The organism is uncultured Leifsonia sp. (assembly GCF_945957465.1).
Taxonomy (GTDB): Bacteria; Actinomycetota; Actinomycetes; order Actinomycetales; family Microbacteriaceae; genus Leifsonia.
Map to the genome: position 1 here is coordinate 1 of NZ_CAMFLC010000019.1, position 56,827 is coordinate 56,827.

Annotated in this window: 52 protein-coding genes, 1 tRNA gene and 1 other RNA gene (1 of these 54 cut by a window edge); 13 read left to right on the forward strand and 41 right to left on the reverse strand. The window is 71.2% G+C overall.

Features of this window, described 5'->3' with window-relative positions; all coding sequences use genetic code 11:
• The 8 genes from Q0Q23_RS10225 to ffs all read right to left on the reverse strand — a co-directional run.
• Nucleotides 1-1,291: DNA polymerase III subunit gamma and tau (locus tag Q0Q23_RS10225; protein WP_295122771.1), on the reverse strand; the 1,291-nt coding region annotated here is incomplete at its 3' end.
• A gap of 35 nt (nt 1,292-1,326) precedes the next feature.
• Nucleotides 1,327-2,595, reverse strand: coding sequence for an acyl-CoA thioesterase/BAAT N-terminal domain-containing protein (locus Q0Q23_RS10230; RefSeq protein ID WP_295122774.1), 1,269 nt, complete (start codon nt 2,593-2,595; stop codon nt 1,327-1,329).
• Nucleotides 2,592-3,884, reverse strand: a complete 1,293-nt coding sequence (locus tag Q0Q23_RS10235) for an acyl-CoA thioesterase/BAAT N-terminal domain-containing protein (RefSeq protein ID WP_295122777.1) — start codon at nt 3,882-3,884, stop codon at nt 2,592-2,594. Before Q0Q23_RS10235 ends, Q0Q23_RS10230 begins: the two co-directional genes overlap by 4 nt.
• A gap of 53 nt (nt 3,885-3,937) precedes the next feature.
• Nucleotides 3,938-5,311 carry an acyl-CoA thioesterase/BAAT N-terminal domain-containing protein gene (locus Q0Q23_RS10240; protein WP_295122780.1) on the reverse strand — a complete coding sequence of 458 codons (1,374 nt, stop codon included), beginning with the start codon at nt 5,309-5,311 and terminating at the stop codon, nt 3,938-3,940.
• 15 nt (nt 5,312-5,326) lie between these two features.
• Nucleotides 5,327-6,520, reverse strand: coding sequence for an acetate/propionate family kinase (locus Q0Q23_RS10245; protein ID WP_295122783.1), 1,194 nt, complete (start codon nt 6,518-6,520; stop codon nt 5,327-5,329).
• Nucleotides 6,517-8,655 (reverse strand): phosphate acetyltransferase, encoded by a 2,139-nt coding sequence (gene pta / locus Q0Q23_RS10250; RefSeq protein WP_295122786.1) that lies wholly within the window; start codon nt 8,653-8,655, stop codon nt 6,517-6,519. Before pta ends, Q0Q23_RS10245 begins: the two co-directional genes overlap by 4 nt.
• Nucleotides 8,656-8,657: 2 nt before the next feature.
• Nucleotides 8,658-10,052: a DUF1254 domain-containing protein gene (locus Q0Q23_RS10255; protein WP_295122789.1), complete on the reverse strand. Its 1,395-nt coding sequence runs from the start codon at nt 10,050-10,052 to the stop codon at nt 8,658-8,660.
• 118 nt (nt 10,053-10,170) lie between these two features.
• Nucleotides 10,171-10,267: signal recognition particle sRNA small type (gene ffs, locus Q0Q23_RS10260), an RNA gene on the reverse strand.
• 99 nt (nt 10,268-10,366) lie between these two features.
• Between ffs and Q0Q23_RS10265 the strand changes: the two genes are divergently transcribed.
• Together Q0Q23_RS10265 and Q0Q23_RS10270 are read left to right on the forward strand one after the other, a co-directional pair.
• Nucleotides 10,367-10,454: transfer RNA gene (locus tag Q0Q23_RS10265), tRNA-Ser, on the forward strand.
• A 293-nt stretch (nt 10,455-10,747) separates the two neighbouring features.
• Nucleotides 10,748-11,488, forward strand: a complete 741-nt coding sequence (locus Q0Q23_RS10270; RefSeq protein ID WP_295122792.1) for a hypothetical protein — start codon at nt 10,748-10,750, stop codon at nt 11,486-11,488.
• Nucleotides 11,489-11,612: 124 nt separating this feature from the next.
• On the opposite strand, the gene Q0Q23_RS10275 is transcribed toward Q0Q23_RS10270, so the two are convergent.
• The 9 genes from Q0Q23_RS10275 to Q0Q23_RS10315 form a co-directional block, all read right to left on the reverse strand.
• Nucleotides 11,613-11,888 (reverse strand): hypothetical protein, encoded by a 276-nt coding sequence (locus Q0Q23_RS10275; RefSeq protein ID WP_295122795.1) that lies wholly within the window; start codon nt 11,886-11,888, stop codon nt 11,613-11,615.
• The gene (locus Q0Q23_RS10280) at nt 11,885-12,241 is read right to left on the reverse strand and encodes a hypothetical protein (protein WP_295122799.1); all 357 of its coding nucleotides are present in this window, start codon (nt 12,239-12,241) and stop codon (nt 11,885-11,887) included. Before Q0Q23_RS10280 ends, Q0Q23_RS10275 begins: the two co-directional genes overlap by 4 nt.
• Nucleotides 12,241-12,543 (reverse strand): ATP-dependent DNA ligase, encoded by a 303-nt coding sequence (locus Q0Q23_RS10285; RefSeq protein WP_295122802.1) that lies wholly within the window; start codon nt 12,541-12,543, stop codon nt 12,241-12,243. Before Q0Q23_RS10285 ends, Q0Q23_RS10280 begins: the two co-directional genes overlap by 1 nt.
• Before the next feature lie 82 nt (nt 12,544-12,625).
• Entirely contained in the window at nt 12,626-13,480 is an 855-nt protein-coding gene (locus Q0Q23_RS10290) for a serine/threonine-protein kinase (RefSeq protein WP_295122805.1), read from the reverse strand.
• Between the two features lie 80 nt (nt 13,481-13,560).
• On the reverse strand, nt 13,561-14,886 hold the full coding sequence (locus Q0Q23_RS10295; protein ID WP_295122808.1) for a diguanylate cyclase: 1,326 nt from the start codon (nt 14,884-14,886) through the stop codon (nt 13,561-13,563).
• 101 nt (nt 14,887-14,987) lie between these two features.
• A complete protein-coding gene (locus Q0Q23_RS10300) occupies nt 14,988-15,779 on the reverse strand; it encodes an EAL domain-containing protein (protein WP_295122811.1) in 792 nt (263 codons plus the stop codon).
• A 131-nt stretch (nt 15,780-15,910) separates the two neighbouring features.
• The gene (locus Q0Q23_RS10305) at nt 15,911-16,198 is read right to left on the reverse strand and encodes a hypothetical protein (RefSeq protein WP_295122814.1); all 288 of its coding nucleotides are present in this window, start codon (nt 16,196-16,198) and stop codon (nt 15,911-15,913) included.
• A gap of 143 nt (nt 16,199-16,341) precedes the next feature.
• Nucleotides 16,342-17,961 (reverse strand): RecQ family ATP-dependent DNA helicase, encoded by a 1,620-nt coding sequence (locus Q0Q23_RS10310; protein ID WP_295122816.1) that lies wholly within the window; start codon nt 17,959-17,961, stop codon nt 16,342-16,344.
• A gap of 53 nt (nt 17,962-18,014) precedes the next feature.
• Nucleotides 18,015-19,214, reverse strand: coding sequence for an AAA family ATPase (locus Q0Q23_RS10315; RefSeq protein ID WP_295122819.1), 1,200 nt, complete (start codon nt 19,212-19,214; stop codon nt 18,015-18,017).
• Between the two features lie 75 nt (nt 19,215-19,289).
• Here Q0Q23_RS10315 and Q0Q23_RS10320 point away from each other — a divergent pair, with 75 nt between their 5' ends.
• Nucleotides 19,290-19,523: a hypothetical protein gene (locus Q0Q23_RS10320; protein WP_295122822.1), complete on the forward strand. Its 234-nt coding sequence runs from the start codon at nt 19,290-19,292 to the stop codon at nt 19,521-19,523.
• Entirely contained in the window at nt 19,520-20,086 is a 567-nt protein-coding gene (locus Q0Q23_RS10325) for a hypothetical protein (protein ID WP_295122825.1), read from the forward strand. Before Q0Q23_RS10320 ends, Q0Q23_RS10325 begins: the two co-directional genes overlap by 4 nt.
• Nucleotides 20,087-20,103: 17 nt before the next feature.
• Here the strand turns inward: Q0Q23_RS10325 and Q0Q23_RS10330 are convergent, their stop codons facing one another.
• Nucleotides 20,104-20,712, reverse strand: a complete 609-nt coding sequence (locus Q0Q23_RS10330) for a GNAT family N-acetyltransferase (RefSeq protein ID WP_295122829.1) — start codon at nt 20,710-20,712, stop codon at nt 20,104-20,106.
• A 17-nt stretch (nt 20,713-20,729) separates the two neighbouring features.
• Between Q0Q23_RS10330 and Q0Q23_RS10335 the strand changes: the two genes are divergently transcribed.
• Entirely contained in the window at nt 20,730-21,626 is an 897-nt protein-coding gene (locus Q0Q23_RS10335; protein WP_295122831.1) for an aminoglycoside phosphotransferase family protein, read from the forward strand.
• A gap of 15 nt (nt 21,627-21,641) precedes the next feature.
• Here the strand turns inward: Q0Q23_RS10335 and Q0Q23_RS10340 are convergent, their stop codons facing one another.
• The 12 genes from Q0Q23_RS10340 to Q0Q23_RS10395 all read right to left on the reverse strand — a co-directional run bounded on the left by Q0Q23_RS10340 (nt 21,642) and on the right by Q0Q23_RS10395 (nt 36,329).
• Nucleotides 21,642-22,328 (reverse strand): phosphatase PAP2 family protein, encoded by a 687-nt coding sequence (locus tag Q0Q23_RS10340; protein ID WP_295122833.1) that lies wholly within the window; start codon nt 22,326-22,328, stop codon nt 21,642-21,644.
• A 105-nt stretch (nt 22,329-22,433) separates the two neighbouring features.
• Complete coding sequence (locus tag Q0Q23_RS10345) at nt 22,434-23,663, reverse strand: multidrug effflux MFS transporter (RefSeq protein ID WP_295122836.1); 1,230 nt, start codon at nt 23,661-23,663, stop codon at nt 22,434-22,436.
• Between the two features lie 296 nt (nt 23,664-23,959).
• On the reverse strand, nt 23,960-25,141 hold the full coding sequence (locus Q0Q23_RS10350; RefSeq protein WP_295122840.1) for an ROK family transcriptional regulator: 1,182 nt from the start codon (nt 25,139-25,141) through the stop codon (nt 23,960-23,962).
• A 16-nt stretch (nt 25,142-25,157) separates the two neighbouring features.
• A complete protein-coding gene (gene yicI / locus Q0Q23_RS10355) occupies nt 25,158-27,446 on the reverse strand; it encodes an alpha-xylosidase (protein ID WP_295122843.1) in 2,289 nt (762 codons plus the stop codon).
• Nucleotides 27,447-28,352, reverse strand: a complete 906-nt coding sequence (locus Q0Q23_RS10360; RefSeq protein ID WP_295122846.1) for a carbohydrate ABC transporter permease — start codon at nt 28,350-28,352, stop codon at nt 27,447-27,449.
• Nucleotides 28,352-29,305, reverse strand: coding sequence for a carbohydrate ABC transporter permease (locus tag Q0Q23_RS10365; RefSeq protein ID WP_295122850.1), 954 nt, complete (start codon nt 29,303-29,305; stop codon nt 28,352-28,354). Before Q0Q23_RS10365 ends, Q0Q23_RS10360 begins: the two co-directional genes overlap by 1 nt.
• An 88-nt stretch (nt 29,306-29,393) precedes the next feature.
• Nucleotides 29,394-30,704: an ABC transporter substrate-binding protein gene (locus Q0Q23_RS10370; protein ID WP_295122853.1), complete on the reverse strand. Its 1,311-nt coding sequence runs from the start codon at nt 30,702-30,704 to the stop codon at nt 29,394-29,396.
• 207 nt (nt 30,705-30,911) lie between these two features.
• Nucleotides 30,912-32,111, reverse strand: coding sequence for an ROK family transcriptional regulator (locus Q0Q23_RS10375; protein ID WP_295122856.1), 1,200 nt, complete (start codon nt 32,109-32,111; stop codon nt 30,912-30,914).
• 58 nt (nt 32,112-32,169) lie between these two features.
• Nucleotides 32,170-33,285, reverse strand: a complete 1,116-nt coding sequence (locus tag Q0Q23_RS10380; RefSeq protein WP_295122859.1) for a Gfo/Idh/MocA family protein — start codon at nt 33,283-33,285, stop codon at nt 32,170-32,172.
• Entirely contained in the window at nt 33,267-33,962 is a 696-nt protein-coding gene (locus Q0Q23_RS10385) for a ThuA domain-containing protein (RefSeq protein WP_295122862.1), read from the reverse strand. The genes Q0Q23_RS10380 and Q0Q23_RS10385 overlap by 19 nt, the downstream gene beginning before the upstream one ends.
• Nucleotides 33,963-34,047: 85 nt before the next feature.
• Nucleotides 34,048-35,235: a Gfo/Idh/MocA family protein gene (locus Q0Q23_RS10390; RefSeq protein WP_295122865.1), complete on the reverse strand. Its 1,188-nt coding sequence runs from the start codon at nt 35,233-35,235 to the stop codon at nt 34,048-34,050.
• 128 nt (nt 35,236-35,363) lie between these two features.
• Complete coding sequence (locus tag Q0Q23_RS10395) at nt 35,364-36,329, reverse strand: acetylxylan esterase (RefSeq protein ID WP_295122929.1); 966 nt, start codon at nt 36,327-36,329, stop codon at nt 35,364-35,366.
• Between the two features lie 80 nt (nt 36,330-36,409).
• Between Q0Q23_RS10395 and Q0Q23_RS10400 the strand changes: the two genes are divergently transcribed.
• The 3 genes from Q0Q23_RS10400 to xylB all read left to right on the forward strand — a co-directional run bounded on the left by Q0Q23_RS10400 (nt 36,410) and on the right by xylB (nt 40,257).
• Nucleotides 36,410-37,444: a LacI family DNA-binding transcriptional regulator gene (locus Q0Q23_RS10400; protein ID WP_295122868.1), complete on the forward strand. Its 1,035-nt coding sequence runs from the start codon at nt 36,410-36,412 to the stop codon at nt 37,442-37,444.
• An 80-nt stretch (nt 37,445-37,524) separates the two neighbouring features.
• A complete protein-coding gene (gene xylA / locus Q0Q23_RS10405; RefSeq protein ID WP_295122873.1) occupies nt 37,525-38,718 on the forward strand; it encodes a xylose isomerase in 1,194 nt (397 codons plus the stop codon).
• A gap of 111 nt (nt 38,719-38,829) precedes the next feature.
• A complete protein-coding gene (gene xylB / locus Q0Q23_RS10410; RefSeq protein WP_295122876.1) occupies nt 38,830-40,257 on the forward strand; it encodes a xylulokinase in 1,428 nt (475 codons plus the stop codon).
• Between the two features lie 151 nt (nt 40,258-40,408).
• On the opposite strand, the gene Q0Q23_RS10415 is transcribed toward xylB, so the two are convergent.
• Entirely contained in the window at nt 40,409-41,518 is a 1,110-nt protein-coding gene (locus tag Q0Q23_RS10415) for a glycerate kinase (RefSeq protein ID WP_295122879.1), read from the reverse strand.
• Nucleotides 41,519-41,628: 110 nt separating this feature from the next.
• Here Q0Q23_RS10415 and Q0Q23_RS10420 point away from each other — a divergent pair, with 110 nt between their 5' ends.
• On the forward strand, nt 41,629-42,903 hold the full coding sequence (locus Q0Q23_RS10420; RefSeq protein ID WP_295122933.1) for an MFS transporter: 1,275 nt from the start codon (nt 41,629-41,631) through the stop codon (nt 42,901-42,903).
• A 17-nt stretch (nt 42,904-42,920) separates the two neighbouring features.
• Here Q0Q23_RS10420 and Q0Q23_RS10425 read toward each other — a convergent pair whose 3' ends face one another.
• The 5 genes from Q0Q23_RS10425 to Q0Q23_RS10445 all read right to left on the reverse strand — a co-directional run bounded on the left by Q0Q23_RS10425 (nt 42,921) and on the right by Q0Q23_RS10445 (nt 50,364).
• Complete coding sequence (locus Q0Q23_RS10425; protein WP_295122882.1) at nt 42,921-44,300, reverse strand: MFS transporter; 1,380 nt, start codon at nt 44,298-44,300, stop codon at nt 42,921-42,923.
• Nucleotides 44,301-44,309: 9 nt separating this feature from the next.
• The gene (locus Q0Q23_RS10430; RefSeq protein WP_295122936.1) at nt 44,310-45,362 is read right to left on the reverse strand and encodes a LacI family DNA-binding transcriptional regulator; all 1,053 of its coding nucleotides are present in this window, start codon (nt 45,360-45,362) and stop codon (nt 44,310-44,312) included.
• Between the two features lie 117 nt (nt 45,363-45,479).
• Nucleotides 45,480-46,784: an APC family permease gene (locus Q0Q23_RS10435; protein WP_295122885.1), complete on the reverse strand. Its 1,305-nt coding sequence runs from the start codon at nt 46,782-46,784 to the stop codon at nt 45,480-45,482.
• A gap of 185 nt (nt 46,785-46,969) precedes the next feature.
• Nucleotides 46,970-49,099: a glycosyltransferase family 39 protein gene (locus Q0Q23_RS10440; RefSeq protein WP_295122888.1), complete on the reverse strand. Its 2,130-nt coding sequence runs from the start codon at nt 49,097-49,099 to the stop codon at nt 46,970-46,972.
• A gap of 2 nt (nt 49,100-49,101) precedes the next feature.
• Nucleotides 49,102-50,364 (reverse strand): glycosyltransferase, encoded by a 1,263-nt coding sequence (locus tag Q0Q23_RS10445; RefSeq protein ID WP_295122891.1) that lies wholly within the window; start codon nt 50,362-50,364, stop codon nt 49,102-49,104.
• Nucleotides 50,365-50,598: 234 nt separating this feature from the next.
• On the opposite strand from Q0Q23_RS10445, the gene trxA reads away from it, so the two are divergent.
• The 3 genes from trxA (at nt 50,599) to Q0Q23_RS10460 (ending at nt 51,666) form a co-directional block, all read left to right on the forward strand.
• On the forward strand, nt 50,599-50,982 hold the full coding sequence (trxA, locus tag Q0Q23_RS10450) for a thioredoxin (protein WP_295122894.1): 384 nt from the start codon (nt 50,599-50,601) through the stop codon (nt 50,980-50,982).
• Nucleotides 50,983-51,115: 133 nt separating this feature from the next.
• Nucleotides 51,116-51,277, forward strand: a complete 162-nt coding sequence (locus Q0Q23_RS10455; RefSeq protein ID WP_295122896.1) for a hypothetical protein — start codon at nt 51,116-51,118, stop codon at nt 51,275-51,277.
• A gap of 182 nt (nt 51,278-51,459) precedes the next feature.
• Nucleotides 51,460-51,666, forward strand: coding sequence for a hypothetical protein (locus tag Q0Q23_RS10460; RefSeq protein WP_295122898.1), 207 nt, complete (start codon nt 51,460-51,462; stop codon nt 51,664-51,666).
• A gap of 61 nt (nt 51,667-51,727) precedes the next feature.
• Here Q0Q23_RS10460 and Q0Q23_RS10465 read toward each other — a convergent pair whose 3' ends face one another.
• From Q0Q23_RS10465 to Q0Q23_RS10485, 5 genes are all read right to left on the reverse strand, one after another.
• Nucleotides 51,728-51,997 (reverse strand): hypothetical protein, encoded by a 270-nt coding sequence (locus tag Q0Q23_RS10465; protein WP_179607928.1) that lies wholly within the window; start codon nt 51,995-51,997, stop codon nt 51,728-51,730.
• A 59-nt stretch (nt 51,998-52,056) separates the two neighbouring features.
• Complete coding sequence (locus Q0Q23_RS10470; RefSeq protein ID WP_295122903.1) at nt 52,057-53,169, reverse strand: glutamate--cysteine ligase; 1,113 nt, start codon at nt 53,167-53,169, stop codon at nt 52,057-52,059.
• The gene (locus Q0Q23_RS10475) at nt 53,166-53,750 is read right to left on the reverse strand and encodes a GNAT family N-acetyltransferase (RefSeq protein ID WP_295122906.1); all 585 of its coding nucleotides are present in this window, start codon (nt 53,748-53,750) and stop codon (nt 53,166-53,168) included. Before Q0Q23_RS10475 ends, Q0Q23_RS10470 begins: the two co-directional genes overlap by 4 nt.
• A gap of 118 nt (nt 53,751-53,868) precedes the next feature.
• The gene (locus tag Q0Q23_RS10480; RefSeq protein ID WP_295122908.1) at nt 53,869-55,014 is read right to left on the reverse strand and encodes a cystathionine gamma-synthase; all 1,146 of its coding nucleotides are present in this window, start codon (nt 55,012-55,014) and stop codon (nt 53,869-53,871) included.
• A 43-nt stretch (nt 55,015-55,057) separates the two neighbouring features.
• Nucleotides 55,058-56,422 (reverse strand): cystathionine beta-synthase, encoded by a 1,365-nt coding sequence (locus tag Q0Q23_RS10485; protein WP_295122911.1) that lies wholly within the window; start codon nt 56,420-56,422, stop codon nt 55,058-55,060.
• A 70-nt stretch (nt 56,423-56,492) separates the two neighbouring features.
• Here Q0Q23_RS10485 and Q0Q23_RS10490 point away from each other — a divergent pair, with 70 nt between their 5' ends.
• Nucleotides 56,493-56,827, forward strand: partial view of a metal-dependent transcriptional regulator gene (locus tag Q0Q23_RS10490; RefSeq protein WP_295122914.1) — the 5' portion only. The gene runs 334 nt beyond the window's last position; only the first 335 of its 669 coding nucleotides appear in the window; the start codon lies at nt 56,493-56,495; its stop codon lies beyond the right edge, outside the window.

Genomic DNA, 56,827 nt, shown 5'->3' on the forward strand with positions numbered 1-56,827 from the left:
CAGGGGCCGCGGCAGGCGCAGGGACCACAGCAGGCGCAGGGGCCGCGGCAGGCGCAGGGACCACAGCAGGCGCAGGGGCCGCGGCAGGCGCCTCCGCACGCGACGCATCCGGGCCGCCGACGTCGCTGACGCCGATACGGCGCTCCAGGCGCTCCACGCGGGCGAGCGCGCCGCGCTCGGTGTCGTCGCTCGACGGCACCAGCACGCGCGCGATCATCAGTTCGAGGTGCAGGCGGGGCGACGTCGCCCCCGTCATCTCGGTGAGCGCGGCGTTGACGATGTCGGCCGAGCGGCTGAGCTCCGCCGCACCGAACTTCATCGCCTGCACGCCCATGCGGTCCAGCTCGTCCTGCGGCACTCCGCGCAGCACGGCAGAGGCGCCCTCGACGCTCGTGGCCGCCACCACGATGAGGTCGCGCAGCCGTTCCAGCAGATCGTCGACGAACCGGCGCGGGTCCTGCCCGGTCTGGATGACGCGGTCGACCGCGGCGAACGCCCCGGCGGCGTCGCGAGCCGCGATCGCGTCGATGACCTCGTCGAGCAGCGCGGCGTGGGTGTAGCCGAGGAGCGCGACGGCTCGCTCGTACTCGATCGAGCTGCCCTCGGAGCCGGCCATCAGCTGGTCGAGGAGCGACAGCGTGTCACGCGGCGAACCGCCTCCGGCACGGACCACCAGGGGCAGGACGCCCGGCGCGACGGTCATGCCCTCGCTGTCGCAGAGGCTCTGGACGTACTCCAGCATCTGAGCGGGCGGGACCAGGCGGAAGGGATAGTGGTGCGTGCGCGAGCGGATCGTGCCGATGACCTTCTCCGGCTCGGTGGTCGCGAAGATGAACTTCACGTGCTCCGGCGGCTCCTCCACGATCTTCAGCAGCGCGTTGAAGCCCTGCGGCGTGACCATGTGCGCCTCGTCGAGGATGAAGATCTTGTAGCGATCGCGTGCCGGGGCGAAGATCGCCCGCTCGCGGATGTCGCGGGCGTCGTCGACGCCGTTGTGGCTGGCGGCGTCGATCTCGACGACGTCGAGCGAGCCGGCTCCGTCACGGCTGAGCTCGATACAGCTCGCGCACTTTCCGCACGGGGTGTCGGTGGGGCCCTCCGCGCAGTTGAGGCACCGCGCCAGGATGCGCGCCGAGGTGGTCTTGCCGCAGCCGCGCGGACCGGAGAAGAGATAGGCGTGGTTGACCCGGTTGGTGCGCAGCGCCGTCATCAGCGGCTCGGTCACCTGCGATTGCCCGATCATCTCGGCGAAGGTGTCGGGCCGATATCGGCGATAGAGAGCGGTTACCACCCACACATGCTACTTGTCGCCGCTGACATTCGACCTCAGCGTCCCGGCACCGACGACGGCGCCGTCAGAGCGGCGAGGATGTCGGCCCACAGAGCCTCCCTGGCGCGCTCCGTGGGCTGCGCGGCAGACCCCTCCGGCAGGAGCAGCGGCGTGTACGGCGGCAGATAGAACAGGTGGGTCGCATCCGGAGCGCGCAGGTAGGCGTCGCCCTCGCGCTGCGGGCGTTTCCGCGCCGCGGCGTCGAGCCACGCGCACCCGTTGGCGAGCATCTCGTCCTTCCCGGCGCAGCCAAGCACGACCGGCCCGGGGATCCGCTCGATGTCCAGCACGGCCGCCGGAGCCGGATCGTGGGTCCCCGTCGTGCACGGCACCCACGCACCGTCGACGGTCACAGCGGGGCTGGGCACCGGCGATGGGCAGATCAGGCCGGTCGTGCCTCCGGGAGCGATCGCCCCGTACACCGTTCCCGGGTACGCGGCCGCCGCCCAGAGCGCGAGCGGCGCCCCGCGCGACGTGCCGAACGTGAAGATGCGCTGGTCGTCCACCCCCGGCTGCGACCGCAGCCAGCCCAGGGCGGTGAGGAAGCGCTCCGCCGAGAGGCTGCGGAGCGGCTCGAGCTGCCCGGCGGAACCGTAGGTCGACAGGTCGAGCGTCGGGAAGCCGAGGGCCGCGAGCGTCGCAGCCGCGAGTACGCCCGTCTGCTGCCCGGGGTCGGTGCCGTCGAAGACGATGATGCCCGGCCGCACGCCCTCCGCCGAGCCGGCGGGCTCGAAGTAGTCGCCGGTGATCCCGTCGTCGAACACGGCGCGCACGGGCGCCGCCGCGGTCAGCCCGACGCGCTGCACGTGCGTCTCCGCGACGGGCCGCCCTCCCACCGAGGCCCGGAGGTCGACGGAGAACGACGAGCCGCCCCAGGTCACGTCCGAGGTGGCCGCCTCGCCCGTCGCGCCCCGCATGGTCCAGAACAGGCCCATCCCGTCCGCGCCGGTGAACGGCGCCTCGAGCGGGGCGTCCGTGGCGAGGTCGACGACGCCGTCGGCGGGCACGGCGTATACCGCCTGCGACGTCCAGCTGCCGCCGCGCCGCAGCGTCGCGTGGATGGTGACCTGCTGACCGGGCGGCAGCGACACGATCCGGATGCCGACCGGCTGCCAGACCGGGCTCGGGTCGGCGCTGAGCTGGAAGCGCGGCCCTGCGGAGCCGGACGGGGACCCGCAGCCCGTCAGCGCGACCGCCGAGATCGCGACGGCGGCGAGCACGGCGAGCACGCGGTGGCGCACCGTGCGGTTCCGTTCTCTCGTCACGGTCCGATCGCTCCTTCCAGCAGGGCGGTCACCCGCGACCAGAATGCCACGCGAGCGTCCTCGGTCGCCTGCGCGGTCTGCGCCGGAAGGTCGCCGAGTCCGATCGGGAGCATCGGAGGCGCGCTCAGCTCGCCCGCCGACCCTTCGGCGACGAGGGTCTCCCGCGCAGCACGAGGCCCCCGGGCTCCGGCTCCCGCGGCTGTCCACTCGCACGCGGTGGGCAGCTGCTCGTCGGCGGTGCCGCAGGCGAGCAGCAAAGGCCCAGGGATGCGGTCGAGCGGCAGGATGGGCGTGTCCGCGACGGCCCGGTCCGGGTCGGCGCACGGGACGGGCCGGCCGTCGTCGAGCAGCGACGGCGCACCCGCCGCCGAGGCGCACAGCTCGGCCGTCGGGCCGCTCGCGGCGATGGCCCCGTACACATCCCCTGGCTCGTTCGCTGCGAACCAGAGTGCGAGCGGCGCTGCCGGCCCGGTGCCGTAGACGACGATGCGCGCCGGATCCACACCCGGACGGCGGGCGAGCCACGCACGCGCGGCGTCGAAGGTCTGCACCGACAGCGCGGCCGACCCGGGAAGCTGCCCTTCCGGGCCGAACGCCGGCAGCGCCAGCACCGGGAAGCCGATGGCCGCGATCCGGCGCGCGGCGAACGCACCGGCCGCCGCGTCGCCGTCCCCGTCGATCAGGAGCACAGCGGGGCGCGGATGGACGAGGGTGGGCAGCGGGGTGTAGAGCGTCCCGACCCGCAGCCCGGGTCCGTTCACCGGCGGGACCGGCTCGGGCGGCCCGTTCGCGTCGCGCGTCAGATCGGCGATGCTCACGTCGCGTTCGACGCTCTGCGCGGCCAGCGGTGAACGCTGCACCTCCGCGATCGCGACCGGAACCCCCTGCTGCTGCGCGGTCACCTCGATGCGGACCGGGCGCTCCGCCCACGCGCGCTCCAGGTCGGTCTGGCTGACCGAGGGACCCGTCATGCTCCAGAGCAGAGCACCGGCGTCCGGCCGCACGTACGGGGCGGTGATCGGCTGCTGGGAGGCGGTGTCGACGACGCCGGTCGGCGGCACGGCGTAGAGTGCCCGCGAGCTCCAGGTGCCAGCCGCCGTCGACGCCGTGGCGGTGAGCACGACGTCCTGCCCCGGCCGCAGGCCCGTCACCGAGACGACGACGGGATCGGCCGTGGCGTTGCCGAACCGCGCGACGACGATCCGCGCGCCGCCCGCCGGGGCACCCACGCAGCCCGTGAGCGTCGCTGCCAGCACGAGCACGAACGCGGCCGCACGGAGGCGCGGCACGGAGCGCAGGCGCGGCAGCCTGCGCAGGCGCCCGGGCGGAGGCATCCGGCCGGTCACGACAGCACCGCCCGCAGCAGCTGCTGTCCCACCGCGTTCCAGAACGCGATGCGGGCGGCCTGGGTCGACTGCGCGTCTGCGGTGGCGGCCGCGTCTCCATGCCCGTCTCCGGTCGGGAGATCGATCGGCAGGCCCGGTGGCACGGTCACGGCGTGAGCGGCATGGGATCGGACGAGCAGCCCGTCACCGGCGCGGGTCGCGCGCGTGCGGGCGAGCGCGAGGAGGTCGTCGCAGGCTCGCGGGTACACCGCGTCGTCCCGGCCGCAGGTCAGGACGACGGGACCCGCGACCGCCTGGAGCGACGGCGGCGCGACCACCGGCCCTGGTTCGCGGACGCAGGGCAGGCCGACGCTCCCGGCGAAGACCGGCGACGCACTCGAACCGGCGAGGCAGAGCAGCGAGGACGCCCCGCCTCCCGCGAACAGCCCGTGCAACTGTCTCGGGAAACGGGTGGCCGCCCAGACGGCGAGCTGCTCGGCCGCACCCGTGCCGTACACGAAGAGGTGCCGCGCGTCGACGCCGGTGCGCCGATCGAGCCACTCCAGCACGGCGGAGACCGTGCCGCTGTCGATGACCGTCGAGACGTGCACGCCGTCCGGCGAGCCGACCGGGACGACGAACACCGACGCCCCGAACTGCGAGAGCACCGGGGCGGTGAACGCCGCCGACGCCCCCGGCGACGGGTCGTCGAACATGAGCACCGCAGGCCCGACCGGCCGTTCGATCGACGCGGCGCTCCAGAACGTCCCGACCGGCTCGTCCTCGTGCGTCTCGTGCGGGGCCTGCCGGCCGCCGACGCCGTCATTCGCCAGATCGTGCGTGTAGACCGTCGCGGCGCGGGAGGTCGTGCCGAGTCCCTCGAGGCGGAAGGTCCGCCGGGCGACCACGCGATCGCCGTCGGCCGCCGTGAGCGTCACCGGACTCGTGTCGCGCATCCACTGCCGGGCGAGGTCTGCCGTGCTCAGCGACGGGCCGCGCAGCGACCAGAACAACCCGGCGGAGTCGGGCCGGCTGAAGGGCGCGAGCTGCGGCCGGTCATGTGCGAAATCGATCGTCCCGTCGCCGCCCACCTGGTAGGTCGCACCCGAGGTCCAGGTGCCGCGCGCCGAGGTGAGGGAGGCCGTGATCCTGAGCCGGACGCCGGGCTGCGCGCCCACCAGCTGCAGCGGAACCGGCCAGAGCACCGAGCTGAACCGGATCAGAGGCGGTGTGACGAAGCGCGGGCCGACCTGCCCCTCCGTGCTCGCGCAGCCGCTCAGCCCGCCCGTCACTGCGAGCGCCGCGACGACGAGCGCCGCCCCGACGGTGCGCAGTGCGGTCGTCCGGGTGGTCCGTCCGACCCGCCCGGCCCCATCGCCGCGCCGCCGCATGCCGCACCCGCCCGCTCAGCCCGCGCCGACCGCCTGCAGGGACTGCCGGGCGATCTCCAGCTCCTCGTCGGTGGGGACGACGAGCACGGTCACGCGGGAGTCGTCGGCGGAGATCACTCTGGCCGCGCTCGACGTGGCGTCGTTGCGCTCGGCGTCGAGTCGGATTCCCAGCACGTCCAGCCCGGCGCACACCTCGGCGCGCAGCCTGCGGTCGTTCTCACCGACTCCCGCAGTGAAGGTCAGCACATCGAGGCCGCCGAGGAGCGCGGTGTAGGCGCCGATGTAGTGCTTCAGCCGGTGGACCGTCGTGTCGAGCGCCAGGCGCGCGGCGGCGTCTCCCGACTCCGCAGCGTGCCGAACGTCGCGCATGTCGCCGTGGCCCGAGAGCCCGAGCAGGCCGCTACGGCGGTTGAGCAGCTCGTCGAGGTCATCGATCCCGAGACCGGCGCGGCGCGCGAGATGCACCAGCACGGCCGGGTCCAGGTCGCCGGACCGGGTGCCCATCACGAGCCCCTCCAGCGGAGTCATCCCCATCGAGGTGTCGACCGAGCGACCGCCGTCGACCGCGCACGCCGACGCGCCGTTGCCGAGGTGGAGGACGATCTGCTTCAGCTCCGCCAGCGGCCGGCCGAGGAACTCCGCAGCCGCGCCGGACACGTACTTGTGCGAGGTGCCGTGGAAGCCGTATCGGCGCACCCGGTGCCGGTCGGCGAGCGCCGCGTCGATCGCGTAGGTGTATGACTCGGGCGCGAGCGTCTGGTGGAAGGCCGTGTCGAAGACGGCGACGTGCTGCACGTCGGGGAAGGCGGCCTTGGCTGCGCGGATCCCCTCCAGGTTGGCCGGGTTGTGCAACGGCGCCAGGTCGGCGAGATCCTCGATGTTGATCTCGACCAGGGGTGTGACGATCGTCGGCTCGAAGAACCGCTTGCCGCCGTGGACCACCCGGTGCCCGACCGCGGCGAGCGGGTTCTCGTCGAGGCTCGGACCTTCCGCGTCGAACGCGTCGAGCATCACCCGGAAGGCGGCGGTGTGATCCGGGATGGCGAGCGTCGTCTCCCATTTGCCGCGGGGACCGGTGTGCCGGATGTGCCCGGAGGCCTCGCCGATCCGCTCGATCAGCCCGGAGGCCAGAGCTTCCTCGCTGCCGGCGTCGATCAGCTGGTACTTGAGCGACGACGAGCCGCTGTTGACCACCAGCACGGCGCTCATGACAGCGCTGCCTGGATCGCGGTGATCGCCACGGTGTCCACGATGTCGTCGACGGTCGCTCCGCGCGACAGGTCGTTGATCGGTTTGCGCAGGCCCTGCAGCACCGGACCGATCGCGACGGCGCCGGCGCTGCGCTGCACCGCCTTGTACGTGTTGTTGCCGGTGTTGAGGTCGGGGAAGATGAAGACCGTCGCGCGGCCGGCGACCTGGGACCCGGGCATCTTGGCGGCGCCGACGGCGGCGTCGGCGGCCGCGTCGTACTGGATGGGCCCGGCGACGGCGAGCTGCGGCTCTCGCTCACGGACGAGCTCGGTCGCCGTGCGGACCTTGTCGACGTCCGCTCCCGCTCCGGAGTCCCCTGTGGAGTACGACAGCATGGCCACGCGCGGCTCGATGCCGAACTGCTCGGCCGTCCGCGCCGACGAGACGGCGATGTCGGCCAGCTGTTCGGCCGTGGGGTCGGGGACGACGGCGCAGTCGCCGTAGACCAGGACGCGGTCGGCCAGGGCCATCAGGAACACGCTCGACACGACGGACACGCCGGGGCGGGTCTTGATGATCTCGAAGGCCGGCCGGATGGTGTGCGCCGTCGTGTGCGCCGCGCCGGAGACCATCCCGTCGGCCAGGCCCAGGTGCACCATCATCGTGCCGAAGTAGGAGGCGTCGGTGACGGTGTCCGCCGCCTGGTCGACCGTGATGCCCTTGTGGGCGCGCAGCTTCGCGTACTCGTTCGCGAACCGGAGCCGAAGGACGTCGTCGAACGGGCTCAGCACCTCCGCGCGGCTGAGGTCGAGGCCCAGCTCGATCGCCCGCGAGCGCACCTCGAACGGCTCGCCGAGGATCGTCAGGCGCGCGACCCCGCGCGCGAGCAGAGTGGCGGCGGCGCGGAGGATGCGGTCGTCCTCGCCCTCCGGCAGCACGATGTGCTTGTCGGCGGCCCGGGCTCGCTCGATGAGGTCGTACTCGAACATGAGCGGCGTGACGACCTGGTGGCGCGAGACGTCGAGAAGCGCCAGGAGCCGGTTCGCGTCGACGTGACGCTCGAACAGTGCGAGCGCGGTGTCGTACTTGCGCTGCGAATCAGCGGCGAGCCGCCCGCGGGCGTGGGTGATGCGCACGACCGTCTCGTAGGTGTCGAGCGAGGTCCGCACGATCGGCAGCGGCGAGCGCAGCCCGGAGAGCAGCCGCTCGATGGGTTCGGGGAGGTCGAAGCCGCCGTTGAGCACGATGCCCGCGATGGACGGGAACGTGCCGGACGCGTTCGCCATCAGCACGGCCAGCAGCACCTCGGTCCGGTCGCCCGGCACGACGACGACGGCCCCCTCCACCAGCCGAGGGAGCACGTTGTCCATCGACATGCCCGCCACGACGACCCCGAGGGCCTCGCGCGCCAGCAGCTCCTCGTCGCCGCCGATGAGGGACCCGCCCGTGGCCTCCATGATCGAGCGGATGCTCGGCGCCACCAGGAAGGCGTCCTCCGGGATCGCCCAGACGGGAGGCAGCTCCGGGCCCGACGCCACCGCCGGCCCGGCCGCCGCCACCGCTTCGCCGACCGCGGACACGATCTCGTCCAGCCGCTCGGCGTCGGCGCGGTTCGCGATCACGGCGACCACGCCGGCGTGCTCCTCGCGCAGCTCGGCGAGCGCGAGCTCGGCCAGCTGACGCAGCTCCTCCGGCGTGCGCGGCTCGGCCTGACCGAGCCGCTCTCCGAAGCCCTGGCCGATCCGGCCGCCCAGCACCAGCAGCACCGGGGCTCCGAGGTTCGCCGCGATGCGGGCGTTGTAACCGAGCTCGGTCGGGCTGCCGACGTCGGTGTAGTCGGAGCCGAGGATGACGACGGCGTCGCAGCGGGCCTCGACGGCCCGGAACCGCCGCACGATCTCGCCGAGTGCGGCGTCAGCGTCGGCGTGCACATCTTCGTAGGTGACCCCGATGGCCTCCTCGTAGGTGAGCTCGGCGCTCACCCGGTCGAGCAGCAGCTCCAGCACGTAGTCGCGTTCGACCGTCGAGCGGGCGATCGGCCGGAACACGGCCACCCGACCGACCGAGTGCCGCAGCGACTCGAGGACGCCGAGGGCGACGGTCGACTTGCCGGTGTGCCCCTCCGCGGAGGTGATGTAGAGCGAACGGGCCACGGTCAGTCGGTCTCCTCGTCGATCGGCGGTGTGGTGTCGTTGTCGGATGCGGGGACGCGCTCGATCGGCGAGAGCCGGTAGCTGCCGTCGAGCACGGCGGGCCCCGGCGCGTACATCCTCAGCAGCGGCCGGAACGCCCCGGACGGCGCGGGCAGCCAGTTCGCGGCCGCCTTCGGGTCGGTCGGGCGGGCAGCGCTGATCGTGATGGTCAGGCCGCCGTCGTAGTCGTAGACGATCCCCGGAGTGCGGTCGCCCAGGGAGTACCGCCCGATCGGGTTGTCGACCAGGAAGTAGTGCGGGAGGTCGTACATCGTGATGGACCAGAAGGCGCCGACAGGCGGTGTCGGGTGCAGACGGAGGCGGTACGTCCGTTCGCCGGTCAGAGCCTCCCCGTCGGCATCGACGTAGGTCGGGAAGTAGGCGGCTTCGTAGGCGTGGTTGCCCCAGAGACCCCCGAGTGCGGCGGCGGCGCGTCGGGCGTACCGGGTCGCCGGGTCGGGCCGCTGCCATTGGGGGTCGTCGAGAGCGCCCACTTCGAAGTAGTCGATGTTGTAGTCGAAGACGTGGAGGTTGACCTGCCACCCGTCCACGAGCGGCACAGCGGTGTGCAGGGCGGACTCCAGAGCCTGCCGGCCGACGGCGTAGCCCTCCTCGAGCGCCGCGCGGACCTCCTCCGGAAGCTCGCCGACGGGCGTCGAGCCGGTGAGCCCGATCGGCTCGTAGGTCTCGAGCGCGCGCCGATCGTGCTCGGCCGGCGGGAACTCCTGCGACCACACCCGCATCCGCTCGAAGAAGGTGAGCGCTTCGCTCGGGGCCGCCTCGACCTCCGGGACGCCGGCCGCGGGGGCGAACGACTCGCGCGTCTGGGTCAGGGTCAGGGCGTCCTGCAGGGCGTGCACGGCGGGGAGGTCGTCCTCCCCCGCGACCGCCCAGCGGCCGACGATCGTGCCGACGCGGGTCGGGAAGCGGATGACGGTGGCGCCCTCCGGCGCGTCCTCGTCCTCCCAGGCCGGGGGCACCAGGAGATACCGGCCTTGCGCCGAACCCGTCGCGCGCGAGCCGACGTACGCGAAGTTGTTGGTCCAGGCGTCGACGAACTGGAGGACGTAGTAGCGGTCGCCGACGGCGGGGACCTCCAGCAGCAGCGGCCCCACACCGAGATCGAGCTGGGCGACCGAGTACACGGTGTCGTTGTTGATGGAGACGAAGGTGGATTCCGGGCCGGCCAGGCTGCGGGCGTGCCCGAACACGTTGTAGGGGGTCGCGGGCACCGCGCCCAGCCCCTCCCGGGTGAACCGCTGCACTTGGTCGAGGTCGAACACGAGCGGGAACCCGACGACGTATGCTTCGGACGCCATCTCGGCGATCCCGTGCTCAACGGCTACCTGCTCGGTCATTCGCGCACCTCGACTCGTCGGAGTGTCATTCTACAAAGCGTAGAACAATCGGGAGGATGTTGGACAGCTGCTGTGCTGACGACACTCTACGCGGCACGCCGAACGGGAACCTGAACACGAAAAAGACCCCCCACGCACCCGCCAGAGCCCGGTTACCCTTGCTGCGTTTCCGCCCTGGGGGAGTTGGCCTGGATGGCGCCACGTGGGGAGCCGCGAACCAGTCTAGCGGCTCCCGCTGGGAGGCCGTGCACAACGGGCCCTCCGCCGTCCGCTAAGATATTGTGAGCCGTCGCCCGCAAGGCGGAGGCAACCCAGGAGAATTCGCCTAGTGGCCTATGGCGCACGCTTGGAAAGCGTGTTGGGTGCAAGCCCTCGGGGGTTCGAATCCCCCATTCTCCGCCATTGTCTTGAGTCGCGACATAGGTCTCACCTGAGTCGCGTCTTAGGTCTCACTTGAAGAAGCCCCCGGCCATCGGCCGGGGGCTTTCTCGTTGTTGCGCCAGTAGCTGCGGGTCGGGTCGATGGCCTGACGGAATGTGTCTCGTATGGCGAGATGGTTCCCGAGGCGGCCTCCTCACTTACACGCCCCGACAGGGGCTCGATATTGGTGCGCACCGGTGAGCGGCACACGGGAGTGCACGATGACCCGTGCCACGACCTCGCCTTTTCGGCCGCCCCGGGTATAGCGTGCGCAGGTGACTGCCGAGGCTTACGCGCGCGACGTGGCAGCGGTTGCCCGCGCCGTAGGACCGTTGCTCGAGCACGCGCCTGAACGTCAAACGCCGCCGACGGTCGGCGTGTTCCTCATCGAAATGCACGTGCGCGCTTCACGCATTGCCGTACTGACTGCAGCGCAGCAAGCGCTTCAATTGGCATTTGACGCGGCGACCGTCGCTGTCCTCCACCCAGAGGCTGCCGGCGACCCCGAGGCAGTGTCGGAGTTGTTAGACAACCCTGACCTCGTACTCAACATGGTCTGGGCCGGCCCGGGTTCACTCCGCCAGGTCTTCACCGTCGATCCGCTGACAGCGGACGGGCGAGAGAACATCCTCTACATATTCAGCGCTGGCTTCTTGGCCTTGGCATTCATTCCCGGAGGACAGCCTTTTGCGGTTGCCTACGCCTTCACACTGGGGACACTCTTGCAGGTGGGCAGATGGCGCGAGCGGTATGAGACCTTGCACCCCGTGCGTGTGAGGACGATCGACAAAGCTTCATTAGAGGAATCCGGCACCGAGATTCGAATATATCCACCGGGCACCTCTTGGCATCCGCCGGACTCGACGAAGCCCGGCCAACACGAAGCGGAACTCTTTGCGACGCTCCGCGACCGTGTCGACAAGTTGGAAGCGCAGGCTCAACATGATCGCGCCACGATACGCCGACTGGAAATCACAGTGGCTTCGCTGAGGGCCAAGCCATCACGGCCCGAGTGACAAGCTCACTAAACGGGCTGGCGTTCCCCCGAAACCGCGAACCTTCGCGCTCGTTTCGATCGAATCGGTGGTCCGCTCGAACAGCGGAACCCGGGGCCCATGCCTTCCCGGCGATACGCCGAACTCAGATCCCGTCGAACGTGTCGTCGTCGATGCTCGACTCGGAGGCCTCTGAGCGGTCGGCCTCGGCGGCGGGGTCGCCTCCGACGTCGATCTGGCTCCAGACCACGGGCATGCCCGGCGAGAACAGGATGTCGATGCCGGGGCCCGCGTGCAGCGGCGGGATGTTCACGTAGTCGCCGCCGGCCTGGATCGCGGCACGGATCTTCTCGCGCAGCTCGGTCACCGAGCCGGGCAGAAAGTAGTCCTTGCCATCGACGGTCAGTCTGTTGACGATCACTGTTCATCCATTCGGTCGGTCTGTTCCTTGGCCTGTGCGGGCGACTCTACGCCCGCCACCGGTTCGTCGACGATGCGGAGGCCGGAGACGCTGTTCGCGGTGCGCACCAGGGCCTCCACCCATGCCCGGTTGATCGGCTCGCGCACCTGCGTCGGGTAGGTGAAGCGCAGCCCCACGGTCGGGGAGATCCAGATGGAGTTGGAGCCGCTTCCCGCTGCGGCGGCGACGTCCCACGAGAACACGAAGCTCTCGCTCCGGCGCAGCTTCGTGGTGATCGCCAGCTGGAGGTGCGCCAGCAGGCGGTCGTCGAACTCGACCGACGACAGGCCGTCGCCGTAGTAGAGCGTCCCCATCAGTGCGCCGCGGGCTCGGGGACGACGCGCAGGCCGCCGACGCTGTTGGCCGAGTCCATCAGGGCCTCCGTCCACGCCCGGTTGAGCGCCGGGCGCCGGCTGCCGACGTACTGGAAGTGCACCGGAACGGACGGGTTGATCCAGAGCGCGGTGCGGCCGCGCGAGTAGGCCTCGTCGTGGTCCCACTCGAACAGGAACTGCTCGTTGCGGCGCAGCTTCGCCGTGATGACCAGCTGAAGATGGGCCAGCAGTCGATCGTCGATCTCGATCTTCGCGCCGGAGCCGTAAATCAGAGTACCCAAGCAGGTCGCTCCTTCCGGGGGGAGGCCGGTGCGGTCGCATCGGCCCGTCGATCATATGATGACCCGTCGGCCGGACGGCCGATCACTCGGCGTCGGGTGCGCGATGCTCGCGAAGGGCCCCGCGGGCGGCCTCGGCGACGTCCGCCGCCGACGGCCGGGCGGCAGGGTCCTGCCGCGTCATCCAGCGGATGAGGTCGCGCCAGCGTTCGGGCACGGTGTCGGGGATCTCGGGGTCGCGATCCAGCCGCGAGAGGGCGGACTCGACCGGCGCCCCGGGGAAGGCGATGGCACCGGTGAAGCACTCGAGGAGCACGAGACCGAGCGAGTAGATGTCGGAGGCCTGGGTCAGGTTCTGGCTGCGCACCTGCTCAGGGCTCAGATAGGCCGCGGTTCCGAACGTCGTGTCCTCCGACGCCTGCGGGCGGGTCGAGTGGATGGCGATGCCGAAGTCCGTGAGCTTCGCACGCGGGCGCGAGAACCGGGTGCGGTAGTCGACGATCATGATGTTCGTCGGGGTGACGTCGCGGTGGATGACGCCGCGGGCATGGATGTACTCCAGCGACTCGGCCACCTCGAACGCCATCTCACCGATCTGGCGCGTCGTCAGCTGCTCCGCCTCGAGGACGGCTCGGAGCGTGTCGCCCTCGACGAGCTCGATGACGAGGAAGGGACGCGGGTCGGAGGGCGACGAATCGTCGACGCCGGCGTCGAGGATCGACACCACGCCATGATGACGCAGCGCGGCGAGCACACTGACCTCGGCCCGGAACCGGGAGACGTCGTCGCTGCTGCCCGACGAGAACAGCTTCACCGCCACATCGCGGCCCAGGTTCTCGTCACGGGCACGGAAGACCATCGACGAGCCGCCGCGCGCCAGCAGCCGGCGCGGCCGGTACCTGCCGAGCAGCAGCGGGACGGCGATTTCGGGAGAGCTCATTGGACTATTCTCAGGCATGTCCCGCGTCCCGATCGCCGCCGACGACCCACCCGGCTCCCGAGCGGTGCCGGATACGGCCGCTACCGGTCGCCGCCGTAGACGACGGCCTGGTCGCCGCCACCCCGCTTCGCCGCGTACATCGCCTGGTCGGCCAGACGGATGAGACGGTCGATCGACGCCTCGGCGACATCGCCGTCGGTGATCGCGATGCCCACGCTCGCCGTGATGCTGAGCTCCGGCGGGATGCCGGCGAAATCCTCCGCGATGGCCGCGCGCGCCCGATCGGCGATCTCGAGCGCGACGGACGTGTCGGCGACGCGCAGGGCGGCGATGAACTCGTCGCCGCCGTAGCGGGCGATCATGTCGTCCTGGCGGAACACTCGACCGAGGCGATCCGCGACCTCCTTCAGCACCACATCCCCCGCCGCGTGCCCGAGCGAGTCGTTCACCGCCTTGAACCCGTCGAGGTCGACGAACAGCACGGCGATCTGGTCGGCATGGGAACGCTCGGTCTGCTGGAGGTTCTCGTCGAAGAGCCGGCGGTTGGGCAGGCCCGTGACCTCGTCGAGCATCGCCGCGCGCCGCAGCCGGGCCTCCAGACGCAGCCGCACGAGCACCTGTCCGGCGAGCTGGGCCAGCGCCTCCGCGAGCGGCACGGCCTGATCGTCGAAGCTCCGGGGCTGATCGAAGTAGCAGGCGAACGCACCGAACGGGAGGCCGTCCTCGATGATCGGCGCCGCGATGGCCGCTGACACGCCGGCCTTCTCGAAGACCTCCCGCAATCCGAGTCCGGGCGCGAAGGCATCGGCCTCCTTCGGCGACTCGAACGTCACCACCCGGCCGAACTCGACGGCCATTCCTCCGCGCGGCGGGCCGTCTTCCGGCCACGCGGACGCGAGCATGTTGTCGCCCGCGACCAGCTCGAACGAGCCGGGCTCGCCGGTGTGCACGCTGCAGGCCGTCGCGTTGAACGCCCGGCGTGCGGTCTCCGAGAGCAGTTCACCGAGCTCCTCCTCGGTCCGCGTCTTCGCGAACGCGACAGAAGCCGAGAGCAGCAGCTGGAGCCGGTCGCTCTCGCGGCGCCCGAGCGCCAGCGTCCGTTCGCCGACGGCGGCCAGTTCGGGGTCGAACGCCACTATCGTGCGGCCTCCGGAGATGCGCACCGCACGGATCACGACCGAGCTCTGCGTCTCCTGGTAGCCGTGAGCGGTCGACGCCAGCCGGATGCCTCCCGGATTCCCGGTGAGCAGCGCGGCGGACAGCTCATCGGAGTCGACGCCCAAGACCGCGGCGAGCGGCAGGCCCGTCAGCTCGCCGGGCTGACGGTTCGCCCACACCTCCAACGCCAGGTTGGCGTCGATGATGGTGTGCGATCGGTCGATGAGGGCCCGAGGGAAGGGCTGCATACGCGCCACCTCGTCGAGCTCGGCGAGCGTCACGTACGCGACCGGTCTGAATGCATAGAGTCGAGAGTGTCGGTTGGCGCGGCGAAGGTCAAGTTCACACGCTAGCGGTCGCCGAAGCCGCCGGCCGCGACCAGCAGGCTGTCGACCTGCGGCTTGGTCGTCGGACGCGACAGCAGGTACCCCTGGCCGCGATCGCAGTCGAGCGCGCGGACCCGCGCCAACTGGTCGGCGGTCTCGATGCCCTCCGCGACCAGGCGCATCCCCTGCGACTTGCCGAACTCGACGGCGCGCGCCAGCTCCTCGCCGTCGCTGCCCACCGACCACTGCACGAGAGACTGGTCGACCTTCAGTTCGTTCGCCTGCAGGGCCATGACCTGCTCGCGGGACGCGTAAGCCGCACCGAAATCGTCGACCGAGATGTTCACGCCGAGAGCACGCAGCAGGTGGAGGGTGTCGATCGCCTCGGGCACGTCGGCCAGGGGCGTGCTCTCGGTCACCTCGAGCGTGAGCAGCCGCGGGCTGAGGGACATGTCGTCGAGCAGCCCCGAAACCGTGTCGACGATCGCCGACGTCCTCAGCTGCAGGATCGACACGTTCACGGCGACTTCGATCGGGCGGCCCTGATCCTGCCAGTCGCGGGCGGCGTTGCAGCCGAGCCGCAGCATCACGTCCCCGATCTCGCCGACCAGGCCCAGCCGTTCCGCCAGCGGGATGAACTCGCCAGGAGGCACCAGACCGTAGAGCGGGTGGATCCACCTGCTCAGCGCCTCGGCGCCCACGATCGCGCCGGTCGCCAGCGCGAACTGCGGCTGGAACAGTGCGACGATCTCTCCTCGGCGGGCCGCGCCGTGGAGGTCGCGCTCCAGGCGAGCGCTGCGATCCTCAGAACGCACTGTCCACCTCCCGGTTCGAATTCGTCGTTCCAGTGTCTCGTATCGCCGACGAGGCCCCGGGGCGTTGCCTGATCGTCACCGAGCCGCTATCATGCACGATCGCGTGCGCCCCGACCCGGTTCCGTCGCCGCTCAGCCGCGCTCCGACCAGTAGCGGCTGACGGCGGCCTGAGCGTCCGAACGGGCGGCGAAGACCCCGAGGTCGAAACCGTCGAAGCCGGTGGCGCAGAACCCGTCGAGGTTGCGATCCACCATCCCGAGATAGTCGGTGTCGGTCGCTGCCACCCACAGCCACTTCGCCGGCTTGCTCCAGGACACGCGCTCGGCGGCCGCTGTGGTCGCGAGGGCGCCCGACGGGTCCTCCCGCATCGGGTCGGGGACGGGGCGGTCGGGGACGGGGCGGTCGAGTGCGATCGTCATCTGTGACTCCTTCTTCGAGGGCGATGCGGTTCTTCACCAGCGATGCGGTCGGCTGCCTCACCGCCGCGAGACGAAACTAAGACAGACCGACGGCCGACCCGGGGGCATTGACCGGACCCACCGTGCAGTGATAGCGAGCGCGGTCAGACGAGGGTCAGCAGGCCGCCTTCGCGGACCGCGTCCAGCGACAGCACCTTGTAGCCCTCGCCATCGAAGAACACGGTCAGCCGGTCGCCGTCGGCGTGCATGACCACCCCGCCTCCCCAGCTCTCGTGCCGCACTCGCGCGGCGGGCGGGAACGGTTGCTCCCCCGCCCCCGCGTGCTCCGTCATCCAGCGCGCGGCGCTCCCCGACGAGCAGGTGTCGCAATTGCCGCACAGCTCGGCGAGCTCCTCGCCGAAGTAGCCGAGCAGGAACTGCCGCCGGCACCGGGCGGTCTCGGCGTACTCCTGCATGAGTTGCGATCTCGAATGCTCGATGCGCTTGCGGAGCAGGGCTTCAGCGACCGCGCGCGCCGCCGCCTGCCCGGCGTCCAACGGCGCGGCCTGCAGGTCGTCGTCGGTGCCGGAGACCGCTCGCGCGTCCCGGAGCAGGCCGAGCAGCCTCCCGAGGGACCGGGGGCTCATCCCCGCGTGCTCGGCGATGTCGGCGCGCGAGGACCCCGGGCTGTGCGCGATCGAGGCGAAGACGGCCGCAAGCTCCTGCGCGTCGGGCTCGCCGCCCGAGAAGAACCGGGTGAGCGCGAAATCCTCCGGGCGATAGTGGAGCGTGATTTCCGCCGCCTCGCCGTCCCGTCCTGCCCGCCCGATCTCCTGGTAATAGCTGTCGAGCGAGTCGGTGACCGACGCGTGGAGAACGAAGCGCACGTCGGGCTTGTCGATCCCCATCCCGAAGGCACTGGTCGCGGGCACCACCCGTGCGCGGCCGGCCATGAACCGCTCGTAGACGTCCTCCCTCTCGGCCGCCGTGAGGCCCGCGTGGTAGGGCGCGGAGGTGGACCCCGCGGCGACGAGCGCCTCGGCATAGAGTTCGGTGTCACGGCGCGTGGCGGCGTAGATCAGGCCGGACCCGGCCAGCCGCACGGCCTGCGAGACGACGGCATCGCGCTTCTCGGAGTCGCGCTCGTGCCGCGCGACCTCGAGCCGGAGGTTGGGCCGGTCGAATCCGGTCGCGAGCACCCGCGGGTGGGCCAAGTGGAGCCGCTCGGCGATCTCGGCGCGGACAGGCGGCGCGCCCGTCGCCGTGAGAGCGACGGTCGGCGGGTGCGCCAGCTCGTCGATGACGTCGCCGAGGATGAGGTAATCGGGCCGGAAGTCGTGACCCCACGCCGACACGCAGTGGGCCTCGTCGACCGCGAAGAGCGTGACGCGCAGCCCGGCCAGGCGTTCGCGGATCGCGGGGTTCGCGAGCTGCTCGGGTGCGAGGAAGACGAACCGGGCGTCGCCCGCGGCGAGCGCCTCCCAGTCCCGCTCCTGCGCTCGCTCCCCCTCTGCGGAGTTGATCGCCACGGCGCCGGGCACGTCGATCGCCTCGCGGATCGCACGCACCTGGTCCTCCTGCAGCGAGATGAGCGGGGAGACGGCGACGGTGAGTCCGTCGAGGATGGTGCCGGCGAGCTGGTAGACGGCCGACTTGCCGTACCCGGTGGGCATGACGGCGAGCACGTCGCCTCCGTCGAGCAGCACCTCCACGGCTTCGGCGAGACCGGGCCGGAGCGGATCCCAGCCGAACGAGCGGGCTGCGACGTCGTGGACGAGGGACATGCGTCACACGGTACCGGCCATCGGGCCGATACCGACCCGGCACGGTCTAGCCGCTACCGGGCGGGCCAGTGCCACGTCGGGCGGTCGAGCAGTCCCTCCTGACCGCCGACGGTCGTCTCCCCGAAGCTCTTGCGCAGTTCGACGCTCGTGAAGCCGTCCCCCATTCCCTCCCGCGCGGCGGCCGTGCGAACGGCGTCGATCAGCGGCGCGGAGTGCGTGACAACGACGGTCTGGGCGTCGCGCGACGCGGCGACGATCAGCGACCCCAGCGCGAGCACGAGGTCGGGGTGCAGGCTCGTCTCCGGCTCGTTCACGACCAGCAGCTTCGGCGGCCGCGGCGACAGGAGCGCGGCCGCCAGCAGGAGGAACCGCAACGTTCCGTCCGACAGCTCGCCCGCGCCCAGCGGCCGCAGCAGGCCGTGCTGCTGAACGGCGAGCGAGAACTGCGCACCCTCGGCGACGACCTCCACCCGGCTGCCGGGGAACGCCTCCTCGATCGCCGCGTCGAAGCGGTCTCCCCCTCCGAGCTCGCGGATGGTCTGCACGGCGGCGGCCACGTCCGTGCCGTCGGCCGCGAGGACGGGCGTGCGCGTTCCCAGCTGCGGGAGCCGGGCCGGCGCAGCGGCGTCGGTGCGGAAGTGGTCGTAGAAGCGCCAGGCGCGCAGCTGCTCGCGGACCCGAAGCACTTCCGGTGCGCGAAGGGGGTCGACGACCTCCGTGAGCACGCTCTCGAAGGGACGCAGCGACCTGCCCAGCTCGGCCCAGCCGCCGTCATCGTCCCGCACGCGCACGTGAGCGCCATGACGGTCGACAGCGATCGCGGACGGTCGCGGGGCGCTCCCGGTCCAGATCGTCTCCACCTTGACTTCGGGATCCCGGCCGAAGGCGGAGGCGCTCTTCTGCGGCAGGCCCAGATCCAGCGCGTAGCCGAGATCGCTGCCGTCGTCGTCCAGCTGGACGCCGAGCCGGAGCGCGACGGGGCCGCGGCGCACCACTCCCCGCACGGCGTGCGTCCCGTCGCGCACCGCCCGACCGATCTGCTCGGGGCCCGCCCAGAGCGTCGAGTCGAGCCCGCCCTCTCTCGCCACCGCCTGGACGACGGCGTCGCGCCCGCACGCCGCCAGGAGCCGAAGGGCACGGTACAGCGACGACTTGCCGACGCCGTTCGCGCCGGTCACCACCGTGAGCCGGCCGAGCGGCAGCACCACATCGCGGAGCGATCGGTAACCCGAGACGGCGACGGTGGCGATCATGCCGGGATGCTACAGGGCGCCACCGACCATGCAGCATCCAGCCGGGCATGTTACATATGTCTCATGACCGGTCGTATGTTCAGCCAGCTCTGCGCCACCGTCGTACTGGCGCTGGTGACGGTGCTGATCGGCCGATCCATGCACGATCCCGCCACGATCGTGCTGTTCGCCGTCGGAGTGCTCGCGACCATCCTGTCGGCGTTCCGCGTGCGCTCCCTGCGGGCGCGGGCACTGGCCGAACGGGGTCGACGTGTCCCCCAAAATGCCGCTACAGACGATCGGGGGAATCGGTCAAGCTCTAATCGATGAGCAGGCAGCAGGGGTCGGACGTGCAGACGGGCGTGACGCAGGACGTCGTGCTGCGTCCGCACCGCGATCTGTTCACGCGCGGGCTCACCGCCGTCCTCGCGCTGACGACTCCGGTCTTCGCGGTGCTCTACTGGCTCACCATCCCGGACGGCGCCTGGACCGTCGTGCTCGGCGCGCACCTGCTCGTCGTGCTCGCGACGATCGTCGGCGTCTACAGATTCTTCAGCGCGACGATCACCCTGAGCGCCGAGGGCGTTCGGGAGCGCGGGTTCTTCGGGGGGACCCGGCTCGTGCGCCCCGCCGACGTGGCAGCCATCCTGCTCGTGCGGCTCTACGACGGCAGCACCCTCGACACCCTCCCTCAGCTCTTCGTCACCGGCCACGACGGCCGTGTCCTGCTGCGCATGCGCGGTCAGTTCTGGTCGACGGAGGACATCGAGCGCGTCGCCGAGGAACTCGATCGGCCGGTCACCCGCGCCGAAGACTTCATGACCATGAAACAGCTGCGGCGCTCGTCACCCGAGCTTCTCTACTGGTTCGAGCGGCTTCCGCGCCTGCGCTAGGCGGCCGGGGTTCCGCCTCAGACGTCCGCGTCCGTCGCGATGCCCAGCACCGGCGCGCTCGGGCGGCTCGACGGCAGTTCGTGGAAGCCGAGCCGTCGGTAGAACGCCTGCGCCGCGGTATTCGCGGACGACACCCCCAGGTACAGGGCGGGCACCCCGCGGTCGCGGAGCTCGCGCAACTGCCGGCGGATCAGCCGGCGCCCGAAACCCTGGCCCTGCGATTCGGGCAGGAGGTCGATGTGCAGGTGCGCCGGGTAGTCGTCGACCTCGGGGACGATGGCGGCGTGCGGGTCGAGACCCCAGCCGATGACCTCCCGCTCGCGGGCGTCCAGGGCCGGGTCGAGCGGATGGGCGCTCCGGAAGCCGGGCAACCAGTTGTCGTCATACCAGCGCGCGAAGGCGCGGCTGTCCTCGACGGCGATGACGTAGCCGGCCACGCGTTCGCCGGTGTCGACGACGAACGCGAGCTCGGGCCGGTACGCGACATAGGGGCCGGCGAAGATGTCCGGCAGCAGCGAGTCGTCGGAGTACAGCCCGGTCGCGTCCGTCCCCGCCGCCCCGGTGCGCACGCACACGTCGTAGACATCGTCGCGGTCTGCCGGTCGGTACGGTCGGATCGAACTCACCGTGAAAGTATCGCAGGGTGAGCTCCTCCCACCGCGCCGGCGAGCGCGCGGCCGGCCCCGATGCCGATGCCGATGCCGCGCTGGCACCCTGGCGGAATCGGTGGGGGCTGGAGGCGGACGGCGCCGCGTTCTCGACGCCGTCGAGTGCGCTGCAACCCGTGCGTCAGCACGGGCGCGCCGCCTACCTCAAGCTGGCGACGGTCGCCGAGGAGGCCGCGGGCGGCCGCGTGCTGCGCTGGTGGGCCGGGCGCGGTGCCGCCGCCGTCCTCGCGGCGGACGGCGATGCTCTGCTGCTCGAACGCGCCGACGGCGACCGCGACCTCGTTGCGCTGGCGGCGTCGGGCGCGGCCGGCGACGACGCCGCCACCCGCATCCTGTGCCGCGCGGCGCTGCGCCTCCACGCCATCGACGACCTCCCGAGGCCCGACGGGCTCGTCGACCTGCGGCGCTGGTTCCGCGAGCTCTTCGAGCACGCCGCGGAGAATCCCGTCGCCCACGACGGACTGTTCGCCCGCGCCGCCGCCGAAGCGGAGGCGCTGCTCGCGCATCCCGCGGGAGACGTCGTGCTGCACGGCGACCTGCATCACGGCAACGTGCTCGACTTCGGCACGGAGACCGGTGCGGCAGGCGGACGTGGCTGGCTTGCGATCGATCCGAAGCACCTCCACGGCGATCCCGCCTTCGACTTCGCGAACATCCTGTGCAATCCGAAGCGGGAGGTCGCACTGGCGCCCGGTCGGTTCGGCCGCACGGTGCGGGTGATCGCGGACGAGACGGGGATCGACGCGGTGCGGCTGCTCCGCTGGGCGCTCGCGTGGGCGGGACTGTCGGCGGCGTGGTCGGAACGCAGCGGCGACGATGCGGGGACCGCCGTCGGCGTCGGGAGGCTCGCCCTGCGCGCTGCCGCCCGCTGAGCCCGCCCGGCGGCGTCAGGCCCGACGGGCTCGACGGAGGAAGGGATGCGGTCTCGTGCTCTCTGCCGCCAACCGGTAGGCGAGCGGCGCCCAGACGATCACGGCGACTCCCGCGCCCAGCAGCAGCCCGCCGATCGTGTCGCTCAGCCAGTGAGCGCCGAGGTAGGTGCGGCTGACCGCCATCAACAGCGACCACGCGACGCCCACGCACCAGACCCAGATGCGCGGAAAGAGGATGCCGAACACGACCGCCATCGTCGCCGCATTGGCTGTATGCCCCGACGGGAATGAACCGGTGTCGACGTGGACCAGGATGTCCGAAGGCCGGGCACGCCCGACGGTGTGCTTGAGAACTTGAACGCAGATCACCGACACGACGCTCGCGACGGCGAAGAACGTCGCGCCCCACGGCCGCCGGAAAGCGAGCAGCAGTGCGAAGACGACGACAGGGATCACGACCGAGCCGAGGATGCCGCCCCCGACGTAGTTGAAGAACAGCGCCGGTACGGTCCACCCGGGCGAGCGGTGCTCGACGACCTCGGCCATCCACTTCAGATCGACGGCGAACGGCTCGGTCGGGCGGAAGGCGATGATCGCACCGAGCAGGATCACCAGCGCGACGGCGACGGATGCGGACACCAGCGGCCAGCGGCGCTGGATGCGCGCAGCAGCGTGGAGGTCGGTGGGTCTCGCGCCCGTCATGGGTTCACCGTACCGGGCGGGGCCGGGCACGCGCGGTGCTGCACCGGCCCGCCCTGATACCGGCGACTCCCTCGCTGCCCGGCGGTCACGGTTCGTCGCGTGGGCCTAGTGTGCGAGCTCCGGCACGGTCCGTGGGCGCACGATGAGCCACAGGGCGGCGATCGAGACGGTCGCGCAGATCGCCATCATCGCCCCCATCGGCGCAGCGCTGCCGGTGCCGAGCAGGCCCACGATCGGCGAGAAGACACCGGCCGAGCCGAAGTTGAGCGCACCCAGCAGGCTCGCCGCCGTTCCGGCCTCGTGGCCGTGGTTGTTCAGGGCGAGCACCTGGACGCACGGGAATCCGAAGCCGCACGCCGCGATGAAGAACCAGAGCGGGACGGCCACCCCCCAGAGGCCGACATGGGACTGGTCGAGCACGACGATGGCGAGGGAGGCGACGAGCATCACCAGCGTCGAGACGGCGAGGATCCACTGCGGTCCGACGTACTTCGTCAGGCGCGACGCCGACTGCACGCCGATGATGATGCCGATGGAGTTGACGGCGAACAGGAGGCCGTACTCCTGCGGGGTGAACCGGTAGAGGCCCTGGAAGATGAACGGGCTCGCCGAGAGGTAGGAGAACAGGCCCGTGAAGTTCGCGGCGCCCACGATGGCGATGCCGACGAAGACGCGGTCGCTCAGCACGGAGCGGTAGCGCTGGCCGACCGTGGCGTGGCCGGCGTCGTGCCGGCGCGCTTTCGGCAGGGTCTCGGCGATCCACAGCGAGACGCAGACGATGACGAAGAGGCCGTAGCAGGCGAGCACGACGAAGATGCCCCGCCACGGCATGACGAGCAGCAGCCACGAACCGAGCACCGGTGCGAGCACCGGGGCGAGCCCGTTCACCAGGGCCAGCCGGCTGAGCATCCGCACGAGCGGACGCCCGCCGAAGAGGTCGCGCACCATGGCCATCGCGACGACGCCGCCGGCGGCCGCGCCGATCCCCATCAGGGCGCGGGCGGCCCCGAGCAGCTCGACGTTCGGCGCGGCGGCCGCCGCGAGACACGCCAGGATGTGCACCGCGGTCGCCGCGATCAGGGGCATCCGCCGGCCGACTTTGTCGGACCACGGCCCGACCAGCAGCTGGCCGAGCCCGAATCCGATCGTGGTCGCCGTCAGCGTGAGCTGGATCATGGCCGTCGACACGTTGAAGTCGGATTCGAGGGTCGGCAGCGCCGGCAGGTACATGTCGATCGTGAACGGACCGAGTGCGGTGAGCGCGCCGAGGATGAGGATGTACGCCAGGCGCTGGCGGCCGGAGAGCGAGTCGCCGGGGTGCACGACGGTGGTCACGGAGAAGACGTCCTTCTGCTGGAGTGCGGGAGTGGAGGGCCGCGCCCGGCGCTGGGCGCAAAAATGACAGCACCGCGGCTGTCGCGGTGCTGGGGAGGTGGTGCGGGGAGATCGCCGTTCGAATCGATTCGATTGCGGGACGTGTGTTTATCCTACCGCCTTCCGGGCGTTAATGTGAACGTGCACATTCCCGCGTTTTCCCTGCGGAAGCGAGGCGGCGCGTTCTCCGCCGCCTCGGCGCGTTTCGTGGGACTCTGCGCCGCCTCGCGGGGAGGCCGGGCGGCCGGCGCAGGAGCCTACGCGGCGGAGGGCGACGCGAGGAGCGGGCCGAAGGCGAGCTCGGCGGCGCCGATGAGGAGGATGTCGCTTCCGAGCGCGGCGCGCGTGATCGTGAGCGTCTCGGCCGATGCGGCGAGCGCCTGGGCCGCCACCAGCCCGGGCAGGCGTTCGGGCGCGAGTTCGTGCAGTGCGCCGAGGAAGCCTCCGAGCACGATGCGCTCCGGGTCGAACACGTTGGTCGCGGTGCGCAGGGCGGTCGCCAGAAAACCGAGCTGACGCTCGACCTCGGCGACGACGGCCGTGTCCCCGGCCTGCACCGCGGCACGCAGCGCTTGCTCGAGCTCGTCGGGGTCGGCCGAGGCCCGGCCGAGCACGCGCAGGAGCGCCCGCTGACTCACCTCGGTCTCCAGACAGCCGATGGCGCCGCAGTGGCAGCGCACCCCGCTCGAGTTCACCAGTGTGTGACCGAGCTCGCCGGCGTACCCGCTGATACCCGTCAGCGGCGCTCCGCCGACGATGACCCCGGCTCCGATGCCCGACGCGCCACCGTTGAGGTAGACCAGATCGGCCGCGCCTGTGCCGGCGCCGAAGAGCCGTTCGGCGTTGGCGCCGAGGTGGGCGTCGTTGGCGGCGAGCACCGGATAGCCCGTCGCCGCGGCGAGCTCGGCGGCGAAGGGCTCCTCCGCCCACTCCAGGTGCGGCGCCAGCCGCACCACGCCGTCGTCCTCCCGCACCAGTCCGGGCACGGCGACCCCGACACCGACGACCCGGGATGCCGTGGCCAGGTCGGGCCGGAGCCCGTCGATCACCGCTGACGCGATGGCGGCGGCCTCCTGCGCGGTCGGCACATGCCCGGTGGGATACCGCACCCGGCGGTGCACCCGCGCGTCGAGGCCGACCACCCCGACCGTGACGGCGTCCACTTCGGGATTCACCGCGAGGGCGACCACGCGCCCGTCGGCGGCCACGACCGGTGACGGCCGACCCACCCGGTTGCTGATCTCCGGCTCCCGTTCGAGCACCAGCCCCAGCTCCACCAGCTCGCCGACCAGGGCGCCGATCGTCGACCGGTTGAGGCCGGTCGCCTGGGTCAGAGCCGAGCGGGCGACGGGGCCGCCGCGGTGCACCATCCCGAGCACGGTGGCGAGGTTGTGCCGTCGCACCGTGTCGAGGTTCGTGCCCGTCGTCCTGCCGTTCATGGTCCCGGTTACTGTATTACAGCTCGGCGCGCCCTCCGGACGAGGCCGCCCTGCGACCGGTCGCGACGTCGAGCAGGACGAAGTCGGGGCCGGTCGGCCCGACGGCCTCGAGAGCCGAGCCGTCGCGCGTGACGACGTACTCGGCGACCGCGCCGTCGGGGGTCGTCACAGTCACCGAACGGCGTCCGTCGGCGCCGGGGAACACCGCGAGCGTGAGTCCGTCCCGGTAGTCGTAGTCCGGGCGGTCGTCGCGCGCCCCGATCGGCAGCACGGCGCCCTCGCGCACGTACAGCGGGAGACTCTCGAAACCGTGCGTCTCGTGCAGCCAGCGGCCGCCCTCCACCGCCTCCACCGGCGCGCGGCCGTCGATGAGCGGGCGGAGGTCGAGCGGCAGCCGTGACCAGGTGCCCGCCGGCAGGTAGAAGTCCACGTCGGCCGCTGAGAAGACCGGCGCGACCAGCAGGTCGGCTCCCAGCAGATACTGCCGATCGAGGTAGTCGACCGCGGGGTCGCCGGGGAACTCCAGCTGCATCGGGCGCATGACCGGGGTCCCGGAGGCGTGCGCTTCGCGTCCGGCCGCGAACAGGTACGGCATCAGCCGCAGCTTCAGCTTGGTGAAGATCCGCGTGACGTCCACCGCCTGCTCGTCGAAGGCCCACGGCACACGCACCGAATCGCTCCCGTGCAGGCGCGAGTGGCTCGATAGCAGGCCGAAGGCCGTCCAGCGTTTGAAGACGCCCGGATCGGGGGTTCCCTCGAAGCCGCCGATGTCGTGGCTCCAGAACCCGAAACCGCTGAGCGCCAGCGACAGGCCACCGCGCAGGGTCTCCGCCATCGACTCGTAGCTGGAGGTGTTGTCGCCTCCCCAGTGCACGGGCATCGTCTGGCCGCCGGCCGTCGCCGACCGCGCGAACAGCACCGCGTCGCCGTCGCCGCGCGCTTCGGTCAAGACCTCGAACACGGCCTCGTTGTAGAGCTGCGTGTAGAGGTTGTGCATCCGCTCGGGGCTGGAACCGTCGAAGTACGCCACCTCGGTCGGGATCCGCTCCCCGAAGTCGGTCTTGAAGCAGTCGACGCCCTGCGCCACCAGCCTGCGCAGCTTGTCCTGATACCACCGGGTGGCGTCGGGGTTGGTGAAGTCGACGAGGCCCATCCCGGCCTGCCAGAGATCCCACTGCCAGACATCGCCGTTCGGCCGCTTCACGAGGTAGCCGGCGGCCGCCGCCTCGGCGAAGAGCGGCGAGCGCTGGCCGATGTACGGGTTGATCCACACGCACACGCGGAGGTCCTTGTCGTGCAGGCGCGTCAGCATCCCGTCCGGGTCGGGGAAGGTGCGCGGGTCCCACTCGAAGTCGCACCAGTTGAACTCGCGCATCCAGAAGCAGTCGAAGTGGAACACCGACAGCGGGAGATCGCGCTCGGCCATCCCGTCGATGAAGGAGGTCACGGTCGCCTCGTCGTACGAGGTCGTGAAGCTCGTGGACAGCCACAGACCGTACGACCACGCGGGTACGGAGGCCGGTCGGCCGGTCAGTGCGGTGTACCGCTCCAGGATCTGCTTGGGCGTCGGGCCGTAGATCACGAAGTACTCCAGGCTCTCCCCCGCCACCGAGAACTGCACCCGCTCCACCGATTCCGAGCCCACCTCGTACGAGACATGGCCGGGGTGGTTCACGAAGACGCCGTAGCCGCGGTTGGTCAGGTAGAACGGGACGTTCTTGTAGGCCTGCTCGCTGGAAGTGCCGCCGTCGGCGTTCCAGATGTCGACGGTCTGACCATTCTTCACGAGGGGCCCGAAGCGTTCCCCGAGACCGTAGACGAGTTCGCCGACGCCGAGCGCCAGCTGCTCGTGCACGAAGGCGCCCTCGCGTTCCACCGTCAGGTAGCCGAGCGACTTGTGGCCGCTGGAGGTCAGCACGCGCTCCCGGCCCTGCTCGGCCGCAGTGAACGCGAGCGACCAGGGCGCGCCGCGCTGCACGGTCGCCGACAGCGAGCCGGCGCGCAGCGTCGCGCCGACTTCGCCCGCCTCGACCACGACGTGGCCCTCCGACCTCGCGAGGTCGAAGCCGCGCTCGGCACGCACCCCCTGCCAGTGCTCGACGCGCACGCCGATCACCTCCGGCAGCGGCGAGCTGAGGGTGACGGTGAGGGTGGGCCGGTTGAGCGTGTCGCCACGGCGCTCGATGACCTTGCCGGGCGCCGTGATCGTGACCTCCGCCTCGCCGGCGCACACGTCGTACGCCTCCTGGGCGTAGACCGGCGTGACGCCGTCGCGGAGCTGCCAGAAACCATCGGTGAACTTCATTTACTTGACAGCTCCTGCTGTGATGCCGCGCGTGAGGGTGCGCTGGAAGATGAGGAAGAAGACGAGCGTGGGAATGAGGCCGAGCAGCGCCGACGCGGAGGTCGTGGTGACATCCATGAGCCGGTCGCCCTGCAGCACGCTGATGGCGACGGGCACGGTCTGGTTGTCGTTGGAGACCAGGAACGTCAGCGGGATGAGGAATTCGTTCCACGTCCAGATGAAGAAGAAGATGAGCAGCACGCTCAGCGTCGGACGGGAGATCGGAACCACGACCCGCCACAGGATGCGCCAGCGGCCCGCGCCGTCGAGCGCAGCGGCCTCCAGCACCTCCTTGGGGAACGTGCCGTAGACGCTCGACAGCAGGTAGGTGCCGAACGCGCTCTGGATCACCGTGAAGATGATGATCACGCTCCACACGTTGTCGTAGAGGCCCACCTGCTTGAACATGTAGTACAGCGGGTAGAGCAGCGCCTCCTGCGGGAGCATGTTCGCCAGCAGGAAGAGCACGATGATCCAGGTTCGGGCCTTCACCCGGCCGATCCCGAGCGCGTACGCGTTCAGCACCGAGATGACGACGGCGAGGATCGACACCACGCCGGAGATGAAGACCGAGTTCCAGAGCTTCAGGGGGAAGTCCACCCGGTTCCAGAAGGTGACGAGGCCGTCGGTGTAGAGGTGCGTCGGCAGCTGCAGAGGCCCGCCCGTGTTGTAGTCCGTCGGGCTCTTGAACGAGTTGAGCAGGATCAGCAGGAACGGGAACGCGATCGCGACGCCGATGATGACGGCGACGACGAGGATGATCCAGTCGGTCGCGGTCTTCTTCGGCTTCTGCCGCGTGAGCCGACGCGGTCGAGTGGAGGGCGCCGGGTTCGCCGGTTCGGCGCTGCGCGTGATCGTGGTGGACATCAGCGCTCGTTCTCCCTGCGCTCGGCCCGGTTCTGGGCGACGATGAAGAGGATGGAGACCGCGACGATGACGACCGTGAGCGCCGTCGCGATCGTGGCTCCATAGCCCACCTGCTGGCTCTGGAAGAACTCGCTGTACGAGTAGTAGCTGGGCACCATCGTCGCGGTTCCCGGCCCGCCCCGGGTCAGGGTGTAGACCGGCCCGAACACCTTGAGGGCCGCGATCGTGCAGGTGAGCGTGACGACGAAGATCTCGGGCCGGATGATGGAGACCGTGATCGAGCGGAACCGCTGGAACCAGTTGGCGCCGTCGAGCTCGGCGGCCTCGTAGAGCTCGGGGTCGACGCGCTGGAGGGCCGCCATGAAGATGACCACGGGATAGCCGATCTGCACCCAGACCATCACGGCCATGATCGACGCGAGAGCGGTGTCCGGGCTCCCGAGCCAGTTGTGCTGGAGGTCGCCGAGTCCGATCGCGGCGAGGATCGTGTTGAGCGCGCCGTTGTCCGGCCGCAGGATCCAGCCGATGACGATGGCCGCGATGACCACGGGGAGGATCTGCGGCAGGTAGTAGGTGGCGCGCAGGAAGCTCGCGAGCCTGCCGCCGAACTTCTTGCCCACGAGGTCGAACAGCATGGCGGCGAGCACCAGGCCGACCAGCGTCGGGATGACGACCATCGCCACGATCATGGCGATCGAGTTCCCGAACGACGTCCAGAATTTCTCGTCGCCGAACAGGCGCACCCAGTTGGTGACGCCGATGAACGTGGGCGGCCGGATGCCGCGGTAGCTGGTGAAGCTGAGATAGATGTTCCACACCAGCGGGATCAGCACGATCACCGCGAGCAGGACGAACCCCGGCAGCAGGTACCACCAGAACGACCCGCGGCCGCTGTCCGGCAGCAGCGCCTCACTGCGCTTGCGCGTCGCCCGGCGCACGCTTACAACACTCATCTTCTCCTCCGTGGGTCACCATCCGTCCCGGAGTCCTGCACGCTCCTACGCGCGTGTCGGCGTGCAGAACTCCGGAAGCGATGGATGGTTACTGGTTGACGATGTCGTCGACGCCGGACTGGTACTCGGAGCCGAGCTCTTTGTTCACATCGGTCGCGTTCTTGGTACCCGTGATGAGCTCCTGCAGACCGGCGTTGAGCTGGTCGTAGAAGGTCGGGGTGGGCCAGTCGGGATAGAACGCGATGCCGTCCTCACCGGTCAGGGTGTTGAAGTTCGCGATCAGCTCCTTCGACTTGGCGTCGGTGATGTCGCTCAGCTTCGCCGCGACCGGGATGCCGCCGTTGTTGCCGAGGATCGCCTGGATCTTCGGGCTCATGGTGATGTCGATGAACTTCTCGGCGAGCGCCTTGTTCTTGGCGTTCTGCGGGATGACCCACATGTTGCCGGCCGAGCCCGGCGACATCTTCGCGCCGGGGAACAGGAACGTGCCCCACTGGTAGTTCTTGATCTCGTTCACGAAGCGGCCGTACCACCAGCTGCCGGAGAAGAAGATCGGGTAATTGCCTGCGATGAACGATGTACCCGCGTCCTCGGCCTTGAGGCCGGAGGCATCCTTGGAGATGTAGCCCTTGCTCACCCAGTCGTCGATCGTCTTGGTCGCGTAGCTGAGCTCTGGGCCCTGCCAGTTCACCTTGCCCTTGTAGAGCTGGTAGTCGTCGACGAAGGAGCGGTCGGCCTTGGTCAGCGCGAGCTGGTACCAGAGCTGGCCGAGCGGGTACTCCGCCGCCGACTCGGCGAGCGGGGTGATGCCGGCGTCCTTGAACTTCTGCAGCGCCGCGACGAACTCGTCCTGCGTCTTCGGCACCTCGATGCCGTACTTCGCGAACATGTCCTTGTTGTAGTAGACCTCCACGTACTCGCCGTAGTTCGGGACGCCGTACCAGGAGCCTGAGCCCATGATGCCCTTGTCGTCGTACCGGGCAGTGGTCTGGAGGCTCTTGGCGAGCTTCTTGTCCCAGCCGTACTTCTTGACGGCGTCGTCGAGGTTGCTCAGCAGACCCTGGCTGGCCAGCAGGCCGGCCGTCGCGTTGCCCTTGTTGTACTCGAGGATGTCGGGGGCCTGGTTGGAGTTGAGGACCTGGGAGGCCGTGGAACGGATCTGCTCGAAGGCCTTGGCTTCGAAGTTGACCTTCGCGCCCGTCTCCTTCTCGAAGTCGGTGATGGCCTGAGACCAGGCCTTGCCCATCGCCGAGTCCTCACCCTCGTAGTGCCAGAGCGTGAGCGTCTTGCCCTTTCCGTCGGTGCTGCCGGAATCGGAGCCGGACGTGCTGGAGCAGCCAGCGAGCATCAGCGCACCGGCGGCCAGAATCGCGCCGATGGCGAGGTGCTTCTTGCGCATCGATTACCTCCTTGTAGTAGGAGTGGACGCGCGTCTGCAGGCCCCGCAGCCACTCCGATGCATTTTGTTGACGAACACAACATAAGCGAGGAATGCGTTCAATGCAAGTCGAATTTCGACGCGTAAGCAACCGATTAGCAGGCGAAAAGCTATTAGTTTTCGAACACAACAATATTCCTGGCCGGGCGGCCCGCGATGACCGGCAGGCTAGGCGTCGAGGGCGCGGGCAGGGTCGGCGATGAGTTCGGCGAAGACCAGCTCGGCCGCACCGATCAGCAACTGGTCGGTCCCGAGCTCGGCCTCCACGACGGTCACGCCCTCGCGCGACGAGTGGACGACCTCGCCCAACAGGTCGGGGGCGCCGTGCGCGGTGGCCCCGCGGTAGAGCGCGGCGAGGAATCCACCGAGAACCACCACCGACGGATTGAAGACGTTGACCGCGTTGCGGGCGGCGATCCGCACGAACTCGTACGCGCGGGCGACCTCGGCGAGCGCGTGCGGGTCGCGGGTCTCCACGAGTCGATCGGCGAGCAACGGGGCATCGGCGGAGGCCAGGCCGACCGCGGCGAGCAGTTCGGACTGCGTCACCTCCGCCTCGAGGCAGCCGCGCGATCCGCACGAGCACTCCCGGCCCTCCGAATGCACGAAGGTGTGGCCGAACTCACCGGCATAGCCGGCCGCTCCGGTGAGGAGCCGTCCGCCACTGACCCCGCCCCCGCCGATACCGCTCGCGCCGCCGATCATGTACACGAGGTCGTCGACGCCCCGTCCGGCCCCGAACGCGCTCTCGGCGCGCAGTCCGAGCACCGCCGCGTTCGCCGCCCAGACGCGATGCCCCGTGGCTTCTCCGAGCAGCCCGGCCAGCGGCTCGTCCACCCAACCGAAATGGGTCGCCTCGCGCACCATGCCGTCGGAGAGCCGCACCTGGCCGGGTACGGCCACGCCGAGGCCGGCGATGCGGGTGCCGGTCTCCCCCGCGAGCATCCCGGCGATGCCGGCGGACGCCAGTGTGACGGTCTGGGCGACGGAACGCATCGGCGGCGTCTCGATCCGCACCCGCTTCAAGACGCGACCGCCCAGCCCGACGAGCCCGACGATCACCGCGTCGACCTCGGGATTCACGGCGACGGCCGCGACGTTGTCGGTCACACGCACCACCGGGCTCGGCCGGCCGCGGCCCCCGGCGGCGGGAGTCTCGTCGACCTCCACGAGGCCGAGCCCCGACAGCTCGGCCACCAGGTCGCCGACCGTCGACCGGTTCAACCCGGTGCGCTGGGTGAGCTCGCTGCGCGACAGCGCGCCCTCACGATGCACCAGGCCCAGCACGGTCGCCAGGTTGGAGCGGCGCAGCGCGTCGGTCGCGCCGCCGCTCGCCGGGCGCACGGTGCTCAGGTCGGTGGCGCTCATGTGATGACAATAGCCCGGCGCACGGGCGCCCCCGGCTCGTCCGTCACCGCCTCGTGCGTCACCAGCTCTCCGGCCGCGCCCCCAGCGGCACGGCATCGGGGCGGTCGACCGTGGAGGTCAGCGTGATCACCTCGTGCCGGGCACCGGCTGCGAGCACGGCCTCCATGATCTCGAGCACGTGGAACGCGAGGTCGCCGGAGGCGCGATGCGGGCGATCGGTCTCGATGGCACGGGCGAGGTCGGCCAGACCGTAGCCTCGGCCGGCTTCCGCGTAGCCGGCCGCGACCGGAACGTCGCGGAACTCGCGGTCGGCGGACGTCGCGATCGCCACGGCTCCCGAGAAGTGGTTGGGGTCGGGAACCGACAGGGTCCCCTCGGTGCCGTAGACCTCGAACAACGGCACCCGCGTGGCCCAGACGTCGAACGAGACGGTCACGGTCGAGATCACCCCGGAGGCGTGCTCGAGGAGAGCGGTGACGTGCGTCTCGACCTCCACCGGGATGGCGGTGCCCGCCTGCGGACCCGTCGCGACCGTCCGCTCCCGCGCCGAGCGGGAGGTGGCGCCGGACACCCGGACGACCGGGCCGAAGAATGTCACGAGCGACGTCAGGTAGTACGGACCCATGTCGAAGAGCGGGCCGCCGCCCGGCTGGTAGTAGAACGCGGGCGCCGGGTGCCAGAGCTCGTGCCCGGGAGCCGTCCATGCGACCGCCGCTCCGAGCGGCACGCCGATCGAGCCGGCGTCGAGCACGGCGCGCGCCGTCTGGATGCCGGTGCCCAGAACCGTGTCGGGAGCGCTGCCGACCCGCAGGCCCAGGGCAGCCGCACGCTCCAGCACCGGCGTAGCCTGGGCGATGTCGAGCGCGAGCGGCTTCTCGCCGTAGACGTGCTTGCCCGCGTCGAGCGCCGCGAGCGCGATCTCCGCGTGCGCCTGCGGGATGGTCAGGTTCAGCACGACGTCGATCTCGGGGTAGGCGAGCAGGGCGTCGACGCTCATGGCCTCCGCACCCTGATCCGCCGCGACCGCCGCCGCCCGGTCGAGGTCGATGTCGGCGATCGCGCGCAGCCTCAGATTCGGGAGGGCCGGGAAGTGCTCGAAGTACTGCCGGCTGATGTTGCCGACCCCCACGACTCCGACGTTCAGCGCCGAGCCGTTCACTGCCGAGCCGCCCATAGCAGCCCCCTCTCGATGATGGTGCGGACGGGCTGGCTCTGCACGATCTCCAGCCGGTGCCCGGGCGCGGAGACGAAGATGCGGCCCTCGCCCCACTGCCTGGTCCAGATCGCCGGCGCGGTCACCGGGCGGTTCCACGCGTCCCACGGACGCGCCTCCTGCGTGGTCGTCGCCAGCACGTCGTTGTACTCGTCCGACAGCACCCAGTACTGCTCGGTGACGAGGTCGAAGTCGGCGATGCCCTGCGTGATCGGATGCGTCTTCCCGTACTCGGTGATGTGCACCGTGTACGGGATGTAGTTGTCGGACTGCTCGCCGATCCGCTCGTCCGGGTGTTTGCCCGCGTGGTGGGCGAACTGGCCGCCGATCATGTGCAGATAGTCCGCGTTGTCGCGGTAGGAGTCGGCGATGCCGCCGTGCCAGCCGCCCATCCCCGTGCCGTTCAGCACGGCGCGCTGCAACCCGGCGAACTCCTCGTTCGTGATGCTGCTCATCGTGTTGACCTGGACGATGAGGTCGACCGTGGCGAGGTAGGCGTCATCGGTGTACACGGATGTCCCCTCCTCGACGCGCACGGCGAAGCCGTTCGCCTCCAGGAACGGGATGAAGCTGTCGGTGGTCTCGACGGGCATGTGCCCGTCCCAGCCGCCGCGGACGATCAGTGCATTCCTACTCATGGATTCCTTCCGTGCCGCCCCCGTCGAGTACGCGGATTGTCGACGTATTCGAGGGTTCTCGGCTGAATTCGGGTGTACTCGGCGGTCAGCGGGTGGCGGTCCAGGTGCTGTCGGCGGCGGCGCTGCGCTCGACGGCGGCGAGGACCCGCTGGATGTGGAGGCCGTCGGCGAAGGACGGTTCCGGGTCGGTGCCCTGCGTGATGGCGGTCACGAAGTCGACGACCTCGTGACTGAAGGCGTGCTCGTAGCCGATCGCATGCCCGGTCGGCCACCAGTTGGCCATGTAAGGGTGTTCGGGCTCGGTGGCGATGATCCGCGTGAAGCCCTGCTCACCCGCCGGCGCGGTGGCGTCGTAGAACTGCAGCTCGTTCATCTCCTCCAGGTCGAAGGCGATCGCGCCCAGCGATCCGGAGAGCTCGATGCGCAGGGCGTTCTTGCGGCCCGTCGCGTAACGGGTGGCCTCGAAGGCGCCGATCGCCCCATCGGCAGCGCCCCCGGCCAGCTTCGCGGTGAACCAGGCGGCGTCGTCGACGGTGACCCGGCCGCGCTCCTGGGAGGCGGTGCCGGAGAGACCCACGGTCTCGCCGAGCAGTGGACGCTCCTCCACGAACGTCGCCAGCGTGCCGGAGACCGAGGACAGCTGCGAGCCGGTGAGGTATTCGACGAGGTCGATCGCATGTGCACCGATGTCGCCGAGCGATCCGGAGCCCGCCGCCGCCTTGTCCAGACGCCAGGTCATCGGGCCGGTCTCGTCGCTCAGCCAGTCTTGGAGGTAGTTCGCGCGCACCTGGCGGATCACCCCCAGCCGCCCATCCCGCACCAGCTGTCGCGCAAAGCCGATCGCGGGGACCCGCCGGTAGCTGAAGCCGACCATCGAGCGCACTCCGCGTGCGGCGGCGCGGTCGGCCGCCGCCGTCATCTCCTCGGCCTCCTGGACCGTGTTGGCCAGCGGCTTCTCGCACAGCACGTGCTTGCCCGCCTCGAGTGCGGCGATCGCCACCTCGGCATGCGAGGAGCCCGGTGAGCAGATGTCGACGATGTCGATCGTCGGGTCGTCGACGACGCGGCGCCAGTCGGTCTCGCTGCGCTCCCAGCCGAAGCGCGCGCGGGCGGCGGCCACGCGCTCGGCGTCGCGACCCACGATCGTGGCCATGACCGGTTCGGCGTCGAGCTCGAAGAACCGTGGGGCGACGCGCCAGCCCTGGGAGTGGGCCGCGCCCATGAACCCGTAGCCGACCATGGCCACCCGCAGCTCGCGGCCCTCTCGCGTCATCCGTCCCAGCCCCTTCGCGTCCGTGATCCTGCGACGCTATTCGCCGGGGTGCGGGGCGGACAAGTTTCGTCGGGCGATTGGAAAGTTTTCGTCGCCGGCGGCGGGCGAGCTGCCGACGCCTCGTCCGTTCAGATCCGGGACGCCAGCCACTCCGCCTGCTTCTGCCAGTGCGCGAACTGGCCGCCCTCGTGGTCGTTGAAGGCGTAGACCTCGATCGCACGATCCTCCGCCGCCAGGTGGTTGTACGCGGCGAACGTCGTCGACGGCGGCACCACGCTGTCCATGAGCGCCACGGAGAACAGCGAAGGCGCCTGGATGCGGCGGGCGAAGTTCACCCCGTCGAGGTACGAGAGCGTGCGGAACACGGTCTCCACCTGGTCCCGGTGCACCGAGAGGTAGGTCGCGAGCTCCTGGAACGGACCGCCGATGGCGACCTCGGCGCCGCGCCGGTACGCGCACAGGAAGGCGACGTCGGGCAGGACGGCCTGCACGTCCGCGAGCGCGCCCGCGGCCAGCGCGATCCCGCCGCCCTGGCTTCCGCCGGTGACCGCGATGCGGTCGGCGTCGACGAACGGCAGGGCACGGGCGGCGTCGACCGCGCGCACCGCGTCGGTGAACACCCGGCGGTAGTAGTGCGCGCGTGGGTCGTGGATGCCGCGGGTCATGAACCCGGCCGCAGCCGGACCGGAGCCGTGCGGGTCGGCGGTGACGCCTCCCGTGCCCCACCCGCTGCCCTGACCGCGGGTGTCCATGAACACGTGCACGTAGCCGGCCAGCGCCCACTGCACGTTCTCGCCCGCCAGGCCGCGCCCGCCGTTGTAGCCCTGGTACTGCACCACGGCCGGGAGCGGCACGTCGGCCTCCCTCGGCCGCGACACCCAGGCGCGCACAGGCTCTCCGGCGAACCCGGGGAACGTCAGGTCTTCGACGATCAGCTGGGTCACCGCGGTGGAGGCGGGCACCAGAGTCGCCTCCCCACCCGCCGAGCGCGCCTCGGCGATGGTGCCGGCCCAGAACGTGTCGAAGTCGTCCGGCTCGGCGACCTCCGGGCGGAACGCGAGCAGTTCGGGCAGGGCGAGGTCGGTGAGCGGCATGGGTCTCCTCAGCGTGGTCCAGCGGATCGTGATCCAGCGGATGGGGGTCGGGCTGCCCGACATTGTGGCACAGTGTCTGCATGCCGGAACCGACGCCGCGGCCCCACGGGGGCGACACCGCCGGTCGTCCGACGCTGGAGGCGATCGCGCGTCGCGCCGCGGTCTCGCTCTCGACGGTGTCGAAAGTGCTCAACGGCCGGGCGGGCGTCTCCGCCGCGACGCGTGCCAGGGTCGAGCAGCTGCTGCACGACTCGGGATACGCACGGCGCGGGCTCGACCCGGAGCGGGGCGGCCTGCTGGAGCTCGTCGTCGCCGACCTCACCAGCGAGTGGTCGATCGAGATCATCCGCGGTGTCGAGCGGGTCACGCGGGAGGCCGGTCTCGTGCTCGGCCTGAGCGCTCTCGACGACCACCGCCGTCCGGGCGCCGAGTGGATCGCCGGCGTGCTCAGCCGCAAGCCCGTCGCGATCGTGCTGCAGTTCTCCGAGCTCACGGCGGCGCACCGGCGCCAGCTGCGCACGCGCAACATCCCCTACGTGGTCGTCGATCCCGCGGGCGACCCGCCTGCCGACGTGCCCGCGATCGGGGCGACGAACTGGTCGGGCGGCGTCTCGGCGACCCGGCACCTGATCGGTCTCGGGCACCGCAGGATCGCCGTGGTCTCCGGGCCGGGCGACATGATGTGCTCGCGCGCCCGGGTCGCCGGCTACCAGTCGGCGCTGCAGGAGGCCGGGCTGCGCTTCGACCCGGCGATCGCGGCGGCGGGCGACTTCAGCCGCGCGTCCGGCGAGCGGGAGGGCAGGCGCCTCCTCGAACGCGACGACCGGCCGACCGCGTTCGTCTGCGGCAACGACCTGCAGGCGCTCGGCGTCATCGACGCCGCATTCGGGCTCGGCCTGGACGTGCCGGGCGACGTGTCGGTGGTCGGGTTCGACGATGTCGCCCCCGCGCTCTGGGCGCGGCCTCCCCTCACGACGATCCGCCAGCCGCTGCAGGAGATGGCGGAGGAAGCGGCACGGCTGGCACTGCGCCTGCGCGGCGAAGACGTCGAGAACACCCGTCTGGAGTTGGCGACCTCCCTCGTGGTGCGCAACTCGACAGCGGCACCGCGATAGGAGGCGGTGGCGCACGAGCGTCACTCCTGGTATAAGTTTAGTGAAACAACAAATCACCGACGACGCTGAAGGAACCATCCATGAGCCTCACCCCCACCCGCGCCGACAAGTTCTCCTTCGGTCTGTGGACCATCGGCTACAACGGCACGGACCCGTTCGGCGGCCCGACCCGCCCGCAGCTCGACGTGGTGGAGGCGGTGACCCGGCTCAGCGAGCTCGGCGCCTACGGCCTCACCTTCCACGACGACGACCTCTTCGCCTTCGGCTCGACCGACGCCGAGCGCCAGAAGCAGATCGACCGGCTCAAGCAGGTGCTCGCCGACACCGGCGTCATCGTCCCGATGGTCACGACCAACCTGTTCAGCGCGCCCGTCTTCAAAGACGGAGGCTTCACGTCCAACGACCGAGCCGTCCGCCGCTTCGCCCTGCGCAAGGTGCTCCGCAACCTCGACCTCGCCGCCGAGCTCGGAGCCAAGACCTTCGTGATGTGGGGCGGCCGCGAAGGCGCCGAGTACGACTCCGCCAAGAACATCCAGGCGGCGCTGGAGCGCTACCGCGAGGCCGTCAACCTGCTCGGCGACTACGTCACCGACAAGGGCTACGACATCCGCTTCGCCATCGAGCCGAAGCCGAACGAGCCCCGCGGCGACATCCTGCTGCCGACGGTCGGCCACGCGCTCGCCTTCATCAACTCGCTCGAGCGCCCCGAGCTCGTCGGCCTCAACCCGGAGGTCGGACACGAGCAGATGGCCGGCCTCAACTTCGCCGCGGGCATCGCGCAGGCGCTCTACCACGGCAAGCTCTACCACATCGACCTCAACGGCCAGCGCGGCATCAAGTACGACCAGGACCTGGTGTTCGGCCACGGCGACCTCCAGAACGCGTTCGCCCTCGTCGACCTGCTCGAGAACGGCGGCCCGAACGGCGGCCCGGCCTACGACGGCCCGCGCCACTTCGACTACAAGCCCTCGCGCACCGAGGACATCACGGGCGTCTGGGACTCGGCTGCGGCGAACATGCGCACCTACCTGCTCCTCAAGGAGCGCGCAGCCGCGTTCCGCGCCGACCCCGAGGTGAAGGAGGCTCTGGAGGCGTCGCGCGTCACCGAGCTGTCGCAGCCCACGCTCGGCGCCGGTGAGAGCTACGACGACCTGCTGGCCGACCGCAGCGCGTACGAGGACTTCGACGCGAGCGCGTACTTCGGCGGCAAGGGCTTCGGCTTCGTGCGTCTGCAGCAGCTGGCCCTCGAGCACCTCCTGGGCGCCCGCGGCTGACCCGCGTCACGACCGAGGGGCACGTCGTCGTCACTTCTCCGCCGGGGAAGCGACGACGACATGCCCCTCGCGGGTGAATCCGTTGAGGAGAACACAGGTGAAGGAGTGGGCGTGACGTACGTCGCCGGAGTCGATTCGTCGACCCAGAGCTGCAAGGTGGTCGTCCGCGACCTCGAATCGGGAGCGCTGGTGCGCTCGGGCCGGGCGGCACACCCCGACGGCACCGAGGTCGACCCGGCCGCCTGGTGGGTCGCGCTGCAGGAGGCGATCGCCGCCGCCGGAGGGCTCGACGACGTGGCGGCGATCTCCATCGCCGGCCAGCAGCACGGCATGGTGGTGCTCGACTCCGACGGGCGTGTGATCCGCGACGCCCTGCTCTGGAACGACACCCGCAGCGCCCAGGCGGCCCGCGACCTGATCGCCGAGGTGGGCGCGGACGCCTACGCCGCACGCGTCGGAGTCGTTCCGGTCGCGTCCTTCACGGCCACCAAGCTGCGCTGGCTGCGCGATGCCGAGCCGGAGAACGCGGCACGCGTCGCCGCCGTCGCCCTCCCCCACGACTGGCTGACCTGGCGGCTCCGCGGTTACGGCCCGGCGGACGAGAGCCCGCTCGGCCCCGACCTGGAGGCCCTGACCACCGACCGCTCCGACGCGAGCGGAACGGCCTACTGGAGCGCGGCGACCGGCGCATACGATCTCGACCTCTTCGAGCGTGCGCTCGGCCGACCGGGCCGGGTGGCCGCAACGACCGGAGACGGAGTCGTGCTCCCCCGGGTCCTCGGACCTTCGGAGTCCGCCGGCAGCACCCCGGCCGGCGTGCTCGTCGGCCCGGGCGCCGGTGACAACGCCGGCGGCGCACTCGGCCTCGGCGCGGCGGAGGGCGACGTCGTGGTGTCGATCGGCACCTCCGGCACGGTGTTCGCCGTCACGGCGGAGCCCGTGGCCGACGAGAGCGGAACGGTCGCCGGCTTCGCGGACGCGAGCGGCGTCTCCTTGCCGCTGATCGCCACGCTCAACGCGGCGCGCGTGCTCGACTCGATCGCCGGGCTCCTCGGCGTCGACCACGACGGCCTCGCCGACCTCGCGCTCCAGGCGGAGCCGGGCGCGGGCGGCGTCGTGCTCATCCCGTACTTCGAGGGAGAGCGCACCCCCAACCTGCCCGACGCGACGGCGAGCTTCCACGGCCTCACCCTGGCGACGACCCGGCCCGCGAACATCGCGCGCGCCGCGATCGAGGGGATGCTGTGCGGACTCGCCGACGGCCTCGACGCCGTGCGCCGGGTCGGCGTGCACGAGCAGCGCATCCTGCTGATCGGCGGGGCGGCGCAGAACCCGGCCGTCGCCGCGGTCGCGGCGCAGGTGTTCGACGTGCCGGTCGTCATCCCGGCGCCGGGCGAGTACGTGGCGAACGGCGCGGCCGTGCAGGCGGCCTGGGCTCTGACGGGCACGCGCCCGACCTGGGCGGTGGAGTCGGCTCCGCCGCTCGCCGTCGACACGCGCCCGGTGATCCGCGAACAGCGCGCGGCCTACCTCCCGTAGGCGCGGCGCGGCGGCACCGCGCGCTCGGACCCTCCGCACCGTCGACACATTCGTCACGAATCGCGTGATTCGTGGCACGAATCACGCGATTCGTGACGAATGTGTCGACGCTGGGGCGCGGCGCAGCGCGCGGCGGGCGCACTGTCGGGGGTCAGGGGGCGGCGGTGAAGGTGCGCGCGAGCGCGGCGCCTGCGGCGTGCGCCCAGCGCAGCGGCTCCGCGATGGCGGCGGCCGAGCCGCCCGCGAGCTCGGAGAGCGATTCGGCCGCGGCGAAGCGGCTCGGCTCGGCCGCGATCGATCCCGCTGCGAGCAGAGCCGGGATCCCGGCCGCCGTCGCGAGACCCGCCACGTACTCGGGCACCTTGCCGGCCGCCGACTGGGAGTCGTAGCGCCCCTCTCCCGTCACGACCACATCGGCCGAGGCGAGAACCGACGGCAGGCGCAGCGCGTCGCCCACCGCCGAAGCACCGGGGGCCGCCAAGGCGCCCCACACCAGGAGGCCGTATCCCGTCCCACCCGCCGCACCGGCGCCCGGTGTCGCCGGATCGATATCGACACCGGCCTCCTGCACCGCCTTCACGAAGCGCGCGAGCCCCGACTCCAGGATCGCCACGTCCTCATCGCGCGCTCCCTTCTGGGGCCCGAAAACCGCGGCGGCTCCGTCTGCTCCGAGCAAGGGACTCGTCACATCGCTCAGGATGTGCGCGCCGCCCGGCGGGAGCGGCCGGAGCCCGGCGAGCTCGACGCGCTCCACGGCGGCGAGCCCCCGGTTGCCCGGGGAGACCACCGACCCCGAGCCGTCGAGCAGCCGGGCTCCGAGAGCGGTCAGCATCCCGGCGCCGCCGTCCGTGGAGGCGCTGCCGCCGATCCCGAGCAGCAGACGCGTCGCGCCCGCGTCGAGCGCAGCCGCGATCGCCTGCCCGAACCCGACCGTCTGAGCGTCGAACGGCGCGAGCGCGGGCATCGCTGCGATGCCGCTGGCCTCCGCCAGCTCCACGACCGCGCTCCCGTCGGGCAGGGCGAGCCAACCCGCCTCGCGCTCCGCTCCGTCCGGACCGGTCACACGAACGGGGTGCCGATGGGACCCGGGAACCGCTGCCTCGAACGCATCGAGCGTGCCCTCGCCTCCATCGGCCATCGGCACCCGCACGACCCGATCGGCCGGGCGGACTGACGCCCACCCGTCGGCGAGCGCCTCCGCCACGGCCGCGGCCGTCGCCGATCCCTTGAACGAATCGGGGGCGAACACGACGGTGGCCATGCGTGACACCCTGCCACACGATCGCGGTCGGAGCGGGCGAGGCGCTCTGGCGCTCCGCCCACGAGCGGACGATGATGTGCGCCATGGCCGCGCACGCCGGGTCGAACCCGCTGACCCCCTCCACCCGCCGGGTGCAGGGCGTCTACCTGACGCTCCTCCTGGGCAACACCCTCGCGGCGTCGTTCATCTGGGGCATCAACACACTCTTCCTCCTCGACGCCGGGCTCACGAACTTCGAGGCGTTCGCTGCGAACGCCTTCTTCACGGCGGGCATGGTCGTCTTCGAGATCCCCACCGGCGTCGTCGCCGACACCATCGGCAGGCGCGCGTCCTATCTTCTCGGGACCGTCACCCTCTCCCTCTCCACCGCCTTCTACTGGCTGCTCTGGCTGTGGCACGCCCCCTTCGTCTGGTGGGCACTCGCGTCCGTACTGCTCGGTCTCGGATTCACGTTCTTCTCGGGGGCGGTCGACGCGTGGCTCGTCGATGCGCTCACCGCCACCGGCTACACCGGGAGCCTGGAGACGGTCTTCGGCCGCGGCCTGGTCGTCACGGGCGTCGCCATGTTCACGGGCTCTGTGCTCGGCGGCGTGATCGCCCAGGCGACGAACCTGGGCGTGCCGTTCCTGCTGCGGGCGGGAGTGCTGGTCGTGATGTTCGTCTTCGCATTCGCGGCGATGCGGGACCTGGGCTTCACACCCGACAAGTCCCTGGGTCCGCTCAAGGCGACGAGGAACATCCTGAACCAGTCCATCGAGCACGGTATGCGCAAGCGCTCGGTGCGGTACGTCATCCTCTCGGCCCCGTTCGCCTCCGGCGTCGGGATCTACGCGTTCTATGCGCTGCAACCGTACCTGCTCGTGCTCTATGGCGACCCGAAGGCCTACTCGATCGCCGGGCTCGCAGCAGCCATCCTCTCGCTCGCGCAAGTGGCCGGCGGGATCGTCGCACCCCGGCTGCGGAGGATGTTCGCCAAGCGGACGACCACGGTCATCGGCGCGTCGCTGAGCAGCATCGTCGTGCTGGTGCTGCTCGGGTTGACGGCGTTCGTCTGGTTCGCCGTCGTCCTCCTGGTGGTGTGGGGGTTCGTCTACGCCGTGGCCGGACCGGTGCGTCAGGCCTACCTCAATGACATGATCCCGTCGAAGCAGCGTGCGACGGTGCTGTCGTTCGACTCGCTGTTCGGGAGCCTCGGCGGGGTCGTCATCCAGCCGGCTCTCGGTCGGGCCGCAGACCTGTGGGGGTACGGCGCGTCGCTGGTGATCGGCGGGGCGATCGAGCTGATCGGCATTCCGTTCCTGATCGCCAGCCGTCGGCAGGGCGATCCGGCCGACACCGCGGGCGCTCGCGGCGAACAGGGCGACGCCGCGGTCGGCGCGTCGTGAGCGATGGAGGACGACGCTCAGCGCGCCAGGATCCGCGGCCCGCACACCCACGCGGCGAGGCACAGCAGGCCGTCGACGACGAACACGCCGGCGAACGCCGCGGGGGATGCCGCACCGCCGAGCGCGGAGAAGGCGATCGCCGTCGCCGCGAGCGCGATGGCGGAACCCGTCGAGTCGGCGATCGAGAGCGCCGAACTGTTGAAGCCCTGGTCGGCCGGCGTCGAGTACTCCAGCGTGAGCACGCCGAGCCGCGGATACAGCAGGCCCATACCGAGCCCGGCGAACGCCCAGCCGACGACGATGACGATCGGCGAGGCGCCGGTCACCGCGGTGATCAGCAGCGACGCGATCGCGATCGTCAGCCCGAGCGCGCCGAGGCGCGCGGCGAGCCGGTTGCCGATGGCCGGGAAGCGGCCCTGCGCCCAGGAGGCGGCGGCCCAGCTCAGGCCGGCCGCCGTCAGCGCCAGACCGGCGACGGCCGGGGAGGCGCCGTACCGGCTCACCATCATCAGCGGCACGTACACCTCGGCCGAGAAGAACGTTCCGGCCACGATCGCGCGGACGAGGATCACGCTCGGCAGGCCGCGTCGCGCGAGCAGGACGCCCGCCGGCAGCAACGGTCGCAGGGCCGCGACCGCGACGGCCGCCGCGATGACGGGCACGATCCACTGCACCGGCCCGCGGGCCTCGGCCGCCAGCGTCAGACCGAGCACCGCCGCTGCGACGAGAGCGGCCAGACCCACCCGGGCGAGCTCGTGGCCTCCCGCGGGGCGCTGCTCCGGGCCGTGGACACCGCGCATGGCGGGGACGACCATCAGCATCGCCAGGACGACCAGAGCGACGACCCCGAGGAACACCCACCGCCAGCCCACCGTCTCGGCGACCGCGCCCGCGATCACGGGCCCGATCAGCGAGGGCACCACCCAGGCGGCCGCGAAACCCGCGAAGATGCTCGGGTGCAGCCGCGGCGGGTAGACGCGAGCGACGATGACGTAGAGGGCGACGGTCAGGGCTCCCCCGCCGAGCCCGTGGATCAGCCGGCCGGTCACGAACAGCGGCATCGTCGCTGCGGTGCCGGCGAGCGTGAGGCCCGCCGCGAACAGCACGACCGAGGCGTACAGCGCCGTGCGCGGGTTGCCGCGGTCGCACCACGCACCGGCGACCACCATGCCGACGACGCCGACCGCGAGCGGCCCCGCGAACGCGAAGGCGTACAGCGCTGCGCCGTCGAGCTCGCGGCTCACGGCCGGCATGATGGTCGTGACGGCGAGAGCCTCGAACGCCGCCAGGGTGACCAGCAGGCACATGCCGATGCTCACCCAGCGGTAGCGGGGAGCCAGCACACCCTCCGGCTTCGAGAGCCGCCCGGCCTTCGTCGGTTCCCGGTCGGTGCTCATCCCCCGAGCCTATGGCCTCCCTGCGACATCGGCGGGGGGAGCGGCGGCGGCGGAGGGGGTGGCGGCGGAGGGAGCGGCGGCGGAGGGAGCGGCGGCGGAGGCGCGCACGACCAGTTCGGGGACGAGACTCACCGGTCCGGGGACCTCGCCGCCCTCGATCTCGGCGATCAGGCGTTCGACGCTGCGGCGGCCGAGCTCCGTGAAGTCCTGCAGCACCGTGGTCAGCGGCGGCCAGAAGTGCGTCGCCTCGGGGATGTCGTCGAACCCGACGACGCTCAGGTCTTCGGGGATGCGCCGCCCGGCCTCCCGTGCCGCATGGTAGACGCCGAGGGCCATCTGATCGTTCGACGCGAACACCGCCGTGGCACCCGGATCGCGCAGGAGTTCGCGGGCGGCGCGGTAACCCGACTCGGCCGACCAGTCGCCCTCGCGCAGCGGAGGCACCGGCAGGCCCGCGGCCTCCAGCTCCCGCGTGTAGCCGGCGACCCTGGCCTGCGACTCGAACCATTCGAGGGGGCCGGTGACGTGGTGGATCGAGCGGTGGCCCAGGCCGACGAGGTGGGCCGTCGCGGCGCGGGCGCCGGCCTCCTGGTCGACGGTGAGGACGCGGGCGTCGTACTCGGCGCCGCCCTGCAACGTGACGTACGGCACGGTGAGGCCGGAGCCCGACAGCTGCGTCATCACGAGCTCCTGCGGGGCGATCACGATGATGCCCTCGACGGCCTGCGAGAGCAGGTGGTCGAGCGCTGCGGCGATCCCCCGCTCGTTCAGCTCGGAGAGCTGGGCGACGGCGAGGTAGTACCCCGCGTCGCGCGCCGCGCCCTGCACCGCGTTGATGCTCGACACCGGGCCGTAGAGCGCCGCGGCCGTGGTCGAGAGCACGCCGAGGGTCCGTGACCGTGCCGTGACGAGTGCCCGCGCGGCCGGATTGGGCCGGTAGTGCAGTGCCTCCATCGCGTCGAGGACGCGCTGTCTGGTCGAGTCGCGGATGCTGGGATGACCGTTGATGACGCGCGAAACCGTCTGGTGTGAGACTCCGGCCAGCTGTGCCACGTCGCGCATGCTGGCCGCCCGGGCCACAGGCTCGGCGGTCGCCGGGTCATGCGTCACGGCGCCCTCCCGCGATGTTGCGCACGGGTCGCGCCCGCGCAGCTCCTCCGGGTGAGGAGCGTCCACCCATTATGCGGGACGGCCCCTCCTGCGCCGCGCGAACGCTCCGACCGCCACCGCGACGACGGCGATCCCGGCCGGGAACACGAGATGCCAGCCCGCGAGCACGAGCAGCCCTGCGGCGAACACGCAGGAGAGCACCGCCATCCACCACCCGACCGAACGGGTGGGCAGGAGCACGATCGCCGAGGCGACGCCGAGGCCGTAGACCGCCGCCGCGATGCTGGTGTGCACGAGGATGAACGGCTGGAGGTCTCCACTGGTCAGCACGACCACGGAGTAGAGCGCCATCACGACCGCCGAGAGCAGCAGCCCGCGCCGCGCGACGGCGCCGTTCTCGGCGCCGCGGCCGAACCAGCGCGGGAGGTCGCCGTCGCGCCCCATCGCAGCGCCCAGCTTGCTGAACGCGGCGAGATACGCGTTGAACACGCCCGTCACGACGATCGCGGCGATCACCGCGACGACCACCCCGCCGCCGGACCCCGTGGCCACGTCGACGAGGTCGAGCAGCGGAACGGCGGACGTCGTCGCGGCGCTCCCCAGCACCGTCACCGTCACCGTCTGGATCGCCAGGTAGGCGACCGAGACGATCACCAGGGCCAGCGCGGTGGCCCGCGGGATGTCGCGGCGCGGGTTGCGGAACTCGCCGCCGATCCCTGCCACGGCCTCCCAGCCCGCGAACGCCCAGATGTACAGGCTCATGGCGAGCCCCACGCCCGGCCAGCCGTGCGGGAGCAGCGGCTCGAGGTTCTCGGCCCGGCCGTGCGGCGCGGCGGCCGCGAGGACGAACACCAGCACGGCGACCAGCGCCCCGGACAGGATGAGTTGCACGGAGGCGGCGAACCGGACCCCGAAAGCGGTGACGACGACCGGGATCACCATGAGCGCGACCGCGATCAGTGTGGTCTGGGCGCCGCCGCCGCCGATCACGGCGACGACGTAGCGCGCCGTCATCAGGGCGGCGATCGGGGCGCCGATCGGCGTGCCGAAGAAGAACCAGTAGCTCACGACGCGCGCCGAGGTCGGGCCGTAGGCGCGCCGGGCGAAGGTGGCGACGCCGCCCGCGTCGGGATGGCGACGCGCGAGCGCGGCGAACGTGGCCGCGAGCGGGATCGAGATGAGCGCGAGTGCGGCGACCGCGAGGATGGCGCCCGGGCCCGCGGCGGCCGCGGCCAGCGACGGCAGCACCAGGATGCCCGTGCCGAGCACGGCCGCGACGTAGAGCGCCGTGCCACCGGCCACGCCGAGCCGCCCGACATGCTCGGCGGGCTGCCCCGCCGGAGGTCGCGTGGTCGAGGGCGCTCGTTCGGTCACCCGACCATCCTGGTACGGCCCACCGACATCCGGCCGCCCATCGGCTGCCAGCCTTCGCCCATCCGCGGCCAGTCCCCGGTCGTCCCCGGTCGTCCCCCCGCGCTTGCCGCGCCGAGGGGCGCGTAGAGGCCCTCACAACGTCGTTTCAGGGGCCTCTACGCGCCCTTCGGCGGAGCGCAGCGAGCCTAACTCGTCAGGTCGTAGACGGTGACGCCGCCGACCGTGGTGGCGGTGAAGTTCGCCTCCACCCAGCCGGCGATCCGGCTCGAGGCGTTGCTGCCTCCGTTCGACTGCCCGACGCCGCCCGCGATGAAGTAGTGGATCCGGCCCTCCGCCACGTACTGCTTGAACTGTGCCAGCGTCGGCGACGGATCGGAGCCGTTGAAACCGCCGATCGGCATCACGGCCTCCTGCGTCGCAAGCTGGTACCCCGCCGCCGAGTTGGAGCCGATGGCGGCAGCGACCCAGGTGTACTTCGCTGCGTCGGTCTTCAGGAGAGCGCTGAGCTGGGAGCTGACCGTGCTGGAGCCGAGGAGACCGCCCATTCCCCCTGCGCCGCCGCGGGTGCCACCGTTCGTGCCGCCGTTCGTGCCGCCGTTCGTGCCGCCGTTCGCCGGCGCCCCGTTGCCGCCGGCGGATCCGCCCGGCCCACCCCCGGGCGCACCGGCGAGCCCGCCCTGGCCGCCGCCGGCCGGTGCCCTGCCCTGGCCGCCGGCCTGGCCGCCGGCGGGCACCCCGCCGAAGCCGCGGCCTCCACCTGGACCGCCCATCGCGCCGGAAACGGTCGGCCCGGCCGTGACGATCGAACCCGTGTGTGCCGTCGTGACGGTCTGCAGTGTGTACGCCGTCGGCGCCAGCAGTGCCCCGATCAGGGCGGCCGAAACGGTCGCGCCCGACAGTGTCCGGCCGCGCGGGGGAAGGAGCAGCAGCACGGACGCCGCGAGCGCGACAATGAGGACGACGACCTTCAGCCACGGGAGCCAGCCGTTCGCGCGGTCGAGCAGCACCCAGGCCCAGACCGCGGTTCCGAGCATCGTCAGGGCCGAGAGGACCCGCACCCACAGCGTCTCGCGTGCGCCCCAGGCGACTGAGGCGCCGATCGCGACCACCCCGGCGAGCGCGGGCGCGAGGGCCACCGTGTAGTAGGCGTGGAAGATCCCGGCCATGAAGCTGAACGCCAGCGCGGTCACGATCAGCCAGCCGCCGAAGAGCAGGAGAGTCGCCCGGCGGGTGTCGGTGCGCGCGGCCGCGCGCCCCAGGACGAGCGCGACCACGAACAGCACGAGCGCGGCCGGCAGCAGCCACGTGATCTGTCCGCCGATCTCGTTCTCGAACAGCCGGAGGATGCCGGTGGCGCCCCACATCCCGCCCCCGGTCGCCCCGCCGCCACCGCCGGTGACGCTGCCGGTCTCGTCACCGGTGAGCCGGCCGAAGCCGTTGTAGCCGAAGGTGAGTTCCAGGAAGCTGTTCGTCTGCGAACCGCCGATGTACGGACGCAGTGCGGCCGGCACGAGCTCGACGATCGCGACCCACCAGCCCGCGGCGACGATCACCGCGCCGAGGGCTGCGAGCAGATGACCGAAGCGCTTGGCCCACGAGACGCGGGCCGCGGCGAGGTAGACCCCGGCCAGCACCGGAAGGATGAGGAACGCCTGCAGCTGCTTCGTGAGGAAGCCGAAGCCGACGGCGACCCCCGCCCAGATCACCCAGCGGATGCGGCCCGACTCGATGCCGCGCAGGGTCAGGTAGGTCGCGAGTGTCAGCAGCAGCACGAGCAGCGCGTCCGGGTTGTCGAACCGGAACATCAGCGCTGCGACCGGCGTCACAGCCAGCACGCCTCCCGCCAGCAGCGCGGCGCGGGCGCTGTAGGCTCGGCGGACGATCAGGTAGACGAGCCACACCGTGGCGACACCCATCAGCGCCTCCGGAACCAGGATGCTCCACGAGCTGAGGCCGAAGACCCGCACCGAGAGCGCCATGATCCACAGGCTCGCCGGGGGCTTGTCGACCGTGATCGAGTTCGCGGCGTCGCTGGAGCCGTAGAAGAACGCCTCCCAGTTCACCGACCCGGCCTGCACCGCGGCCGAGTAGAACGAGTTGGCCCAGCCGCTGGCGGCGAGGTCCCAGAGATAGAGGACCGCGGTGACGGCGAGGAGGCCGAGCAGCGCGGGGCGCTCCCAGGCGGCGCTGCCCTCCCCTCCCCGGACCAGGCGCCGCAAGCGGCGCCCCCGCGGGTGGTCGGGCCGCGAATCGGCGACCGGACGCTCGGCCCCGACCGGCGTGGCCGTGGGGATGGACGCGGTGGTGAGGGACATGATCACTTCTCCGTTTCAGTGGGGACGAGGTCGAGGGAGGCCGGCTCCGCCGACGCGGAGGGCGGAACGGACACGACCGCCGCCCGTCGCGACGCCCGGAACACCCAGAGCCGCAGCAGCACGAATCGCAGCAGAGTCGCGGCGAGGTTGGCCGCGGTGAGCACGATCAGCTCGACACGGGAGGAGGCCGCGGGCGCGGTCGCGTGCAGCACTGCGAGCGCACCTCCGGTCAGCGCCCAGGAGATCGCGAAGACGACGAGCCCCTGGAACTGATGACGGACCATCCCAGGCCGGCCGCGCACGCCGAACGTGAAGCGGCGGTTCGCCCAGGTGTTGGCGACCGCCGTCAGCAGCAGGGCCGCGAAGTTCGCCGCCTGGCCGCCGAGCACGCCGGACAGCAGCAGGTAGAGCAGCGCATATGCGGCAGTGGAGAGCAACCCGACGAGCCCGAACCGCACCACCTGGCCGAAGAACCCCGGCGGATTCGGCGGGGCGAACGGGCGACGCCCCAATTCGGCGTAGACGGCCTCCAACGGGATGCGGCCGCGGGCGATGTTGCTGCCGACGCGCAGCATCCCCGCCAGGTCTTCACGTGCGGTACGCACGATGTCGACGGAGCTGTGCGGATCGTCGACCCAGTCGACCGGGATCTCGTGGATCCGCAGCCCGGCCCGTTCGGCGAGGATCAGCAGTTCGGTGTCGAAGAACCAGCCGTCGTCCTCGACGAGCGGGAGGAGGCGCTGTGCGACGTCCCGGCGGATCGCCTTGAAACCGCACTGCGCATCGGAGAACCCCACCGACATCGTGCGTCGCAGCAGCAGGTTGTAGCTGCGGGAGATGAACTCGCGCTTGCCGCCCCGCGTGACGCGCGAGCTCCTCCCGAGCCGGGTGCCGATCGCGAGATCGGAGTGACCCGAGAGCAGCGGGGCCACGAGCGGCAGCAGGGCGGCGAGGTCGGTGGAGAGGTCCTCGTCGAGGTAGACGAGCACCTCGGCGGGCGAGGCGCCCCATACCGTTTTGAGGGCACGACCGCGCCCTTTCAGCGGGAGGTGGACGGCCACGACTCCGCCGAGCTCGGCGGCGAGGGCGTCCGCGATGGCGGGCGTCTCGTCGGTGCTGGCGTTGTCGGCGACCGTGATCCGCCAGCTCACCTGCATCGTGTCGGTCAGGTAGGCGTGGAGCCGGCGGAGGGACGTGGCGAGTGTCGCCTGCTCGTTGTACACGGGCACGACGATGTCGAGCGAGAGGGCGGCTGGCTGGGACATGACAGCCACCCTGCCGCCGTTACATTCCCGTGACCTTTCGCGGCCTTATGCCGTGCAGATGCGTCTTCTGAGGTCTTGCTATGCGGCTGCCCTCAGTGCGCTGGGGCCTCCACGCGCTCCGGTCGGGGCCTCGACGACGGCGCGCGGGGAATTCCGCGACGAGGCGTACCGTTCTCTTCAGTGCGGCCGATGCACCTCGCGGCCGCAGCATCCCGCGACTCCAAGGAGGCACCCATGGCGACCGTCGAGCTGACCGCGCAGAACATCGAGTCGAAGATCACCGAGAACGACATCGTGTTCGTGGACTTCTGGGCGGAGTGGTGCGGCCCGTGCCGCATGTTCGGTCCGATCTTCGAGAAGGCCTCGCAGGAGCACACCGACGTCGTGTTCGGCAAGGTCGACACCGAGGCCGAGCAGGCGCTCGCCGCCTCCGCCGGCATCACCTCGATCCCGACGCTGATGGCGTTCCGCGACGGCATCCTCGTCTTCTCGCAGCCGGGCGCACTGCCGGCTCCGACCTTCGAAGACCTCATCGGCCAGGTGAAGGCGCTCGACATGGACGCCGTCCGCGCCTCCATCGCCGAGGCGCAGTCCGCCGAGGCCGCCCCCGAGGCCTGACCTCCGCCGAGACGTGAGTAATCGCGGGAATCCACCACTGGATTCCCGCGATTACTCACGTCTCGGTCAGAAACCCGTGGGCGTCGCCCACCGGGAGGTTTTGCCGGTGGCCCGTTCGGCCTACCATCGCGGCATGACCGATGCGAAAGAGAACTGGCCCGAGACGCCCTCCGGTGAGCCCATCGACGTCGACGCCCTCGCCGAGGGCGAAGGCGGCGGCCCGTACGATGCCGACGGCGTCTTCGAACCGGAGGACGACGCGGCGGCGGACGACGAGGACGACCCCGCGATCTGACGGCGGCTGAGCCGTCCGGCCCGGTACCCAAGCCGTCCACCGCCGTTCACCTGAACCCTCTTGTCCCCCGGGCTTGTACCCCACTAGGGTCGAGTGCAGGAGCCAGTCCCGGGCTGTCGGAGGGGCGACCCGTCGCGCCTCCAGCGGAGGGGACCGGCTGCACAACTGGGGAGGAGTGCAGCGTGACGACCTACGAGACGCCGATCGGGAACGCGCCGAAGCCGGGGCAGGACATCCACTTGGTGCGGTGGATCCGCTCAGCGGACGGCTGGAACAGCGAGACGGTCCTCTGCACCTATCTGGCGGGGACACCATCGCACTGGGTGGTCGAGCGGCACGGCGAGCGCGTGAATCTGGCGCGAGCCGAGTGGTCGCAGTTCGCCTTCTGACATCGCCGACCGGTGACCCGGCGCGGGTGACGCCGTCCCGACGCCACGTCGACGCCGGCGCTCAGAGCCCCGCGCGGGCGGCGAGCAGCTCGACGGCGACCCGCCAGTCGCGGGCCGGGATGCCGTCGCCGGTTTCCTCCTCGCCGGGAGGACGGGCGACGAACGACGGCCACGGGTCTCCCGCTGTGTGCGCCTCCTCGACGAGTCCGAGGTAGTCTCCGCCGAAGTACACCTCCCACGCGGCGGTCGCCGTGGGGCTGTACATCAGCGTCAGCGGAAGCGAGCCGTACGTGTAGACGGCGTGCTGGTGGGCGAGTTCCTTCCCGGTCATGTCCGAACCCCCATCATGTCGGAAGGATATGCGCGCGCCGGCTTCTGCGGAAGGGATTGCTACGCCACGAATCGGTCGTCGCCCTCTTCACCCGCGTCGTGCGTCACCGCGATGGCCTCGGCGACCACGTCGCGCATCCTCCCCCGGTGCTCGAGCGCCGCTCGCTGTCGTCCGGCGCCACCGCCGTTCTGCAGGATCCGGACGATTCCGCGCCGGACGAGCGGAAGGTCGCCGTTCGCCTCCAGGGCGCTGGAGGTGTGCGCCAGTAGGGCGTCGATCGCGGCGACGGCGGTGCCCGCGCGGCCTGTGACCGGGTGCGGCAGCATGCCGCCGACGCCGGTGAGCGCAGCCTGCCATTCGGCGAGCCGGAGCGCAGCGGACGGGGTCGCCAACGGCGCGATGCCCGAACGCCACTCATCGGCGGCGGTGTCGACGAGGGCGCGTACCAGAGCAGCCAGCACGACGGTGTCGCGCGCGTCGAGGCAGACGTCGGCGACGCGCACCTCGACCGTCGGCTGCCTGTGCGACACCCGGGCGTCGAGGTACAGCATCGCCTTGTCGAGGATCACGCCGGTCTCCACCAGCAGCCGCTCGAAACGGTCGTACGCCTCCACGGAGCCGAAGACATCGGTCGGCCCGGCGCTCTGCCACTGGTGCCAGGCGACGAAGCGGTAGCTGGCGTGCCCGGTGTCGACACCGCCGACGAACGGGGAGTTCGCACTGAGCGCGAGCAGCGTCGGCAGCCAGGTGCGGATCCGGTCGAGGACGGCGACGCCCTCCTCGCGCGAACGGATGGCGACGTGGACGTGGCAGCCGCACACCAGGGTGCCTTTGGCGGTCAGCCCGTAGCGGGCCATCATCTGGTCGTAGCGCGGGTCCGGTGTGGCGTGCGGCCGCAACGGCAGGGGCGACATCGCCACGGCGACCGCGCGGGCGCCGTGGCGCCGGGCGAGGGCGTCGGCCAGGGTGCGTCCCTCGACGATGTCGGTCAGGAGGGCGTCGGAGCCGAGCTGCGGCCGGGTCTGCGTCTCGATCATCTCCTGCTGGATCTCGGCGCCGAGGCGCGCCTCGGTTCCGGCCGGAGCATCGGCCAGCGCGAACGGCGCGACGGGAATCGCGACCCCGCGCGCGTCGACCAGGAGGAGTTCCTCCTCCACCCCGAAAGTCCTCACGCCTCCACTATCGGTGAGGGGTCCTCATCGGGCAATACCCCGAAATCCGTGAATCCACCCTCTGCCTCCGGCGCGGGGCCGAGGGAGCGTTCAAGCACCTGGCCGGGCCACGCACCGACCGTGAACGTCCCGGTCGGCCGGTAGCCGCACGACTCGTAGAACCGGATCAGGTCTCCGCTCCCTCCTGCGTAGCAGTCGACGCGCAGCAGGTCGACACCCGCGGCGCGCGCCTGTCCGTCGGCGAACCCGAGCAGCAGCCGACCCGTGCCCTTCGCGCGTGGATCACGCGAGCCGATGAGCACACGCACGTAGAGTTCCGGCTCGGTCGCCGCGGGAACGTACTCGGTCGCCTCTCCGAGCGCGAGGAACCCGACGACGCCTGCGTCCGGATGCTCGGCCACCCAGGATCCGGCCTCGTCGACCCACCCGCGCACCCGTTCCACCTGCCGGGGCTGGGAGGAGAACGGCTCGCTCCCCCACTGCCCCGTGTTGCCGATCGAGACGAACCACGCGATCGCGTCGTCGAACAGGTGGAGGACGGCGTCGGCGTCGGCGGGCGTCGCCGGGCGGATGGAGGTCATGCTCCCATCCTCGCGCCCGGCTGACACGTCGGCGGATCAAAGACACGCGAGACGGCTGACTCTGCGCCGTCTCGCGCGACCCGGGCCGAATTCGCGCCGCCTCGCGCGATCAGCGCGATCAGCGCGCGAGAGCCTGCTCGACGTCGGCCAACAGGTCGGCGACGTCCTCGATGCCGACGGAGAGCCGGATCACGTTGTCCGGGACCTCCAGTTCGGTGCCGCGCACGGACGCGTGGGTCATCTCCGACGGGTAGCCGATGAGCGACTCGACGCCGCCGAGCGACTCGGCGAGCTGGAACACCTCGGTCGACTCGGCGAACCGGCGGGCCGCGGCCGCTCCCCCGCTGAGCGCGACCGACAGCATGCCGCCGAAGCCGCTCATCTGCGCGGCCGCGAGCGCGTGCCCGGGGTGGTCCGGCAGACCGGGGTAGTACACCGCATCGACGCCCGGGCGGCCGACGAGGGCCTCTGCGATCGCCTGGGCGTTGGCGCTGTGCCGCTGCATGCGCACGTCGAGGGTCTTGATGCCGCGCACCGTGAGCCACGCGTCCATCGGCGAGGAGACCGCGCCGGCGGCGAACTGGATGAACCGCGCCTTCTCCGCGAGCTCGCCGTCGGCGAAGACGAGCGCGCCGCCGATGACGTCCGAGTGACCGCCGAGGTATTTGGTGGTCGAGTGCACGACGACGTCCGCGCCGAACGAGAGCGGCTGCTGGAGGGCCGGCGACGCGAAGGTGTTGTCCACGACGACCAGTGCGCCTGCGCTGTGGCCGAGCTCGACCAGGGCCGCCAGGTCGCTGATCTTCATCAGGGGGTTGCTGGGCGTCTCGATCCACAGCACGCGCGTGCCGTCGACCGCGAGCGCCGCCCGCACCGCGTCGAGGTCGCCGAGGTCGACCGTGGTGTTGCGCACGTCCCAGGCCCCGTGGATGCGGTTGATCAGCCGGTGCGTGCCGCCGTACACGTCGTTGCCGAGCACCACGTGGTCGCCCGGGCGCAGCACGGCCCGCAGCAGGGCGTCCTCCGCGGCGAGCCCCGACGCGAACGACAGGGCGCTCACCCCGCCCTCGAGCGAGGCGAGCAGGGTTTCGAGCGAGGTCCGCGTCGGGTTGCCCGCGCGGCCGTACTCGTAGCCCCCGCGCAGCCCGCCGACGCCGTCCTGGACGAACGTCGACGTCTGGTAGATCGGTGGGATGATCGCGCCCGTCGTCGGGTCGAACTCCTGGCCGACGTGGATGGCGCGCGTGGCGAAACCGTGGGACATGACGATCCTTACTTCTGGACGATCGGGACGGGTGGTGGGGCGACTACTCGCTCAGGTAGGTCAGGAGGTCCTGCCGGGTCAGCACCGCGACCGGCTTGCCGTCCTCCGTGACGAGCAGGGCGTTGGCGACGGCCAGTGCGGCGCGCGCGGCCGTCACCGGCTCGTTCACGCCGATCAGCGGCAGCGCCTCACCGAGGTGCGCGCCCACCGGGTCGTTCATGCGGGCGCGGCCGCTGAAGACGGCGTCGACGAGCGACCGCTCGTCGAGCGCGCCGGCGACCTCGCCCATCACCACCGGGGGCTCGGCGGTCAGCACCGGGAGCTGGGAGACGCCGTAGGTGTTCATGATCCCGATGGCGTCGTGCACCGTCTCGCTGGGATGCGTGTGGACAAGGTCGGGAAGGCCACCGCGCTTGCTCCGGATCACGTCGTGCACGGTGGCCTCGTCGGGCACCTCGCTGAAGCCGTAGGAGCGCATCCACTTGTCGTTGAAGATCTTCGCGAGGTACCCGCGACCGCCGTCGGGGAGGATGACCACCACGATGTCGTCGGCGGTCAGGCCCTTCGCCGCCCGCAGCGCCGCCACGACGGCCATGCCGCTCGATCCGCCGACGAGGATCCCCTCCTCGCGCGCCAGCCTCCTGGTCATGTGGAACGAATCCGCGTCGGTGACCGGGATGACCTCGTCGACCACGGTGGGGTCGTACGCGCCCGGCCAGAAGTCCTCGCCGACGCCCTCCACCAGGTACGGGCGACCGGTGCCGCCCGAGTAGACGGATCCCTCCGGGTCGGCGCCGATGATCCGGACGCGGCCATCGGACACCTCTTTGAGGTAGCGCCCCGTGCCGGAGATGGTGCCACCGGTGCCGACGCCCGCCACCAGGTGGGTGATGCGACCGTCGGTGTCGCGCCAGATCTCGGGACCGGTGGTCTCGTAGTGGCTGCGCGGCCCGTTCGGGTTGGAATACTGATTCGGCTTGAACGCGCCGGGGATCTCGGCGGCGAGACGGTCGGACACCGAGTAGTAGGAGTCGGGATGGTCGGGCGGAACAGAGGTGGGCGTGACCACGATCTCCGCCCCGTAGGCGGTCAGCACGTTGCGCTTGTCCTCGCCGACCTTGTCGGGCAGGACGAACACGCACCGGTAGCCGCGCTGTTGGGCGACGAGAGCCAGCCCGACCCCGGTGTTGCCGCTCGTGGGCTCCACGATCGTGCCGCCGGGCTTCAGCAGCCCCTCCTGCTCCGCAGCGTCGATGATGCGGGAGGCGATGCGGTCCTTCGACGAGCCTCCGGGGTTCAGGTACTCGAGCTTGACGAGCACCGTCGCCTCGATACCGTCGGTCAGCCGGTTGAGCTTCACGAGCGGGGTGTCGCCGACCAAGTCTGTGATGGTCTGTGCGTACTTCACGCCGTCCACCGTAACAGGCGCATCAGCAGGCATTCGCTGTGTTTCAGCTCGCCTGCCTAGACTCGGATTCATGCCGGTGTCCGATCTCTCCCCCGTGGCACAGGATTATCTGAAGCTGATCTGGTCGGCGACGGAATGGTCGGGCGACCCGATCACGGTCAAGCAGCTGTCCGAGCGGATGGGCGTGCGGTCGGCGACGGTGTCCGATGCCATCCGCCGGCTCGTCGACCAGGGCCTCCTGGCGCACGAGCCCTACGGTGGGATCGAGCTCACCGACGCGGGCCGTCGCGGCGCTGTGGCGATGGTCCGCCGGCACCGGCTGATCGAGACGTTCCTCGTGGAGGAGCTCGGCTACGGCTGGGACGAAGTGCACGACGAGGCCGAGGTGCTGGAGCACGCCGTCTC

Excerpts from the sequence above, each read along its gene's own strand:
- Q0Q23_RS10245 (WP_295122783.1), bottom strand. The coding sequence starts at position 6,520 with ATGAGCGCCGTGCTGGTGGTCAACAGCGGCTCGTCGTCGCTCAAGTAC.
- Q0Q23_RS10240 (WP_295122780.1), bottom strand. The coding sequence starts at position 5,311 with ATGCGGCGGCGCGGCGATGGGGCCGGGCGGGTCGGACGGACCACCCGG.
- xylA (WP_295122873.1), top strand. The coding sequence starts at position 37,525 with ATGAGCCTCACCCCCACCCGCGCCGACAAGTTCTCCTTCGGTCTGTGG.
- Q0Q23_RS10475 (WP_295122906.1), bottom strand. The coding sequence starts at position 53,750 with ATGACCTCCATCCGCCCGGCGACGCCCGCCGACGCCGACGCCGTCCTC.
- Q0Q23_RS10415 (WP_295122879.1), bottom strand. The coding sequence starts at position 41,518 with ATGGCCACCGTCGTGTTCGCCCCCGATTCGTTCAAGGGATCGGCGACG.
- Q0Q23_RS10350 (WP_295122840.1), bottom strand. The coding sequence starts at position 25,141 with ATGAACGGCAGGACGACGGGCACGAACCTCGACACGGTGCGACGGCAC.
- Q0Q23_RS10315 (WP_295122819.1), bottom strand. The coding sequence starts at position 19,214 with ATGATCGCCACCGTCGCCGTCTCGGGTTACCGATCGCTCCGCGATGTG.
- Q0Q23_RS10445 (WP_295122891.1), bottom strand. The coding sequence starts at position 50,364 with ATGTCCCAGCCAGCCGCCCTCTCGCTCGACATCGTCGTGCCCGTGTAC.
- Q0Q23_RS10440 (WP_295122888.1), bottom strand. The coding sequence starts at position 49,099 with ATGTCCCTCACCACCGCGTCCATCCCCACGGCCACGCCGGTCGGGGCC.
- Q0Q23_RS10325 (WP_295122825.1), top strand. The coding sequence starts at position 19,520 with ATGAGCAGGCAGCAGGGGTCGGACGTGCAGACGGGCGTGACGCAGGAC.
- Q0Q23_RS10455 (WP_295122896.1), top strand. The coding sequence starts at position 51,116 with ATGACCGATGCGAAAGAGAACTGGCCCGAGACGCCCTCCGGTGAGCCC.
- Q0Q23_RS10295 (WP_295122808.1), bottom strand. The coding sequence starts at position 14,886 with ATGCAGCCCTTCCCTCGGGCCCTCATCGACCGATCGCACACCATCATC.
- Q0Q23_RS10365 (WP_295122850.1), bottom strand. The coding sequence starts at position 29,305 with ATGAGTGTTGTAAGCGTGCGCCGGGCGACGCGCAAGCGCAGTGAGGCG.
- Q0Q23_RS10380 (WP_295122859.1), bottom strand. The coding sequence starts at position 33,285 with ATGGGCGGCTCGGCAGTGAACGGCTCGGCGCTGAACGTCGGAGTCGTG.
- Q0Q23_RS10390 (WP_295122865.1), bottom strand. The coding sequence starts at position 35,235 with ATGACGCGAGAGGGCCGCGAGCTGCGGGTGGCCATGGTCGGCTACGGG.
- Q0Q23_RS10385 (WP_295122862.1), bottom strand. The coding sequence starts at position 33,962 with ATGAGTAGGAATGCACTGATCGTCCGCGGCGGCTGGGACGGGCACATG.
- Q0Q23_RS10340 (WP_295122833.1), bottom strand. The coding sequence starts at position 22,328 with ATGACGGGCGCGAGACCCACCGACCTCCACGCTGCTGCGCGCATCCAG.
- Q0Q23_RS10320 (WP_295122822.1), top strand. The coding sequence starts at position 19,290 with ATGTTCAGCCAGCTCTGCGCCACCGTCGTACTGGCGCTGGTGACGGTG.
- Q0Q23_RS10465 (WP_179607928.1), bottom strand. The coding sequence starts at position 51,997 with ATGACCGGGAAGGAACTCGCCCACCAGCACGCCGTCTACACGTACGGC.
- Q0Q23_RS10480 (WP_295122908.1), bottom strand. The coding sequence starts at position 55,014 with ATGTCCCACGGTTTCGCCACGCGCGCCATCCACGTCGGCCAGGAGTTC.
- Q0Q23_RS10430 (WP_295122936.1), bottom strand. The coding sequence starts at position 45,362 with ATGCGCGACGTGGCACAGCTGGCCGGAGTCTCACACCAGACGGTTTCG.
- yicI (WP_295122843.1), bottom strand. The coding sequence starts at position 27,446 with ATGAAGTTCACCGATGGTTTCTGGCAGCTCCGCGACGGCGTCACGCCG.
- Q0Q23_RS10400 (WP_295122868.1), top strand. The coding sequence starts at position 36,410 with ATGCCGGAACCGACGCCGCGGCCCCACGGGGGCGACACCGCCGGTCGT.
- Q0Q23_RS10290 (WP_295122805.1), bottom strand. The coding sequence starts at position 13,480 with ATGAGCTCTCCCGAAATCGCCGTCCCGCTGCTGCTCGGCAGGTACCGG.
- Q0Q23_RS10425 (WP_295122882.1), bottom strand. The coding sequence starts at position 44,300 with ATGAGCACCGACCGGGAACCGACGAAGGCCGGGCGGCTCTCGAAGCCG.
- Q0Q23_RS10395 (WP_295122929.1), bottom strand. The coding sequence starts at position 36,329 with ATGCCGCTCACCGACCTCGCCCTGCCCGAACTGCTCGCGTTCCGCCCG.
- Q0Q23_RS10360 (WP_295122846.1), bottom strand. The coding sequence starts at position 28,352 with ATGTCCACCACGATCACGCGCAGCGCCGAACCGGCGAACCCGGCGCCC.
- Q0Q23_RS10255 (WP_295122789.1), bottom strand. The coding sequence starts at position 10,052 with ATGACCGAGCAGGTAGCCGTTGAGCACGGGATCGCCGAGATGGCGTCC.
- trxA (WP_295122894.1), top strand. The coding sequence starts at position 50,599 with ATGGCGACCGTCGAGCTGACCGCGCAGAACATCGAGTCGAAGATCACC.
- Q0Q23_RS10370 (WP_295122853.1), bottom strand. The coding sequence starts at position 30,704 with ATGCGCAAGAAGCACCTCGCCATCGGCGCGATTCTGGCCGCCGGTGCG.
- Q0Q23_RS10280 (WP_295122799.1), bottom strand. The coding sequence starts at position 12,241 with ATGGGGACGCTCTACTACGGCGACGGCCTGTCGTCGGTCGAGTTCGAC.
- Q0Q23_RS10305 (WP_295122814.1), bottom strand. The coding sequence starts at position 16,198 with ATGACGATCGCACTCGACCGCCCCGTCCCCGACCGCCCCGTCCCCGAC.
- Q0Q23_RS10375 (WP_295122856.1), bottom strand. The coding sequence starts at position 32,111 with ATGAGCGCCACCGACCTGAGCACCGTGCGCCCGGCGAGCGGCGGCGCG.
- Q0Q23_RS10310 (WP_295122816.1), bottom strand. The coding sequence starts at position 17,961 with ATGTCCCTCGTCCACGACGTCGCAGCCCGCTCGTTCGGCTGGGATCCG.